Raw genomic sequence first — 57,671 nt, 5'->3', positions numbered from 1 at the left:
ACTTCCTCGATCTTCGCTTGAACATCTTCCGGGAAAGCGGCTGTATAAATCTCATTTTCCGCGATGCCGACACCTTCTTCTACAAAGCTAAGAATGTCACGTTTGCCCATTTCCAAGGTGCCCTCGCTCAGCCTCTTCACTGCACCCAGAATGGCGGAATCAATCTTTTTAATCGCCGAGGTAACGATCAGATTCGCTTTTTCAGGATCCGTATCCTTCAGCAGCATCGCTTGGTCGGAATCGACGCCAATCGCGTATTTTTTCTTTTCCTTTGCCGCGTCAAAAATCCCAAGGCCTGTACCGCCGGCGACATTGAAGATAATATCTACACCCGAATTATACTGGATCAGAGACAATTCCTTGCCCTTTGCCGGGTTAACAAAATCACCTGCATAAGAGACCGCCACTTTAACGTCAGGATCAACATACTGGGCACCCTGGATGTAGCCAACCAGGAAAGCGTTAATGCCAGGGATGTCCATGCCGCCGACAAAACCAATGACATTGTCTTCGTTAGCATGTTCCATATCCGACTGGGTAGCATAAGCTGCCGCAGCCCCTGCCAGGAAGGACACCTCATTGGTTGCATAAGTCATGCTGTACACGTTGTCCGGAGCTTCTTCAATATCTGTATCATAGTTAATGAATTTTTTATCAGGATTTGCTTCTGCTACAGCGTTGAACATTTCAGTAATCTCAGATCCGCCAGAAATAACCACATCCCAATCCTGAGCGGCAATATCATTGTAGGTAGGCTCCCATTTGGTCTTGTCCGTTCCCATCTCAACCACTTTGGTTTCTGCACCAAGCTCTTCCTTAACCTTGTTCAAACCATTATTTGCCGCATCAAAGAACGATTTATCTCCAAGCGTACCCGGAATCAACAAAATAACCTTCAAGTTCCCATCCTGGCTTGTCCCGCCGTTGGAATCGCTGTTTCCGGTTGAAGCCTGATTGTTCGTGTTGCTGCCGCATGCAGTTACCAGCACCATTACCATCGCTACCAGCAAAACCAGTACATTCTTTTTCATTTTTCCTTCATCGCTCCTATTTCCGAATAAAGTATTTTTTTCATGGGACCTTTGCAGATTTTCACGACTCATTTCCGAACATGGTTGCCAGCCTAGTTGAAAAACTTCCGTCTAATTGATAAGATCATAACAAAAATGAACACAAAAAATTATAAGAATTCGGTCAATTTTTTATACGATTCGGCTAATCATGCCGCGCAGATTCTACAGGACATTGAATTTCTTACTTCAGGGAGGTGCATTATGGATCGTGTTCTTTATATTGTAAATGCTATTCATGAGCCTAATACGCATATTCCCCCGCATCAGCATGAATGCTATGAACTCGTATATTACGTTAATGCATTAGGGACCTCCAACATCGGCGCGAAAAATTTTCATTACCGTACATCCTCGTTTGCTATCATCCCCCCTGGTTATAAGCACGATGAGAAGCATACGCCGGATGCGGAAGCGGAGGTGCTGTTCATTGGCTTTCTCTGCGATAACTCCCGCCTGTCCAACCTTGCAGGTGTGTATGATGATGACAAGGAGCACACCGTACTGCAAACCTTACTGCGAATCAAGCAAGAATTTCAGCGCAAACGGGAAGGTTTTGCTGAGTTGATGAACCTGCAGCTCGGAGAAATCATCGTTCATTTGCTGAGAAATGTGGATGACGGCCTGTCCTCCTTACCTGCTGAGGATCGTATGCAGTATGTCATGAACTATATGGATGAGAACTTCCTGCAAAGGCTGACAATATCCAGCCTGTCGGAGCTATCCGGCTACAGCTACGATCGTTTTCGCCATCTGTTTAAAGAGCGCTACCATTTATCCCCGCTCCGTTATCTTTTGCTAAAACGCCTGGATTATGCCAAATCATTACTGCGCCATACACAGCTTCCCATCTCGGAGGTATCGGCTGCTTCCGGGTTTGTGAACGATGCTCAATTTTGCAGCATTTTCAAAAGAGAAATCGGCTTAACCCCGCGCAAATTCAGAATACAGCACAAGGGGCTGGACCCGTTACATTAAACGGCCAGCCCCTTAGGGTTGAATGCTCTCTATTTCTTCTTATAAAACTCATGATACAACTTCATGAGCGCTCTCTTCTCGATCCGCGACACATAGCTCCGGCTAATCCCGAGCTCCTTGGCAATTTCGCGCTGGGTCCGTTCTTCTCCCCCATGCTCCAGCCCGAATCGCCCTTTGATTACCTCTTGCTCTCGCTCATCCAGGATGTCGAGGTTCTGGTAGATCTTGCTCTTTTCCAGCTTCAGTTCAACATGGTCCGCCACTTCATCATTATCACTGCCCAGAATATCAATCAAGGTGATCTCATTTCCTTCTTTGTCCGTTCCAATGGGATCATGCAAAGATACATCTTTGCGGGTTTTCTTCAGCGACCTCAGGTGCATAAGAATCTCATTCTCTATACATCTTGCTGCAAATGTCGCCAGCTTCGTCCCTTTTCCGAGCCGGTAGCTCTCGATCGCTTTGATCAGACCAATCGTCCCGATGGAGATCAGGTCTTCGAGGTCTTCGCCGGTGTTGTCGAATTTTTTGACAATATGCGCAACCAGCCGCAGGTTGTGCTCAATCAGCAAGTTGCGGGACACAGGATCGCCCTGGGCCATTCTTTCCAGGTGCTTCGCTTCCTCCTCCTCCGTTAGGGGCTGAGGGAAGGCGTTATTCTTCACATAAGAGACGAGCAGCGTCAACTGTTTGATGAACATGGCAATTGCAGTAAACAAACCAGGCATTGATGGCACCTCCTGCTGGATCACATAACAATGAATATAACCTCGCTTCTTTCTGGCTCATTTCATTGTATGTGGGCCGAGGCCCAACTGTGCCTGTACGGAGGGAATTTATCCGCTTTGTGATCAAATGATGACTTTTTGAACTGCCTTGTTAAACTGGACATCCTGTTGTCACATTCCTATGGTATAACTAGGATAAAAAAGTAGGAGTGAACGAATATGGCAAGCTATGTATACGAATCAAAACAGGAGCTTATGGAGACTATACATGCTCTGTACTTGTTATTGGATGGAGAGTTCGATGACGTGAATCCCGGGGAAAAGGATGTACGAATTCCTGAGGTGGACCGGACTCCTGCAGAGATTATCGCTTACCAGCTGGGCTGGATGCATTTGGTGATGGGCTGGGATGAGGATGAACGAAAGGGCAAGGAGGTAAGCATGCCCGCTCCAGGCTTCAAGTGGAATCAGCTTGGCGAGATGTATCAATCATTCTATGACGAATACGCCGCTTTGACACTGCCCGAGCTGCGCAGTCAATTCCGGGAATTAGAGCAGCGATGGCAGCAGTGGATCGACACGTTCAGCGAGGAAGAATTGTTCACACAGGGCCACCGCAAGTGGACAGGCAACAAGGACAACTGGCCGGCAGCCCGCTGGATTCACATCAATTCGGCAGCGCCGTTCAAGACGTTCCGTGCCAAAATCAGAAAGTGGAAGAAGTACAAAAAAACTTCATGACCTATCGGTCACTGCCGAGTATGAAAATAAAAGCCTGATTCAAAAAGGAATACGCATCCGATACTGGTCATGACAGGTCAAAGGTCGATGCTTTTTTGGTGACACCAAACCCGAATAAAAAACAGCCCTATTGCAACGTTGAAAACCGCCGATTGTTGCCTGAGCACGTGTATAAAGTCGGTATTCCCTTCTGAAAACCATTTGGGTTCGTGGGCAGCGGTTTATCCAGGAAGTAAGGAAAGCGCTGGTATGAGAGTGTCAGAACTTCAATCCACGCACCTACATAAGGTGCGACTCCGCCCCAAATGAGCCCGCGCCCTGCAAGGGCTCAGAGGTCCAAAAGTGCAAATCTCGTAAAAAGGCTGCTCCAAGCATAGCAAAAAAGGGGCTGAAATGCCATGATCCCTTACGGGGCGAGTGGTGCGAATCTCCCGGAAAAATCATGTGAGCTTGGGATTCGCACCAGAGTATTCCCCCCCTTATTTACTATTCACTTCTTCCATTATACCAATCATCAGTTGGATACCATCCTTCACACCTTGGGTATATAGCAATTCATGTTCAACAGCTTGTCTGAATAGATGCTTGTCCTCCCATTCCATATAATCTGCCCCCTTCATTTTATCCTCACCAGGAAACATCCCTGCAAAGGCGCTTCGCTCTTCGGCCCGAATCTTACGCCATTCTGACTGCCGTTCAATATCCGGCATAATTAAGTCCAGCCTTTGACGAATTGCATTAAGGAACCATATAGGAATCGTCATACGCCCCTCCTTTCAACCCTAGCAGGGCTATAGCTCATATTCTCATTATGTAAGATTCCTATAATTTATTTAATGAGTTGAGAAGGTAGTATTTTTCCGTCTTTTAAAGGATGACTTCATCCCACTCAATCCACCTGCTTATGCTAAAATGAACCTATCCTTACCTACTATTAATACATAAAAACAGCAGGTCCCGGCGCAATCAATCTAGTGCCAGGACCCACCGTTTTTTCACCCTATCAAGAGTTAGCGTCGCGAAAGGTTAGGGCTCTATCCCCCACACCAGGCTGCCGCCAAGATAGGCGGTCACCTTGTCCCAATCCGCATAAGAAGTCTTCGACGCATCACGTGAATAATCATCCGCTTCCGCATAATTGGACCAATCCGATTTATTGATACGAATCTGGATCTCCCCGGAATCCTCTCCCGGCGCCAGAGTCCCGGCATTTGGAGCAAAGGCTATTTCAAAATAATAGTCTGCTCCAGGTAACGCAGGTTCCAGCTTCACGAAGCTGCCGCTCACGTTCCCGCTGCCCACGACCGCATAATCCACATTAAACTGCTGAGAGGCGTCTCCATCAATCGTATAGTAGTAGCGCACCTTCACATCGCTCAGCGATACCGTCTCGGTTCCGTTATTCACGACCTTGAATTGCGCCCGAATCTGGTTATCATTCTCTCCCGTGTCATCCGTTCGGTACTGAACCTTCAATTCACCCGTCGGGATCGGCTTGGAGTTCGGCGTGGCACTGACCTCGGCCGAATCCGGGCTGGTTCCTACCGCATTGGTGGCACTAACCACATAGTAATAGGTGGTATCATTGACTACGTCAAGGTCCGTGTAGGCGTTCGTAGTCACCGTAGCGATTGGGCTATAGGCCCCGCCGCTCACCTCGGCACGCTTGACCGTATACTCTTCCGCCCCAGAGGATTTGCTCCAGCTTAACTCCACTTGGGCATCCCCGGAGACGGCCTTCAAATTGGCTGGAGCTTTGGGAGCCACCGGCTCCACGGGACCTCCGCCTCCCCCCTGAATCAAGCGGGCATATTCAGCATAAGCCGTTGCCATATCCACTTGAGACCAGAAGCGGTGGTAGACGAATTCAGGAGCTCCGTCGTCCCAGGTTTGGGTTTGCGGATTCCATGAGTTCGTATACTTGTCCAGCAGATATGCCCACTGCGAATCATTGACAATGTTTGGACGAACGTCAACGTAGCTGGCATAGACACCATTGCCGCCTTTCGATGGATCGGATGGCACGGTGTCATTGCCCGGAATGGTATTTCCTTGACCAAATATACCCGTCCAACCATCAGGGAAATAGATTTCTTTCGTGAAATAACGGTTGTAATCGCCACGCTCTTCTGTCGTGACAATGCCGATGCCGTCATTGTAGTTCCATGCCGTATCCAGCAAGGCTTTGGCGAGCCCTTCCGCCTGCGAGCCCAGCGCTGTGAAGCTGCCTTCTTCGGCCTTGGTGGCTGCTGCGTAGAAGGTAAGCGCCTTGATATAACTGCCAAGCACGCCGGTATCTTGGCCCGGATTCTTTGTGACGACATGAAGATTAGCATTGCCGGTGTGATTACTAAAGCCGCTCCAGTTGTCAGGCTGGCCGGACCATTCCAGATTGCTAGGAATCCAGAATTCGCCCGGAGCCGGGACGGTAGCAATTTGCGGATCGTCTCCCCAGAGCACACGATTGCCTTGCTGATCCAGATAGTAGCCATCGCTATCGGTGACAGGACGCTGGTCAGTAAAGACGTAATCCATCGACCAATCAACCCAGTTCTCCGTGATTTGCTTGGCCATTCTGAAGTTATCCGAGCTAGTATCTCCGCTGGAGGCCAGGATATAATAAAGCTCGGCGATACGCTCTACTCCCCAGGCCTGCATACCAAACCAGTTGTTGGATGGCGGGTCATGATATACCGGGGCATCGTCGTAGGCCATGCCATAGAACGTGCTTGTCCCGGCTGGGTAGGACTTGTAAGCGCCATCATAACTGTTGGTAGCACCGCCGGCTATCGCTCCCTCGCTGGATTGCAGCCAGGTATAGAATTCCAGTTGGCGTGAGAGTGAAGTCGCCCAATCCTGACCGGCTGTTGGCGAGTTCGGGATCAAGCCGCTGTCAGGATCGGAGAGTGCATACGCAGCCACCACGTTCTGGTAGCCCTGATGAGCGTGGCTGGCCCCGATGCGCCATGCCCAATTGCCTGTATTGCCAAGGCCTCCACCCCAGGCCGTATACCAGGCCATCAGATAATGGCTGGCATTCTTGCCGTTGCCTGCGGAGGGACTTCCGTCCGCAGCGCTGCCGATTTCCTGAAAGTACTTGTCATACATACCGTAGCGCAAGTAATCTCCCATTTTTTTCGCTTTTTCAAAATAGACCTCATTGTCATAACCGAGTGACTTGGCCCAATACATGGCCTGAATCGCACGAGCGTCAGCATCGGTGGCGTTGGTGTAGCGCCATTGTGCCGCCGGAGCATTCGCCTCCTTGGTGAACAGGGACATGAAGCCTTCCCCTGCCTTGCCAAAGGTCTTATCATCCTGGGAAGGATGCGGCACAGCCTCCCATACCGATTCCTGTTCCCCTCTTTGGAAGGTATTCACATAGGTAGCGGTATGATCCGGATTGAGCAAATTGCCGTATTCGTACCAGTCGTCCACGTCGAGAAGCCAATGCATCAGATACGTCTGGTTATTCCCGTAGGTGGCCTTGAGTTCAGCATCCAGCGGGTCTCTGCCCGCTGCATATTGTCCGCTGAGCTGACTCGGATATTGATCAGGTTGACCATATTCCGCAGCATAGGTGGCCGGGCTGTTCGGATTGTAGTAGCTCATGGTCGGCTGCTCTTCCTTGCCATCGCCTTCATTGACCGGGATGATGTATTTCTCCATGTTATCCCAAGCGGCCTCTAGCGGCTCCCAATCTCCCGTGTAATGCCCATACAGGACCTCCAGCCATAGCCAGTAGCTATAGGCCTCGGAGGTCGTCATATGTCCGTAATCGGGTGCTTCGCTGATCAAGGTCTCGATAGAGTGATAGGGTATGCCTTCCGAAGAGAAATAACCGTTGCCTGGATCCTTCAGTTGAGTATACAACTGCAGGAAGCGAGTCTCTTCAGGCGATGCGGCCTGAGCCTGCGTAGCCGCTCCGAACATCCCTCCTGTAAAAAGTGAGAATGTCAATGCTGTCGATAATAGGAATGAAGCTGGTTTCCTGAAAGCCTTGGACAGTATCAATGTGATCATCCTCTCAAATATAATTTAGGGTTCAATGCCCCATACCAAGGAGCCGTTCTGATAAAGGGTTACCTTATCCCAAGCAGCATAGCTTTGCTTGCTGCCATCGTAGGAGTAATCGTCGAGCTCATTGTAATTGGTCCAATCGCTCTTATTGATGCGAATTTGGATATCGCCTGTGCTTGCGCCAGGAGCCAGAGTACCTGCAGCCGTGCTAAAACCAACCTCCACGTAATGATCAGCACCGGTCACAGGATCAGGCAGGCTGACAAAGGTGCCCGTCACATTGCCACTGCCAACCGCAGCATAATCACAATGGAATTGCTGGGCCTGGTCCCCATCAATCGTATAATAGTAACGCAGCTTCACTTGGTCGAGCGGGATAGCTTCCTCCCCATGGTTTTGAATGCGGAATTGCGCCCGAATCTGGTTATCTCCGGCCTGGGTATCGCTAGTGCGGTATTCAAGCCCCAAATCCCCCTCCACCGGAGCCGGAAGCTCCCGTGGCTTGGCGCTGACCTGGCCCGAAGGGGAGCCTTCACCAACCTCATTTCTCGCTGCAACAACATAGTAGTAAGTCACATCGTTAGTTAAACCGCTGTCCGTAAAGGAGGTACTCGAAGTCACTTCAACTTCGATGTAGGGGCCGCCGCTCGTTTCCGAACGTTTGACCACATATTCATCCGCACGGCTAACCGCATTCCATGTTAATTGCACAAGCCCGTCTCCTGCCTTCGCCATTACTCCCCGGGGAGCCGCCGGTACGGAGGGGATGCCTGGGGTGCCTCCGCCAGATGGAAGCTCGCCAAACACTTGAACTCCTCCATCGAACACCGGAATATAAGGCGTCTTGACTGGCAATGAACCGATTGTGGATAGGCCTTGATAAGAAAAATCATTGCTGTTGTCCCAGAAGGCGGTATTCAGCGGAGCTGCAATCCGGAATTGCACTTCCTTACGGAATGCCGACTGTCCGCCCGGATATATTGAGGTTCCTGTAAAATCGACCTCGGTGTAATAAATATAGTTGTCCTCATCAAAGGGCAGCAACTGCGACACAGTAGCTCCTTGATTGTAACCACCGGCCGTGACGGTTACATCTTCCGGACCATACCCGGCTGCGATCACTTCCTCCAGGTCAAGATAATAATGGAAGGACATATCGCTGCTGGCACGCGCCGGCCAAGCTGAACGGTTGTTAAGCAGGGCACGAATCTCAATGAAATTGCTCCCGCTCGCATTCACCGAAGCCTCGACAAACATCTCATCTTCGCGCTCCTCAGGTGCCGGGAACGAAGCTAGCGGCTGATCGCCTTCGCCGTGCAGCAGCATCATTTTGGCTAATGCTCCGGTAAATCCGCCGTTATAATCCGTGGCCACCTCATTGGAGACATAGTCGCTAATGGAGTCTGTATAGGCATCCGTGACGGACGGGCCTCCGACCAGCGCTCCATATAAAATATGACGATGATTGGCCGGCTCGTTCTGACTGTCGCTCCAAGAGCCGTGAGAGGTCCGGTGATGCGGATGCTCCGGGCTATTGTTGCCGTACCCGATCACATAGCTGCTTTGTCTCGGGTTATCGCCCAGCATATATAGAATCTGTTGTTCTGCAAATGAGCGGGCCGTCTGCTTGCTCACAGGATCACTGACCCAATCGGAGTATACAAAGGCCAGGAAAGCCTGATTCGCGGCATATCTCAGCGCTCCCCATTGGTCCAGGTGAGCCAGCCCGCCAGGCGTATAGTTGACGCGTTCGCCGGTTCCGCTCACCCCGGTTGTCCAGAATTGCATACTCTTCTCGGTAGATTGGACGAAGCGCGAGTCATTGGTGATCCGTGCCAATAGCAATTGGGCGCCGTAGTGCTTGTCATCCCAGGCATGGGTCCATTTGTAGTCCCAGTTGCCCTGCTGATCGGTTCCCCACTCATCACTAGCCGCAATCGCCTGATCCAAATAATCCGGATCATCGGTAGCCAGGTAGAGCCACACAGCAGCCCAGCTCAATTCATCAGCATAGCCGCTCCAGGATTGATAGAACGCTCTGGCATCCGTAATGCTATCCGAGTATTTGCCCCGATACTGATCTGCGAACTGATACAATTCCTTCGCATGTTGAAGCAGCAAGGCCGAATAACCCGGATCGCTATCCTTGAAAATAATTGAGGAAGCAGCCAGCGCGGCAGCCGTCTCCCCGGCAAGATCAGAGCCCGGATTCGCCGCATCAATCTTGTAGGCCGGCCGGGCCATCGGCATAACCTCTGCCGGACCCCACCAGTTATGGTCCGCCGTCCCATTGCCCACTTGTCCCCACAGCTCGTTCGGGGCCGTATGCGCCTTGATGAAATAATCCGTAGCCCAGCGGATGTTATCCAGAATTTCGTCCAGCTGTCCCGCTCTTTCATAGCCCTCACGATACTCGTACACCGACCAGGCCAGCATAGTAGCAGTGGCTGCCATCGGGAAGCCGAATTTCACATGATCTCCGGCATCGTACCAGCCGCCCGTAAGATCAACCCCCACGTCCGCACCGTCCTGAAGCCCCGAATCCCCGCGCCATTCCACCCGGTTATCCTCCGGTAATACTCCTGAACGCTGCGCCTCATAGAAATAAATAGATTTTTGCAGAGCCTCCGCATAATTGTAATCGGAAGCCGATGATGGCGATGAAGTAGAAGCCAAGGTAGAACTTGTCCCAAAATTCATAGATGTAAGCGCTAACAAAACACTAAGAACCAGAACACTTCTTTTCTTGAATCTTTTACCCATAACAGTTTACTTCTCCTTTCTGAGTAAAGGTTTCTTGACCCAAAGCTTCTACTCACCTCCTTGAATTTAAAAGTAGTGGAGCGTCTCTGTTAAATTTTAATAGAATCAGCTCCTGTCCCTAATATATCATATAATGCTAATAAATTACATAAATAACAGTAAATTTACTGGAAATTTTTTATCAGTTTTATTGATGAAGTCATAGATCGCGATTTATACGAATCTATCCCTGGCTCTGATGCTTCTCCTTATACTCCGTCGGACTTAATCCGGTATATTCTTTAAATACTTTGGAGAAATAATGCTGGTCGCTAAAGGACAGGGCATCCGAAACCTCCTTCACCTTCATATCGCTTCTGTCAGCCATCAGCCTGCAGGCTTCAGTGATTTTCAAACGGGTGTAATACTGCACAAAAGAGCTCTGCGCACATCTCTTCATAATTCTGCTGACATAGGAGGGGCTCACATGAAACTTTCGGGCGATATCCGTAATTGAAAGCTGAGAGTATAAGTTGCTTCGGATGTACTGATCAAGCTGCCGGAACAGCTCCTCCGGACTTTTACGCCGAAGGGATTGCAGCTGCTCGAAGACTTGCTTCAACCAGGCCTCGAATCGGCTGCAGAAGTCTTCATAACGATCCGCGTTCAACAGATGACTGGCCTCCTTTTCAATCCTTACCCGAATGTCGGCGTCCAGTTCTGCGCCTGCTTGCAGGAAGGCTCCCTTAAGCGTACGGATAAATCGCTCCAGCTGAGCCAGCCGAGCGTCCTCCTCCGCCCATCTGGACAGTTGCTCCTTTCCCTTCAGCAGAAGCTGCTCCTTGCGATATCCCCGCAGCATCTCTGTAAAGCTTGCCAGAAGCTCTCTCTCCATGCTTTCCTGATCCGTGTCGGCGGCCGATTGAAGGACCGCATGGTCTCCATCCACAGCGATACTTTGCTTGATTCGCAGACGCGCCTGAAGCAGATCCGACATTTGGTGATAGACCCCCTTGAGCATGCCCGGCTCCAGCGACTGGCTCCGCCCTGCTATAGATACGGGCAGCCCGATCTGCTCCAGATGCTTGCGCAGATTGTTCATGCACTCATTCAAAGAGCCATAACCCTCCATCGCCGCCTTTGGAACGACAGCCAGCATCTGCTTGGGATTCCAAGACGGGTAAACCCAGCAGCCATGCGGTTTAAAGAATTCAGCCGCATGTTGCTGAACAGCTTGTCTGCTCCAGTCTGCACTCCCCTTGGAAAAAGGCTGCTTTTGCAATATCAGCAGGATATTCCCGTAGAGTTGAAGCCCTTTCCGATCTGTATCCGGCACTTCCCGCAGATCAACAATTTCCTTCCAGCTCTCAAGCTCTTCATGGCCCTGGCTGTTGAGCTGCTCCATTGCCCGCTCCATTACCTCCGCAAGCTGCTTACGCTCCACCGGCTTCAGCAAGTAGTCGAAGACCTGCAGGTTAATCGCTTTACGGGTGTACTCAAAGTCATTATAGCCGCTAATAAGAACCGCAAGCAGACGAGGATGAAGCTGTTTGGCTTGCTCGATGAGTGCGAGACCATCCATTTTAGGCATGCGGATATCCGTCAGCAGCAGATCAAAGTGCTGTTGACGGATCAGTTCCAGTGCTTCTTCTCCATTTGCAGCCTTGGCGGCAAGGTCCAGCGGCAGTTCCAGGGAAGTGAGCAGAGATTGAATATTCCGCAATATCGGCTTGCTGTCTTCCGCAATGAGTACTCGATACACGATCCCCGCCCCCTTTTAGTAGAATTCTCTTGTAAGGGAGCCGATAATCTGAACCGTAGCCCCCTCTTCTCCATCCGCATGATTAAAGATATTAAAGAACAGCCGGTTCTGGTACATCAGCTTCAAGCGATGAACACTGTTGACGATGCCCATATTACCGATCGACACATGGTCGTCCCTTCCTTCAAGGACTCCTGAATCCGTTATCCCGAGACTATCTTTGATCTCCTCGAGCTTGTCCGGATGGAATCCTGACCCGTTATCCTTAATCTCCAGCACCCACAGTCCATTAAACTGCTTGACCGTAATCTTGATCTGCCAGGGAGGGCTCTTTTCCAGAAAAGCATGCTCAATACAGTTTTCGACGAAAGGCTGAATCGTCAGCCTTGGCAACTGAATGCTGTGCGACAAGGCGTCCGCATGAATCTCCCAGACGAGATCCTCTTCATACTTCTGCTGCACCAAAGACAGGTAATGCCGGGTATGCTCCAGCTCCTCCGCCAAGGTGACATGAGCATAAGGAGAGGACACAATATACCGGAGGCTGTCTGATAAATGCTTGCACATGTCCGATACGAGATGACTCTTCCCCTCTTGGGCCGCGATACTGATCAAATAAAGGACATTGTGAATAAAGTGAGGGGCGATCTGGGCCTGCAGCGCCGAATTCCTCGCCTTCACCTCTTCATGCAAGGCCGCCTTTTCCCGCTCAATCGATTCCTGCAGCCGGTTCATCAAGTCCTGAAAGGCCTCGTTCAGCAAAATCAATTCATTATTTTGACGCCGGGAGTAATCCTGTTTAATATTCATATTGCTGTAGCTAAGCCGCCATATCTGACTGCGCAGCCTGCGAATCGGGAGCAACAGATTGCGGGTAGACAAATAAATATATACGAACGAAACCAGCATTAATAACGTAATGAGCAGAACGGATACTTTGATAATCGAATTGATAGGCCCGGTCACATCCTGCTTCGGAGTAACGAGATAGGCGGTCCATCCAGTGCTTGGAGATTGGTGATAGGAAATGTAGTTCTTATACGGGTCCACATATACGCCTTGTCCGTCCGTAACGGCTGTCAGTTGAATATGTTCATCATCGGAGCTGCCAGATATCCTGTTCCCGCTTCCATCAAGCACATACACCGCACCGAGGGCTGCCCCTTGCGTAATCTGTTCGATATAGGACTCATCCAATTGAATCGATAAGTACCCGTACACCCGGCCATTCTGATTCGAAATCGCACGGATAAAGGACAGATCGCTGTCCTGATGACGCAGCAGGAAGCCGACACCACTCCAGGCCGTATCTGCTCTTCCGTCAGCCAGCGGCAGCTCAAGGGTCTGCGGGTTCGTCTGCAAGCCGATATAGGCAACAAGCGGATTGCCCTCCAGATCGTAAATGGTCATATCCTTGATATTCATTCGCGGTCCAATGGCCTGAAACATAATATCCAGCAGCCTTCGGTTCTGCTGCAATCTTTCCACCAACGGCACAGACTGATTCCTCTTCTCAAGAATCGCGAATACATCCTTGCTCGCCAAAATTCGCTGTGACAGCTGATTCTGGCTGTCGATATAGACATCAATCTGCCCGCTTATACCGGCGGACGTCTCGACTTTTTCCTCCAGGGTCCTCTCTTTCAAGGGGGTGATCACCATCTGGTTCACATAGATCATGAAGCACCCCAATACAAACAGCAGCAGGATGACAAGCGTCAAGAACACTCTTGTTTGAAGACTAAAATGAAATCGGTCCATCATCCTCCTGATCATGGGCAGCCCCTCTCTCTCATCCTGCACTTTGCATCAAATGTACCATTATTCCACAAAATTTGACAATGGCTTCAAGTTCAGAATTTTACACATCATTTGTCATGCACAAACATGTACCCTGTCGGAAATCCATTCTATACTTTACCTGTAAGCGCATTCAAATAGAGGTTAGGGGGATGTTCTTTATGAGAAAAGGAAGGAAAGCAGCAGGAATACTCACCGCTGGATTATTGATCCTCGCATTGACCGCCTGTGGTTCCGGAGGCTCCAAATCCGGGGGTGCGGGAGACAACTCGACAGCTAAAGAGAGCAGCGGAAAAAAGGTAACGATCGAGCTGGCCATTTCCAAAAGCTCGCAGGACTCGGCCTTTATTCAACAGGATCTGCTTGATGAATTTGAGAAGCAGACCAATATCAAGGTGAATCTGCAGTTGATTCCCGCTGAACAGACAACAACCGTGCTTCAGACCAAACTCGCCGTTGAGGAAGCGCCTGACATTATCCAATACAACCTGGCCAGCGCTACCACGGATCTGAACCTGGAGCGCAACTTCGAGATTCTTGATGACGAGCCTTGGGCCAGCCGCCTATTAAACAAGGATGTGCTGTCTGCCTATGGACACATTTACAGCTTCCATGTCAGCCAAGATACCGGGATGCAAGGTGTCGTCTACAATAAGGACATCTTCGAAGAGCTGGGTCTCTCCATTCCGAACAACTATGAAGAATTTCTGGCCGTATGTGAAAAGATCAAAGAGAGCGGCACCACGCCTGTCTTTATGCCATACAAGGACAATTGGGCGATTAACATCTGGCCGGCAGCTGCATTTGCAGATTTTGTCTCCAGAACCGACCCGACCTTCTTTGACGAACTGAACAACAACAAGCGGAAATGGTCGGACATTCCTGAATTCCAGACCTTCCTGCAGCAGCAATATGACATCTATAAAATGGGGTACACCAACACCGACGTCCTCAGTGACAGCTATGACATGGCCGTAGGCAAATTCCTCAACAAAGAAGTCGCTATGATGTTCATGGGGGATTGGCTGATTGAAGGGGTTGCACAGCAAGATCCTGACATGAGATTGGGTGTCTTCCCGATCCCGGCCATCGACAACCCTAGTCTTGGAGCCAGTCCGCTGGGCGGACAGCTGTTCATTCCGAAGACAGCCAAGCACATCGAGGAGGCTAAGAAATTCCTGGACTTTATGGCTTCCAAAGAAATTGCTCAGCAAATTGTAGATTCCAAGGGATATGTATCCAACTTTAACGATGTAACGACACCGGCTTTGCCAGAGTACAAGCAGGAGATCGTAGACCTCTACATTACCCCGAAGAGAACGGTCCTGACCACAGATGCTTACATGCTGGTTGACCGTAACGAATTGTACCGGATGCTTCAAGATCAGTTCGCGGGAGGCTTGACGCCGGAAGAGCTGCTCAAGGCATGGGATGAGAAGTTTAATCAACTGATGGCAGACAAGCAGGTTCCTGGCTTCTAAAATAGACAGTGCAATGGCAGCATAATTTCTGCGGAAGCGGAGCTTGTGCTGCCCCTGGCACAAATGGGGTGTGAGAAATGAAGACAACCAAGCAACTCTACTCTTATTATCTAGTGTTGCCTGCTTTGTTGATTTACTCGATTTTCTTCGTCATACCTGCCTTTGCAGGCTTCTACTATTCCTTCACGGATTGGCGGATGGATCGGTTGACCCTGGAATTCATCGGCTGGAACAATTTTCGGACCATTTTTTCAGATAAAACACTGATCCTCGCCCTCAAGAACACGTTGATCTTCGCAGTAGTGACCGTGCTCGGCAAAAATTTAGTCGGAATTGCGCTCGCGGTTGCTTTAAATATGAAGCTGAGAACCCGCAATCTTCTCCGCGCTATTTTTTACTCACCATCGATTCTTAGCATTCTTGTGATCGGAATCATCTTTACGCCGATTTTAAGAACAGAAGGTACGCTGAACCATGTATTCGATACGCTCGGGCTTCACTCTCTATCTCAAGCCTGGCTGACCAACCCGAATATCGTCGTCTTCACCATTGCTATGATTTCAATATGGCAGCATGCCGGATTCCAGATGGCGATCTATTTGGCTGGCCTGCAGTCCATTTCCAACGAATATTACGAGGCCGCCACGATTGACGGTGCAGGCTCCTGGAAGAAATTCACGAATATCACGCTTCCTTTGCTGCTCCCTGCCATCAACATTAACGTGATGCTCACCCTGATCGGCGGACTCAAAGTGTTCTCCGAGGTCTTCGTCCTTACCGGCGGAGGACCGGGCAATGCTTCCCAGGTAGTGGGCACCATTATTTTGCGTGCCTTTGGAGAAGGCAATTGGGGCCTGGGCACGGCCATCAATACCTTGCTCTTCGTCGCCGTCACCATTATTGCGATTCCGCTGTTAATCTTTATGCGGCGAAAGGAGGTTGCTGAATAATGGGATTCTCACGTAAACTCACAATCCGCAATTATATCGTTGAAGGGTTCTTGCTGCTTTCTTCCCTGCTGATCTTGCTGCCCGTAATGATCATGATTATCGGCTCCTTCAAGACCAGTGCTGAAGTATTGGACTTCTCCTTGAAGTTCCCCAAGAAATGGATGTTCTCCAACTATATGACGGTGTTTAGAGAGGGAGGCATCGGAAGGGCCTTCTTGAATAGTGTTGTAATCACGGGCATCTCATCCGTCATCAATATTGTTGCTTCCTCGGCTGCATCCTTTATTTTGGCGCGGCGGGAGACCAAATTCGCGAATACCCTGTATATGTATTTCTTTATGGGGCTGATTGCCCCGATGTCCACCATCACTACGATCCGCATCGTCCAATGGATGGGCTTCTATGGCAGCGTCACTAGCGTTATTCTCATTTACGCCTCGTTAAATACGGCCTTTAGCGTATTTCTGTACAGCGGATTTATCAAGACCATACCGAAGGCGCTGGACGAGGTTGCCTTTCTGGAGGGTGCAGGCGTCTTCAGTGTATTCTTCCGGATTGTTACCCCGTTGATTCTGCCCGTCAATGCCACTGTCGCAATCATGGTGTTCATGTCGGTCTGGAATGATATTACAATTCCGCTCTACTTCTTGACCGACAGCTCGACCTGGACCATGCCGTTATCCATCTACAATTTCTATGGCAAGTTCAGCCGGGACTGGAATCTGATCTTCGCAAATCTGGTGCTGACCTCGCTACCGGTCTTTATCCTGTATTTGTTTGGTCAAAAGTATATCGTCAGCGGCTTAACAGCAGGTGCGGTCAAGGGCTGAGCAGCATAAAAGAGGGGCCCAAAAGTCGGTCAGCTTAGCTGATGAACTTTGGCGCCCCCTCTTTATTTGACAGCGATCGTAAGCACACTTCACACGTTGCCTCCAGTGTACAATCTTTAGTTAGATATTTTACTGCTCCAAGAATGTAACAAAATAACCACTGTACGTACTCCTGGTTGTCAGTTACAATACATCCATATGTCCATTCCGCGGTATCGGAGGAATGGCTGCAAATGAACTATGGAGGCTCAACTTACACTATGCACAACGCAACATCTACACAAGTAAAAATCGTTACAGCTGATCCGAGCGGAATCGGCTTATTCGGGTTGGCGATCGTTACCCTGGTCGCGTCCTCGCAAAAGCTGGGGTGGACCGACGGTCTTAGCTACGCCATTCCATGGGCTATCTTCCTCGGAGCCTTCGCTCAGTTATTCGCCAGTATTCAGGACGGCAAGCATAACAACACCTTCGGTATGACCGCATTCGGCGCATACGCCTTTTTCTGGTTTGCTATGGGGACAAGCTGGTTGATCAAGCTGGGCGTATTCGGGGCTGAGCTTGCTTCCGGGGTGGACGGCAAGCAGCTGGGTTTCGCCTTTCTTGGCTATCTTATTTTTACGATATTTATGACCATCGGTGCGATGGAGACGCATAAAGTACTATTCTTTATTTTTGCGCTGATTGATATCCTGTTCCTCGGTCTAAGTCTGGATGCCTTCGGCATTATTCCTGAGCTCTCCCACGCTCTGGCAGCATGGGCCGAGCTCTGTATCGGACTTCTCTCGCTCTATGGAGCTGGAGCTGCGGTACTGAATGTCCATTTCGGAAGAAGCTTTCTTCCGGTAGGGCGTCCGTTCGGGATCTTCAAGCCTCGGGCATAAAATTTCACATTATATAACATAGCCGTCCTGCTGCGCTCCGATACGCGCGGCTGGACGGCTATTATTTTGGTCATTTTAGATAAGCTGAACCAAAGAAGCTTACTGATTTCTCCGTCTAGAAAGATAATGTGTTCCCAGGAAGAGCACTCCCCCGATGAGCGAAACCAGGGATGCGAACAGGTACATACTCTCGCCCCCATACAAATCGTTGAGACTCCCCCCGATCAATCCGCCTGACATGCCTGCCAGACCCAGATATACCATGCTGAGCAGGGAAAAGCCTGTCGCTCCCAGCTCAGGCGGGAGAACCCGGGCGACGTAGTGCATCGCAACCAGCCAGAAAACGGCAAAGGTCAGTGCGGCTCCCGCCTGCAAGAACAACAGCACCCACGGCTCATCCGTTACATAATAGATCAACCATCGTAATGCATATAAAAGACCGACTATGCCCAGCAGGGCAAACTCATGAATTTTGTGCAAATATCTGCCCAGCAAAGCAAACACCGGAATTTCCACGGCTGCTGCAAGCGCCCATGCCCAGCCTACCATCGAATCGGTTGCGCCTAATTCTTTCATGTACAGGCCGAGCATGACATCGTTGAGCCGATGCGGCACCGAAATGATAAAGACAAGCACAAGAAACCAGAGAAACGACTTATTCTTGAAAATGGCACCCAGCGACTTAAGCGTCATACCGCCGCCCTCAGCCGGTTCATCCTTCAGGAAGATGAGCAGCAGCAAGGGGATCGCCCACACAGCCCATAACAAGTAGGGCAGACGGGTAATTCCGCCCAGCAAGGCCAGAATGGCGCCTCCTGTCAGGGATATCATCGTATATCCCATGGAGCCGAACAGCCTTACCGAGCCATAAGAAATTCCTCTTCGCGACGCGGACTGAACCGATATACTGTCCACCAGCGGCATGGACGGCTGAAAGAAAAAGTACAATGCCAGCACAAATACCAAGGTAAGAACGTAATTAGAGCCTGCATGAAACAAGACAGCACTGCTGGCAATAGCGAGGATCCATAGGACAAAAATGATCGCCTTCACCGCCTGAAGGCGGTCGCTAACATACCCCCACATCGGTTGAACCAGACTTGCCACAAACGGGCCGATAACCATAAGAAATCCGATCTGTGAAGAGGAATAGCCCTGGTTCGAGAAATAGAGCGGCAAGAACGGCGCCACCACGGCCAGAATAGCGTACTGCCAAAAATTTAACCACCGGAGAACCAGGACCTGCTTATCCTTGCGATCCCCATCCTTCATCTCTGTCTTCAACCTCAATCTCTCCGCTCCGTTATGATGGCCTCATTTCTTACAGTCCAAGCATGAATTGCAGGGTCCGGTCACCGAATCCCGGGAGGTATTCATGCCCAAAGTCAGGATAAACCTCGAGCTGCTTCGGCGCTTGAATCTTATTATAGGCTGCAAATTGGGTTGATGGCGGGCAAATCGTATCCATCAGACCGACCGCCATCAGCACCTCGCCTTGAATCCTGTCAGCTAAGTGCTGGATATCAATATAGCCCAGCTTGTTGAATATCTCTTCCTCCCGCTTATGCAGCGGGTCGTGAAAACGGAAGAAATTGCGAAGCTCTTCATAAGCATCCTTCGCCAGATCCATCTCCCATACCCGGCGGTAATCACTAAGGAACGGGTACACCGGAGCCAGGCGCTTGATCCGTGGCTCCAGCGCTGAGCAAGCAATGGTCAAGCCGCCACCCTGAGATCCGCCCATGGCCCCTACACGCTGCTCATCCACCTCGGGGAAGCTCATCACAATTCTAGCCAACTGTACAGTATCCAGAAAAATCTGGCGGAACAAGAGCTTATCCGGATGATCATCAAGTCCGCGAATAATATGTCCCCGAAGCGTTGTGCCCTTTACCTGCCCAGCATCCTCAGACCTGCCTCCCTGTCCCCGGCAATCCATTGCTGCAATGGAATAACCGATTGAAGCATAGGCCAGCTTGTCGTTCCAGTCGCCGCTGTTCCAGGCATATCCATGGAACTGCAGAACGGCAGGATGCGGAGTCGCAGCCGCTTTGGGCCTTACATACTTCGCATGGATTCTCGCCCCTTGCACCCCTGTAAAATATAGATCGAAGCATTCCGCCTGCGGAGCCTGAAACTCGCTTGGCACCAGCTCAACCTGAGGATCTACAGCCTCCAATTCCGCAAGTGCTCTGGCCCAGTACTGATCGAAATCCTCCGGTTTTGGACTGATCCCTTGGTACTTCAGCAATTCGGGCATCGGCATATCAATAATCGGCATCGTTCCTACTCCTTATATGTAAAATGAAAGCGAAAACACATGGTAATCATAGAACAATTGCCTGAATGCATCAAGTACATTTCTTCACCAATCGCTCTGTATAAAAACAAAAATACCCCCGGCCAAATGGCGGAGGTATTTCATCATGTTGAAGATCATTTTCTTACTCCGATGCTATAGGCTCTCCTGTCACTTTTCCCGATTCCTCGGGTGCAGCGACAGCCTGATTCGACGTGCGCAGCGGCAGCTCCTTCAGGAAGAAGACAAGGAAGAAGGCGATGACCAGAACCAGAGTCCCTGTCAAGAAGACAAGAGACAAAGTGTCACCCAGAATATCGCGGATGCTTTGAATCAACTGAGCAAATATCGGCTGAATTTCTGTTGGCAGACTCGCTTGTGTCTGTTCGATCAGCGGCTTGTTCATCAACTGATTCGGATTGGCGAAGGAAGCCATCTTCTGGGCGATCTCCGGATCAAGCCCGCTGAGGTCGGCACTGGCTGAGCCCATTGCATTTTTCAGGTTACGAGTCAGGCTGTTCGACATGACCGTTCCCATCACTGCGATCCCGATTGTACCGCCAAGATTACGGAACAACTGGGAGGATGCTGTAACAACGCCAAGCTCCTTATGAGGTACAGCATTTTGCGTTGCCAATGAGAAGACGGGCATGCCCAGACCAAGACCCAGGCCAAATATGATCATGCTCACGATCGCCATCCACACGCTGTTCATGAATACCATTAACGCCATCCCTGCAATCATAATCGGCATGCCGATCAGGGCGAAGCGTTTGTATTTGCCGGATTTGGCAATCAATTGACCGGTCAATGCACTTGTTATCACCATGAAAATCGACATCGGCATGGTCACATAACCCGCATAGGTTGGGGAGATCCCCATGACCCCTTGCACGAAGAACGAAATGTAGATCAAAGCCCCCATCATTCCGAAGTTCATAATAAATCCGATAAGATTAGAAATGGTAACTACACTGTTCTTGAACAGATGCATAGGCAGGATCGGGTTGCTTGAATACAATTCAACAATAACGAAGATAATTCCGGAAGCAATCGTTGCTGCCAGCAGCCCCAGAATTTGCGCTGAGCCCCATGAATATTGGGTGCCTGCCCACGAAAAAGCCAGCAACAATGGGACAATCGTTGTTGTCATGAACAACGAGCCCAGAAGGTCGATCTTCTCGCCTGGCTTGCGCTCCACCTTCGGGAACAAGGTCAGAATCATAATGAAGGCAACAATACCAAGCGGCAGGAAGATCCAGAACAGCCAGTGCCAATCCAGATGATCGACCAAGTATCCGCCTAGTGTCGGACCAAGTACACTGGAGAAGCCAAAGATGGCTGTCATAAAGCCCATCCATTTCCCGCGTTCGCGCGGCGCGAACAGGTCGCCTACTGCCGTGAAGGCGGTCGACTGGATAATCCCTGCTCCAATCCCTTGAATCCCCCGGTAAGTAATAAATTGAAATACATTATCCGAGGTTCCTGTCAGGAAGGCCCCGATCATGAACAATAATATACCTAACAGAATAAATGGCTTCCGTCCGAACATATCGGACAGCTTGCCGACGAGTACCGTAGCAATGGTTGAAGTCAGCAGATATATATTGATGGTCCAGGTATAATAATCCATACCATCCAGTATTGAAATAATACGCGGCATTGCCGTACTGACGATCGTTTGGTTGATCGCGGCAAAGAACATGGCGGCCATAACGGCTACCATAATTGATAGTTTGCGTTTCTGTGTTAAATGTTCCATTCTTCTCTCTCCACCTCGTTGTTCTTGAATCCTGTTCTGATTTCTTTTTCTCTCTGTCTTATAGAATGATCTGAACGTGCTACAGTTTATCCAGATTTCCAAGCAAAATGGAGTAGATCCGCTTCAAATGATCAATGTCCTCATCACTAAGGTCAGAAAATACCAACAGAAGCGTCTCGCGCTGACTTTCGCTTAGCTTGGCGACCATCTCGCGGCCTTTCTCGGTAATCGAGATCATAACCACCCTTCGATCCTGTTCCGTTCGGGCTCTCTCCACATACCCATCCACCAGCAGCTTGTCAGTCAGTCCGGTTATTGCCGCCGAAGTAAGGCCCTGCCGCTCTGCGAGCTCGGACACCTTCAGAGAGCCGCTCCGGTCCAGCATATAGAGCATCTTGAACTGGGGAAAACTGATGTTATCGTTCTTCTGTCTATTCCATAGCTGGGTTATCCCCTTAACCAGCGTCCTGAACATCGATGAAACTTCAAATATGGCCTCCCGATCTGCCAATGACAGCAAACCTCCTCCTTTAAATTAGTTAACTAATTAATAATTTATAACTAAATAAATTAATACTGAATTATTAAAGCATTTACTAATATAACGCCTTCAGCTTCTGCCGTCAAGATAGAATAAATAGAAAAATCTCCAAGCCATTAAAAGACCAGGAGATGAAAAAGAGCTGTTTATTCCGTATCTATTTCCGTTACAATTATATAGTAGAAAAATATAGTAGTTATTGGGAGGTTCCATTATGCTGACTTATCTCGCTTATCCTCATGTCCTCCGTCTAGCAGCTCTCGGTATGGCGCTAACCATGCTCGCCTCTTCGTCCGGCTTCGAGAGCAAGGTTGCAGCCGCAGCAGCTCCTGCAACGGCTGCTTCCGGCACCGCAGCAACAGTGACTTCACCTGCACCCACGCCCGCACCTGCACCCGAAGCCTCGGCACCCGCGGTAGAACGCGGTACCCTTCCGAAGGGATTTGTCTACGTAGATGAAGTCATTCCCAGTGCTCTGTATGATATTCGCTATTATAGTGAAGAGAATTTTATCGGCACCCAAATCGACGGGTATGAAGCACCGCTGGCTATATTGACCAAGGAAGCCGCAAATGCCTTGAAGAAAGTCAATGAGGATCTGGAGAGTCAAGGATACCGCCTCAAGATCATCGATGCCTATCGCCCGCAAAAAGCAGTGAACCATTTTATTGCATGGTCCAAGGATCCGAAGGATACTTTAATGAAGGAAATTTTCTATCCGGATGTAGACAAGAAGAACCTGTTCAAGTCAGGATACCTCTCTTCGAAATCCGGCCACTCCCGGGGCAGCACGGTGGATGTGACCATGGTCTTTAAGCGGACCGGTGAGGAAGTCGATATGGGAAGCCGCGTCGATTTTCTTGGACCGATCTCTAGCCATGGTACGGATCTGATCAACAAGGAGCAGCGCAAGCACCGCTATATTCTCAAGACCGCCATGGTCAAGCAGAGCTTCAAGCCGTATAGCAAGGAATGGTGGCACTACACGCTAAAGAACGAACCGTTTCCGAACAAGTATTTTAATTTTGATGTGAAATAGGGAATAGCGCCTCATAGGCAGGACAAGGCTCCCGATCCAGAAAGTCGCGTAAAGGCTCCGGCATCTCTTCGTAAAGACGGGTCAGAGAGGTTCCTTGATAAATGTTGCCGATGATGACGGGATAGCATAGCTCCGATATCAAGATATCCCCGTTGCCGTGAAGATGAAGCTGCTTCTTTCCTTCAATGCAATGGGGAAAATACACGCCAGGCTGTTCCTTGAATCCAAGCTCGGTCATGAAACGGTCCATGCAGGTAAAGTACAGGGTTGTATCCTGCTTTTTTCTCGCGATCAGGCTGTTCACGGCTTGCTTAAGCGCCTCCCGGGCAGCAATGGATTTCCAGCCGGTATGATCCATGATGATGCTGTTCTGAATCTCATGAGTCCTTACGCCTAGCTGATACACATGGTCGCTGATCTCATCCATCCGGTGCTCGGTCTCACTGAACAGCAGGGTCTCAAGCACCGTATCTATTCTCGCCTGGACACACATCGAGATATTCTCCCGTATCTTATAATAGATGCTCCGGTGGATTCCGTAATAGGCGGAGAACTCACCGGCATCAATGAAGTTAAATGAAATATGGATATTCGTCAGTCCGGCTCTAGCCAACTGATGAATTCGTTCTTCGTTCAGAAGACTTGCGTTGGAATTGAGCTGGGTATGAATCCCCCGCGAAGAGCAGTAAGCAACCACATCAACACAGTCCTGAAATTTAAGCGTCACTTCCCCGCCGGACAAGCGTACTCTTTTCAAACCGGGCAGTTGATCAAGCACTTCGATAATTTGAGCCGCCCCAATGCTGTTTCCGTCATTTCGTTTATATGCACAGCAGTAATCACAGCGAAAATTGCAGCTTGAGGTTACGCCGACCTCCAATCCTTCCAATGAATAAATATCCGGCTTGTTCATTTCCAATGCTTTATAGGCCATTGCAGCAGCATCCTTCCCTATGTAATCGCCCGAAGGTGTCATTCCGGCATTTGCGATTATACGGTTTTTCCTTGGAGATGAATATGACAAAATTGATCCTGATCAAGTTTCGTTTTTGGATATGCAGGTAAAATACAATCAAGGAGGGATTTAATCATGGAAAAAAACATGCTGGGCTCCCTGCAGGAATATCAGGAAGCCCGTTTTACGAAAAGAGTAGCTTTTCAAAAAGGAGAAAGTGTCGTATTTGTGCTTAACTTCATGCCCGGACAGCAATTGCCGGCGCATCAGCATCCAGGTACGCATGTCTTCATTCTGGCTCTTGAAGGTACAGGAACGGTTACCGCTGACGGAACCGCCTATGAGCTTCGTAAGGGAGATATCATCCACCTTGAAGGGGACGAAACCTTTGCCTATGTGAATGACGGGCAGGAGAATGCTTCCCTGTACGTAATTTTGACGAAAACACCAGGACCTGAATACGCGCAGAACGTTTAAATCGTTAGATCCGGGTCTTGTATATCGCCTTATTTTCTAATCCCCTAATCATAGGGGTCCATTCATCCTTGTCCGGGGTAGTGTTCATCGCATCCTCCACCATTTGCATCTTGGCGTCGAGTGCATCGATGTGGTGGAGCGCCACTGCCTCGGCCATTTGTGGTTGAACCGGACTTCCCCATTCCCCCAAATTATGATGAGACAGCACCAGATGCTGCAGTGCAATTACCTTCGGGGAATCAGCCGCGATTCCCAGCTTCAGAGCCGCTTCCGTAATCCAGCTTGAAGCCATGGCGATATGTCCCAGCAGCTTGCCGGGTACGCTGTATTCAGAGACAATGCCCAGCCGGGCAACCATTTCCTCCGGCTTCGCAATATCATGCAGAATAATCCCCGCCTTTAACAAGTCGGCGTTCAGGAACGGCCGCTGCTTGCAGAGGAACTCCCCAAGCTCAAGCATGCGAACCATATGGTAAGCCAGTCCGCCGTAATAGTTATGGTGGTGAGTCTTGGCCGCCGGCGCCTGCTCCAGCTGATTCTCCACCTTTTGAACACAGAACTCTACGATTTCTCGAAGCTCCGGATCTTTAATTTCCTGCACAATCTTCGTGATAGTCTGAACCAAAGTATCGGACGGAACCGGCGCAGAACGAATAAAATCGGTAAGCTTAACCTGATCCTCCTCTTTTGCAGGTCTGATCTGAAGGATCTTGATCTGGAGCTTTTCCCGGTAAGTCTGAACTAGCCCCTTCACCTTCACCAGCCCCATCGGGAAGAAAGTTTCCTTGTCCAGCGCAGATGCATCCCACAGCTTGGCTGGCAGTTCACCGCTGCTGTCACATAATATGATATCCAAATAGTCCTTGGGAGGCGTATTGTTTGTTTGCTTGATCTCAACCTCCTTTAACAGATAAAAACCTACGAACTCATCCTGGCTATTTAATTGATTAATCAATGTCACGGGCGATTCCTCCACACACTTCGTAAGATTCGATGCCGAGTCAACCTCTTGAACCACTTCGTGATCAATGGATGACTTTTTGAACTACCTCTATTATACAGCAAAAAAACAAGCTTGCTCCGCTTCTTAAGGAAGGGAACAAGCTTGCATTGCTCAATAGTCCCGGTTCAACCCGCTATGATCAGCTATTAAATTCCGGCATTTTCAAGCGCTGATTTAATAGCCTCTACGACTTTCCCGGAGACTGCCTTCACTCCATCGCTGTCTCCGAAGGCAGCCGGACGGTATCCATACTTATGGAGTCCATTCGTGGTGCCTTCTTCAATCTCTTGTCTAACCGCCAATTGGTCGGCAGACAGCTTGTCGTCCGCGATAATCTTGCCGGCTTGATCCAGGAAGTAGACCTGCATTTTCACAGGAATATTCTTCTCGATTGTAGCCATGACATAGACCGATTTGTCGGTGTTCGTACCCGGAAATACGCCATTAGCATAAGCCGTTTTATACGATTCCGAAACCTCTGCTCTCTTGTAGGCCTGACTTACCGCAGATTTCAAAGCTTCGCTGCTGCTGGTAGCGCCGGATACGGCATCGACTTGTGCAGCATTCTCACGGGTAGCTCCATTGATGAAGCTTGCCTTCAGAATCGGAATCGCTCTGATCACATCCGCATAGGCGGAGGACCCGCGGTCAACCAAGTTGACGCCTACACGGTACAGATCAACAGCTACGATTTTTCCGTTGCGAAGGGTGACGTCCGCCTGATTCGCACCCTTGTCATAAGCGCCGCCATAACCGGTGAATTTACCGTCTCGGTAATTGCCTTGCGTCTTGGAGGCGTTGTCCAGCGCATCCTGCAAAGCAGCCTTGGCAGCGAGCGTCAATCCGCCCTCACCGCCGATGGAGCCCAAGTTTGCGCCTTTCAGCACGAGACCCTCATTGGCCGCTGCCACAAATGCTTGTTGAGCTTCGGACAGGTCTTCATTCTTAATCAGCTTGCCTGCTTCATCGAAGAGATACGTCGTTACCTTGGCAACCTTATCATTCTGAATATCTGTAAGAAGGAGTACGCGGGACTGGTTATCTACCCCTGCAAATGTACCTTCAAAGTATTTCTTGCCATCCTGTACAGCCAGCGCTTTCTCAAACGCTCTCTCTACGGCTTCATTCCAGCTGTGGCTGCTCTCGGTTGCTCCGGAGATCGCATCCGCATCACTGTAATTTTTAAAATAGGAGCCATTTGCAAGCAGCTTGGCAGTCATTGGCGCATTGGCTTTGACCACGTCGGCATAAGCCGTGTCTCCACGGTCCAGCAGATTCGCTCCAAGTCTGTACAATTGAACGTCTACGAGCTTGCCGTTGCGGATATAAATGTCCGCTCTTTCCACTCCCTTATCTCTTGCCTCGCCATAAGCGGAGTAGAATCCGTCAATATACTTCACACCATTATCAATCTTGGCATTTTGTTCGGCATCCCAGAAAGCATTAATTGCAGCCTTGAATTCCGCTTCCATTCCCTTCACTGCCACAGCCTTTGTGCCTTGATAGAGCAGGGCATTAGCCAGCGTGTATACCTCTTTGGCCTGTTCAGCAGTCATGGTTGCTTCATCAATGGCATCGCCCTTCTCAGTCAGCGGATATACCTTAACGCCGAGCAGGCGGTTGGCATCATAATTCGCAAACACCATATATTTGCCTTCAGGATCCACACCCATGTGCTCACCTTCGAAGTAAACCTTGCCAGCAGGTTTCTCTACAAGCGCTCTTTCAAAGGCACGGTCCACGGCAAGCTTCCAGCCATCACACGAACGGGTTGCGCCGGAGACCACATCCACTTCAGCAGCCTGTTCCCGGGTCTTGCCGATGATGCTGTTTGCCACTGGCTCATAGGCTTGCCAGAGTCCGCTGTAATTGTTGCGAACATCGCGGTCGATCAGCTTAGGACTGGTACGCAGCAGCTCCAAATCCGCTACCTTGCCATCCTTAATGGTGACCTTGGCTCCTTCAGTTCCCTTGGAATAGGCGTTGCCGTAAGTAACATAGACGCCATCCTTGTACGGATTGGCCGGTGTTGCCACGGGCTCAGCAACAGGTTCTGGTTTTGGCGTTGTTGTTGTCTTTGCAGGAGTGGTTGTCTTGGCTGGCGTTGTTGTCGACTTCGCCGGGGTTGTTGTCTTGGACGGCGTCGTAGTCGTCTTGGATGGTGTAGTGGTCTTTGTTGGTGCAGTGTTCTTCGCAGGCTCCTTGGCCGGGGCGGTTGAAGCTTCCTCTGATGCTGCAGAGACTGCATCGATGTTATTGATTTTCAGCGGTGATAAATCTACGGTCAGCGCAAGCGTTGACAATACCATTGTCGCACTAAGTGTAACGGCAATAAATTTTTTCAAATCCTTTCCCTCTCCTTTACATAAATTAAGAAGTATGTAGCACCTTTGATGTACGGAGATCAGTCATTGTACATCTTTCCCCTCTTGAACCATCCTCCCCCTCGACCATTTCCCACCGCCAGCCTCTCACATAAAACGTGATTTTTTTCACATTTAATGCTATACAGAAAAATCCGGCATTTGGCGTTGATTTATGATACTAAGAAAAAAAAGAAGAATCTGTAGAAAAAATCACAGCCCCAGCAACATTTATCACTCTTGTGTGAAAAATGAGCCAGGGCGCATGCCAGCGGCTCCCGACAGCGCTGGGAGCCGCTTCATTACACCGTTATTGCTCACCGATGGCAATCCATGTAATCAGTCCGTAGTTGACCTCGGATTCGAACAGTCTCGTCACTTCCATGATTGCCGCTCCCTCTGTTTGGCGCTTTAAGGTCACGTAGTATGCCGGTTGATTGGTCATGGCGACAACAGAATACTGGGTATTGGCAAAGGGGCGGTCAAATGGAATGCTCACCTCTGTCGAGGTCTCGTTCGGGGAGAGCAGAAATGCGCCCATCCCGAATTGCTGCAGGACGGGTTCATCCATCAAGGAAAATACCGGCGTGATCGCCAGATGCTCCGGCCTGATGGAGCCTGGAGCGATATGATCCGAGGTGATGGCCCTTCCCTGCAAATGATCGCTTCCAATGCTGCCGGATTGCAACTGATCTCCGCGAATGCCAGCCGCAGGCAATAGCCCCTGTTGTTGAAGCTCCTGTGACAGGTGCTGCTTCCATACCGCCTGTTCACCGAGATGCGCCTGCTGGATCGCCTGCTCCTTCAAGTGCCGACCTGTGATACTTTCGTCGATCAAGTGGGCCGATCCCACTGCGCCATGCGCCAGCTTGTCGCCGGTTACGGCTCCCGACTGGATAGCCGGGCTGGTTACAGCACCTTCTGCCAGATGTCCGGCCTCAATTGTCCCTGCTGCAATCTTGGGGGCAATGACACTGCCATCGGCAAGCTTATAGGAGGTCACCGCAGCGTCATTCAGTTTATCGGTTGTCACGCTCTCCGGCGATAGCTTGAGCCCAGTCACCGCTTCGTCCTGCAGGTGCCTTGAGAAGACGGCCCCATTTCCCAGTTGCTCCTCGCCGATGCTGCCGGGTTGCAGCAGACTGCCCTCGATGCAATTTTCCGAGAAGTGCCTGCGAAAAAGGGCTCCTGAGGCGATATGTCTGGACGTGATCTGCTCCAATCCGATCAAATTCTCAGTAATGGAGCCCTCAGCCAGCTTGCCGCCTGTTATCGTTCCATCCGCCAGCTTCTCCCCAGTAATACTGCCCGGTTGAAGATGGCGGCCGGAGACGGCGCCTTCGGCCAGATGAACTCCCGATATGGCAGCCTTATCGATCTGTTTTCCCGTCACCGACCCGCCGGTGAGATGGCGGCTTTCTACAGCCTGCTCTGCAAGATGCTCTCCTGTGATCGCTCCAAGGTGAATGTGGCGGGAGCTCACGGCCTCCGCAGCCAATTGTTCTCCCTGAATGGAGGCTTTGGCGAGATGCCGGGTTACCACCGCTTCATCCGCGATTTTCGCCTGCAAAATGCTCTGGTCGGCAATCTTGGATGATGTCACTGCTTGATCCACCAGCTTCGACGTACCTACAGCCTGATCGCCAAGCTTGATGGAAAGAATGGATTTATCCGCCAAATGCCGTCCCTGGATCTCGCCGATGCCGATCTCGTTGGCACCGATGCTGCCCGGTGCAAGATGCAGCTTCTCGACTGCGCCGCTCGTAATATGCCGGCTTCCGATTGCCCTGTCGGTAAGATGAACTGCACGGATCACCCCTTCCTCCAGCTGCTTCGGGCCGATAATGCCGGGTGCAAGATGCTTCTGACGGATCAGTCCTGCCCCCAAATGATCGGACGTAATCGCATCCGTTGCAAGATGACGGCTTTCTACGGCCCCTTCCTGCAGCTTGCTCCCGGCAACGGCTCCGTCGCGAAGCTTGGCACTGGAGACTGCTCCATCGCTCAGCTTCGAATTATCAACGGCCCCGTTCGCCAGATGCGTTGCGCGAATGGCTCCGCTGGCAATCTTATCGGATGAGACCGCCTGATCCTGCAATAGATCGCTCGTGACGATCCATTGACTAAGATGCCGACTCTGGATTGCTCCATCCCCCAGCTTGTCACCGCTAATGATGCCGTCCGCCAGCTTTTCTCCTGTAATACTGTTGTCTTCCAGCTTGCTCCCGCCGATGGAATGATCGCGAATGCTTCTCCCTTCAATGGCTCCGTCGATAATATGTTCGCCTTTGATCGAGCGGGGAGCAAGCTTGGAAGAACCTACCGCTCCGTCGGCCAGCTTGCTGCTGAGCACCGCATAATCTGCGATCCAGGCCGTACCGATCGATCCTGACTTAATCTTGCCGGAGTCAATCGCTTGAGGAGCAATTTTGTCTCCCGTAACCGAAAAATCAGCCAGATCATCACTGTATATGATTCCTTTTTGGTTTACTTCCGCTTGCTTCTCCCTCACTAATTCTTCCATTACAATTCTGCGGGCCATCTGTGCAGCCATAATCTCCGGATCCAGAAGCGGCGTATCGGGTACCGGAATAGCTGTCTTCTCAGCCTTCTCCACAACGGGAGCGCCCGGAGACTGATGGAGCGCCATTTTCTCCAACAATTTCATCTCGTTGATGTCCGGGTTATCCACATAATAGAGCGACTTTCTGGCTCTACCAGGTTTCGTGGCTTTGCTCTTCTTTTTCAGAACCGTCCTCTCCTTTGCCCAATAGATACTCCTCAGCATTATATGCAGGGGCATGGGCCATTGTCACTGGCGAAGCGAAGAGTTGTTCCCGAAAGCAGAGAATTTAAAGTCCAATAAAAAAGGGATCCTCAGTCAACCGGGAGTGACTTCGGAACCCTGTTATGCGTTTTTCCGTACTTAATCGTTTTGCGGCTCGGGCTTGTCCTTAGCCGCCCACAAAAATACGATGATAAGAATCGCAGCGATCAGCGCCAGCAAAGGAATCGTGATGAATCCCCACCAGTTAATATAGTCGAAATTACACGGAATGCCGACTTTGCATGGCAGCAGCTCAGACATAAATGGAACCTTCTGAAGCGCATAATGGTAGACCGAGATGACAGCTCCCACAGCACTTAACGGAATCGAATACGTAATGATGTTCCGGTCCTGACGATAGGCAGCAATCCCGAGCAGGATTACCTGTGGATACATAAAAATACGTTGAAACCAGCACAGCCTGCAAGGTTTATAATGCAGGACTTCACTAAGATATAAGCTTCCTGCAGTAGCTACAAGGGATACAAGCCATGCCATATAAATTCCGTAGTTCCGGAAAAACGAGCGCATCCGCTCTGCCCCCCATCTTATTTGCTTTGTTCCAGTGCTTCCTCAACCGCTTGCTTAAAGACCGTGTAATTGCCTAGCTGGCCATGATATTTTATACCATTTATATAAAAGGTAGGCGTGCTTTGAACATTTAGCTCTGTAGCTTTGTTATATTGCTCCGCCACCTCCGACTGGTAGGTTTTATTCTCGATATCTTGACGAAGCAGATCGTAATCGACTGGAAGGTTTATATCCTTCGCCAGTTCAACTAGAAAGTCAGCTGTTGCCCACTCCTCACTCTCTTCGCCTTGATGGGTGAATATGGCGTCAAAATAATCCCAGTACACTTCTGCGTTCTGATGATAGACAGACTGGACAGCGAGAGCAGCCGTCGTCGAATCCGCAGCAAGAAACGGCAGATTTATAAAGTAAAAGGCCACGTCTCCCTGCTCAATGTACTCACTATTCAATTGAGGCTTGATGGTCTCATTTGCAATTTTACAGGAAGGACATTTGAAGTCCCCGAATTCAACAACTTTCACCGGCGCATCCTCTGATCCAAGTACAGGCAGGCTGGCATAATCAAATTCAGCCGCCTTAACAACCGGCTTCAGGTCCAATGATAATACGATAATAATCAGAACCAATAGAACGCCCACTGTGGAGAACCAGAGCAATCTTCTTTTCCGCTGCTGCTGTTTCAATCTTTCGCTCTCTGCTTTGCGTTGATGGATCGTGCTTTTCACTTTTTTCGGCGGCATGGAACCCCTTCTTCCCACAAATTATTCAATAGATCAGAATAACCTAGCAATCTATCGATCCTGCAACCATTCTAGTTACAATTTCGTGACAAGTCAAGCTCCGCTATATAAGTTGGATTCATGCTGACACACGAAAACAGAACCCCTCCCGCACGGTTCCCCGTACGGAAAAGATCCTGCAATGAAATCTTTTATTCGGCTGGTGTTTCTCCCTCGGCCACGACCTCGCCTGTCTCCTGTGCCTCGTCCGAGGTCAAGAGATCCTCATCGACCACCCTCGGCAATACGATGGACGCCAGCAGCTCTTCCGGAGAAGCTATTAATGTAATGCCATCCGGCAGCTTGACGTCGGCTGCAAGCAGCTTATCCCCCGTCCCAAGCGAGGTGACATCCACGGTAATCGCAGCAGGAAGATCGGCAGGAAGCCCTTCAACCTCCAGCTCTGTCGCCTGGATCTGAAGAATACCGCCAATTTTGGTGCCTTCCGGGGTTCCTTCAAGCTGAAGCGGTACCTTGACCCGTAGCGGCTTGTTCTTGAGCACCTTCTGGAAGTCCGCATGCACGACTTGACCAGCCCGTTGCTGAATATCTTTGATCAGAACCGGAATCGTCTCTCCGCCCTCCACTTTCAAATCAAAAAATTCAGATCTGCCTGTCCGCGATACCCGGATCAACTCCTTGGCATCTACATGAACGGGAATGCTCTCCGTCTGGGCCCCGTATACTACCGCTGGAACACGTCCGCTGGTCCTCAATTCACGGAGTGATGAACGGGCAAAATCCTGTCTCCGTACAGCTTCAAGATGTGACGTAGTCATCATGGATCAACCTCCTGTTATTGGACATATCAGTATATTACCCAATTATGCCTGCATCTAACGTCCAATATTCCATAAAAAGAAAAAGAGGACCGCTCATCAGATCCGTAGATCCGTAAGTCAATCCTCCAAGTATTAGATGGAAAAGATAGGAGAAAACCCTAGTATACAATTAAACTATTGCTTAATAGCTTGAACCAGCTCGACAACTTCTTGTGCTGTCCGCTTCTGCAGCGCTTCAGCAGCCAGCTTCTCCATCTCGGCCTTAGACAGCTTGGAAATTTGTGATCTGGCGGGAAGAATTGAAGTCGCGCTCATACTGAACTCATCCAATCCTAATCCTAACAGCAATGGAATCGCGGTGGCGTCGCCCGCCATTTCTCCGCACATCCCCACCCAGCGTCCTTCCTTATGGGCGGCATCAATCACCATTTTAACCAAGCGGAGAATCGCAGGGTTGTATGGCTGGTACAGATAGGATACGCGTTCATTCATCCGGTCTGCGGCCATCGTATATTGGATCAGGTCATTCGTTCCGATGCTGAAGAAGTCGACCTCCTGCGCAAATTGATCGGCAAGAACGGCCGTGGAAGGAATCTCAACCATGATGCCCAACTGAATAGAATCGGACACTGCTGTGCCCTCGCCAACCAGCTTAGCCTTTTCTTCCTCGAGCAGCGCTTTGGCTTGGCGGAACTCGTCCAAGGTAGCAATCATCGGGAACATAATGCGCAGATTTCCGTACACGCTGGCACGCAACAGAGCACGAAGCTGGGTGCGGAAAATATCCTGGCGGTCCAGACAGAGACGCACAGCCCGGAAGCCTAGAAACGGGTTCATTTCCTTGGGCAGATCCAGATAAGGAAGCTCCTTGTCCCCCCCGATATCGAGCGTACGCACGACAACCGGCTTGCCTTCCATCTTTTCCAGTACGGTCTTGTAAGCCTGGAACTGTACATCTTCAGACGGAAGCTCGGTACGGCCCATATACAGGAACTCTGTCCGGTATAAGCCTACACCTTCTCCGCCATTCTCAAGCACGCCGGCCACATCGTTCGGAGTACCGATATTCGCAGCAAGCTCAACATGCACCCCGTCCCGGGATACCGTTGGGAGATCGCGAAGCTTCTTCCATTCCTCGATTTGACGAAGATGGCGGTCCCGTTTCGCTTCATATTCAGCAACCAGCTCTGGCGCGGGATTAATAATAACTTCTCCATCCAGTCCATCTACAATCAGCAGGTCGCCAGACTCAATCTGGGACAGGACGTCCTTGGTTCCTACTACAGCAGGAATCTCCAGAGACCGGGCCATAATGGCCGAGTGCGAGGTTCTTCCGCCAATATTCGTAGTGAAGCCCTTAACGAATTGACGGTTCAACTGTGCCGTATCCGAAGGGGTTAAATCCTCGGCCACCACAATCACTTCCGTGCTAATTTCCGCCGGATTCACATACTTTACACCTAGCAGGTGCGTCAGCACCCGCTTCGTGACATCGCGCATATCCGCGGCACGCTCACGAAGATAAGCGCTCTTCATATTTTCGAACATACTGATAAATTGCTTCGCCGTCTCATCCAGCGCAAATTCTGCAGTAACCAGCTCGTTAGCAATTTTATCGCGGACAGGAGTCAGAAGCTCCGGATCGCTCAAAATGAGCAAATGAGATTCGAAAATTTCGGCTTTCTTGGCGCCAAGCTCCTGTTGAGTGCGTTCCTTAATCGCCTCCAGCTCTTGAACTGAAGCCGCCAGGGCCTCTTCAAAGCGCTGAAGCTCTGCTGCTGAATCCTTGGCATGCTGCTGCTTTACCGTATAGTCAGGATGCTCCAGCTTGAAGGCCGGAGCAATTGCTACTCCTGCAGATGCGGCAATGCCTGTAATCTTAAGCATGAACTTCTCCCAGCCCTTCACTAATCATTACATCGGTAAGAGCTTGAAGCGCTTCAGCAGCTTGCCCGCCTTCAACGGACAAAGTTAAGGTATCTCCCTTTTCAAGACCCAAAGAGAGTACGCCCAGAATTGATTTCAGAGTCACTTTTCTGCCGCCTGATTCTGCAAACGCTTCAGATTCCTTAAATTTATTTGCGGTATTGACCAGTGCAGTCGCCGGACGGGCATGGATACCGTCTTCATCTGTAATTCTGAATGTTTTTTCCATCATGAACAACTCGCTTTCATAAAATATTCTCTTGCTGATTCAAGTCAGAAGCTCAGAACATACAACAAAAAGGCATGAGTCAACAAGAAATGATTCCTATCCCCTTAATACGGTTATAATACCCCACATATCAGAGATGCAATCAAAAATCTAATCAACTCATGCCTGATCGAATCAGTAACACATTGTAATAATATTCAGTTGCAGTTCAGTAACCAAAGTATATCAAACCTAATGGCTCGGTGCAAGTTCATCCCTAGTTAATCCCTTCCCGGGCCACTCGGTGCAAATGCATCGTTAAATAGCTGATTTCCGCCCGGTACACTGGCTTGTTCAGACGCGTCTCCATCAATCGCGTCAGCTTTCCCGCAAGCTCAAATAAGACCGGATACTCATCACTCATCATTCGCTCCAGCTTCTTCACTTCCTCCACCTGTTCGCCCCTGCGTATCCGCTCGATAGCGAACCTTAGATGCGTCAGAAGGCGTGAGTAATCCAGCGACTGCCGCTGAACCGTGATATGCAGCTCTTCTTCGATCATTTCTATAAGTTCGGCAATTAACTGGGCATGCCCCCGAACTTCACTGATATGCCGATTGGTCATCGCACTATTGATATGAAGGGCAACAAACCCGATTTCATCTTCACCCAGGTCGATCCCGAGCTTCTTCTGGATCAGGTGGATTGCATATTCGGCCAGCTCATACTCCAGTGGATAAAGCTCTTTAGTCTCGTACAGGAACGGGTTATGAAAAGACAGGTCCTGATCGGCACGCTTTATAGCGAATGCCAGGTGATCCGTTAAAGCGATATGGATATGTTCATTCAAAGCGGATTGTGTCTTCTCGGAAATATAGTTAATAATTTCCCCGATAATTTCAATCAATTGCTCATCAATTTGTGGAACGAGCTGTTTGTACTGCTCCTGCTCCTGACGGCTGGTCAGAATGAACATCTTCTCCACGGATTCCAAAGGAATCGCTTCACCTGTCTTGCGGTTAAATCCGATGCCCTTCCCGATAATGACCACTTCACCATGAGCAGGATGATTCGCAATAATGACATTGTTATTCAATGCTTTTGACACTTGTAGGCTATTCACAATGGCACCTCATTTGGGGGATGCTGATTCTTTTACTTTTAATATAATACGTATTCAAAAAGTCTACTTTTCAGCACCGAGAAGGTTGCGAGAATCACCAAATCACTTCGTGATCAAAAGATGACTTTTTGAACTACCTCTTATACTAACAGCTTGTTCATTCATGCTTATTATAATCGACACGCCTACTCGTTGCCACAATCGGGAGTAAATAAAGGCCATCCCCGGGGATTAGCCGAAGATGGCGCACAACGAATTATATTATTTCTGAATTCGTGTCCTGAACAGGGACTACCGGACCTTCCTTCGCTGGCTTCTGAGCTACAGGAGCCGCAGGGGCCGCAGGTGCAGTTGGAACAGTTGAAGCAGCAGGCCCTTTGCCTGTTAACCGCTTGATCAACTGGTTTAGCTCGATGCCGGAGACATCCTTCAGCATTTCCGGAGCGGTGGCCATCAGCTCGGTCACATAATTGCTGACCCGTGCCGCACCTTCACCTTTCCCCGTATCCACAACCGTCAGCTTATCAATGGAAGAGATCGGAGCGGCAATTTTACCTGCCAGATCCGGCAGCATTTTCACAACGATATCCAATACCGCGGCTTCTCCAAACTTCTGGAACGCTTCAGCAAGCTTCTCTTTGGCTTCCGCTTCCGCCAAACCACGCAGCCGGATAATTTCTGCATCCGCGGTACCCTTTGCCCGCTCTGCATCCGCAATCGCCAGACCTTCAAGTCGCTTCTGCTCGGCCGAAGCCTTCGCTTGCGTCTCGATGGAATATTGAAGCGCATCGGCTTCTCTCATCTTGCGGGCTTTATCCGCTTCCGCCGCTTGTTCAACGGCATAACGGTCCGCATCGGCTTTCTTCTTCACTTCAGCATCATATTGCTTCTGGCGAACGAGAATTTCTTTCTCCTGGAGATCAATCTCGCGTTCCTTGCGGACGAGCTCAACCTTCATTTGCTCCTCTACCATCGTCTGCTTGGCTCTGGCTTCTTGGATATGATAAGCCTGGTCAGCTTCAGCCTTCGCCGTATCCTGATCCTTTTTAAATGAAGCGACCTTCAGTTCTTTCTCCTTGGAGGCCTCAGCGATATTCGTATCCCGCAGAAGCTCGGCCTTCTGACCGGATTCCTCCGCCAGCGCCTTCTGAATTCTCGCATCGCGCACGGCCTCTGCTTCCGCAATCTCCGCATCACGCTTAACCGCAGCAATTCTTGGCTTACCTAACGCTTCAAGATACCCGTGCTTGTCGCGCACATCCTTGATCGTGAAGGATACGATCTGCAAGCCCATTTTCTTGAGATCGCGGGCAGCGACGCCCTGCACTTCCTGAGCAAATTTATCGCGGTTCCGGTATACTTCCTCTACTGTCATCGCACCGAGAATCGAGCGCAGATGACCCTCCAGCACTTCCTGTGCTTCGCCTTTTAATGCATCGATAGGCTTGCCCAAAAATTGCTCGGCTGCAGTAGCCACATCTTCTACCGAGCTTCCGACTTTAATAATCGCCACACCGTCCGCTGAGACCGGAACACCTTGCTCCGTATAGACCTCTGGGGTCATGACATCAAGCTTGTGGGACAAGAGCGACATAAATTCCGCTTTTTGAAAAATAGGCCAGATAAATGCCCCGCCACCGCGTACAATCTTGATCCGGCGGCCTGATTCATCCTCTGAAATATTACGGCTTCCTAGAAAGGAACCGGTTACGAGCATCGCCTCGTCCGGGCTTACGGTCTTATAGCGTGCCCAGAATGCAAGGCCCAGCACCACAATAACAGCAATGACCACTACAGGGATTAGCAAAAAATCTGGAATCGGCAAATCCAATTACATCCTCTCCTTCTCTAGTTCATCAGATTCGTATAGCTCCGATACATGTACCACGCCGTCCTTCATTTCAACAATGACAACCAGCGCTCCGGCGGGAATACTGCGACGGTCCCAGCTTGAAGCTGTGTGCAGCGTATTTCCGCCCACCATCTTGACCATGATCTCTCCATACCCTTTAGCGGGAACCGGAACGGTCACTTCACCGAGCTTGCCAGGGAGCTCGGCGTGGGAGAAGCCAACTGAATTCTCGCTGTTCTCCATCGGCTTGACATACACGAAATAAAGCAGGATGGAGACCACCAGAGCAATCAGAATTGCCAATACGACGACCGTCCCGTGACTTAACGCCGTGTAGCGTACCAGCAGAATGCCCGCTCCGCCAAAGGTGGTGATCGCGGAAGCGGTGATGACCGGCTTCAAAAAATCTACCGAGAAGATATCGAAGATCCCTTCCAGCCAATTTCCGATAAGGTCACCAAGTATAGCGCTAATGAAAGCAAACAATGCGCCGCCGATAAAACAGCTCCAAAATAAAGTCTCCATCCGCTTCTCCTTTCACTGCAGCCAATTACCTTTCATGTAATATTTACGCAGTACGGTTTCCAATGTTTCACTTTTTTGTATCCATGAGCTTAGAGAGAGCTTCTGTATATGTCCAGTACGTCTTGTTTTTCCAGTTGGGCAAAGTTGCCAAAGGCCCCGAATCGAACTGCCTTGTCCGCCATTAACTCCAGTTTGCTATCGTCAATCTGGTAGTCTGAGAGTCTGCTAGGCGCCCCGATCGAGTCCCAGAAAGCCCTTAGCGCTTCGATACCTGCTTCTGCAATTTCCTCGTCGCTCTTGCCTGCCGGATCAACCTCGAAGACCTGAATGGCCAAGCGTTTAAAGCGGGCGATATCATGGTGCATAACGTGCTTCATCCAGTTCGGAAACAGAATTGCCAGACCTCCGCCATGCGGAATGTCGTATACCGCCGAGACGGCATGCTCGATATTATGAGTCGCCCAGTCGCCCGACAGTCCCATATTCAACACCCCGTTAAGAGCCATCGTTCCACAGTACAGAATCGTCTCGCGGTAGGTTTCATTTTCCAGATCATTGATAAGCAGCGGTGCAGTCTCGATGACGGTGCGCAGCACGGTTTCACAGAAGCCATCCTGTACCGGCGTATTAGGGGTGTGGTGAAAATAATGCTCAAACACATGGGACATGATGTCCACCATCCCGTAGACGGTTTGCTCCTTGGGCAATGTTGCAGTATTAGCCGGCTCCAGAATCGAGAATACAGGGTAAGCCAGCTTGCTTCCCCAGCCCAGCTTCTCCTGAGTTTCTTCATTGGTAATGACCGAATTCCCATTCATTTCCGAGCCGGTAGCCGCCATGGTCAACACCGTGCCCAAAGGAAGCGCATCAACAGGGGCAGCCTTCCGCTCGGCAAAATCCCACATATCGCCATCGTATTTGGCCCCTACGGCAATCGCTTTTGCACAGTCCAGCACGCTGCCGCCGCCAACGGCGAGCACAAGATCAATCCCTTCGGATTGGCACAGCTCCACACCGCGATGCACCGTTGAGAGCCTAGGATTCGGCTCCACGCCGGCAAGCTCGGTAATCTTTACGCCAAGCTCCTGCAAAATGGCAACGACACGGTCATACAATCCGCTCTTCTTAATACTGCCGCCGCCATAGACCAGCAGCACCTTGCTTCCATAGCGCGGCACTTCTTGCCGGAGCTGCTCTAATTGTCCTTTGCCGAATATCAGTTTGGTCGGATTGTGAAATTGAAATTGATCCAAGACGAAATCCCTCCTAAAGATGGTGATATAGACAAGCCGCTTAACTAATCTGATTATACCTTTCTTAGCGTAAACAGCAAAAGAGCCGGATTCAGCGTGCCCGGGGTAACGTGTGAAGGTTTCTTTCGATCGCTGTTGTTCGCGGATTTCTTTGATTAAATAAGCCATAACAAGGGAGACATCCGGCATAAAGGCACCTGACGATGCTCCTTTTTAAAAAGTAAATATACACCACTGCACCAGATGCACAGTATCCTGCTTGCATGCAAAAAGAGCCGTCCAGCTGATCAAGCTTCGGGACGGCCCCAACATTTGTTTGTTCGCACATACGGCACTTGCTTCTCGCATGTGCACACACGTCAATAATTTTATTGTATTTCGGCATTTATTTTGCCGCCTGAGCCCACGCGCTGGCACTTTTAATGCTTTTAAGCACTTATTTCGCCCGCATGTGCGCCTACGCCAGAAATTTTAATGCCTTTATGCACTTGTTTCGCCAAATGCGCTCTCATGCCTGAGATTTTATTGCGTTTTGGCACTTATTTTGCCCAGCAGCAACTCATATACTCATTCTGCACTCATTATGCACAAAGAGTTTCCTACATCACTACGTTGTTGCTCATATGAGGAATATGTCCTAACCAATGGTTCCAGTAAGACTCGAGCGAAGTTCAAAGCTAAACTGGAATGCCACTCGGACAAGCGAAGTTTGGCGCAAAACCGGAGTATCATGTATTCGGAGTACAATTCAGGCAAGCAGTATCCTGCTTACATGCAGGCGGCAAGCTTATTGCAGTGCAGTATTTTGCAGCGCAGCATAATGCATTGCTGTTTATGGATCAGCTGATCAAGAAATCCGCGAACAACAGTGATCGTAAGCACACTTCACACGTTGCCCCCTAACTCGCCCTCCGATGTTTAACTGTCTATGCTATTGCATGATAGCCCATAGCTTGGACAAAGCGTATAAAGGCTTCCCGGCCTGCTGGATCTGTCTTGAATACACCTGCATGCTCCAGGATCCGTGCAAACTTGCTGCCCACTTCTTGCCGGAGCAGCTCTTCTGCCTGCTCTGCAGGTACCGAGGTTCCATGCTGCTGAATAAGCTGCTGGATCCAATCTCCATGCACGGCCAGGGGATGACCGGAGTTCGAGACAGCCGCTTGCAGAAGCTCCGTATTTCCGCCAAGAATCGCAGCGATATCAGCGAGTTCCTGCTTTAGCCGTCCAGGCAGAATGGCGAGCCCCATGACCTCGATCAGGCCGATGTTCTCCTTCTTGACATGGTGCATTTCCCGATGAGGATGGAAAATACCCTCCGGATGCTCCTCACTGGTGCGATTGTTGCGCAGTACGATATCCATCTCGTATACGCCACCTGCTCCGCGCCGAACAATTGGAGTCACCGTATTATGCGGTACGCTCTCCCCATTCTCCTCGCTGAAGGCAAGCACTTCGGCCGCAGGATCACTGTATGCCTTCCAGGATTCATACACTTGATCGGCCGCTTCCAGCACTACGGAAGGATCGTGACCGGACAGACGCAGAACCGACATCGGCCATTTCACCAGGTCGGCGGTTACGCCCGGATAAGCCGGATGCGAGAACGATGCCTCGGAAGGAGCAAGCTGAAGCGGGAATGTATGTCTGCCTCCCTGGAAATGGTCGTGCGTCAGAATCGAGCCGCCCACAATCGGCAGATCAGCATTCGAGCCGATAAAGTAATGCGGAAAGGCCTCCGTGAAGCTAAGCAAACGTTTAAATGTCTGCTTGGTCAGCTTCATGGGAACATGGTCATGATGGAACACGATGCAATGCTCGTTGTAATACACATACGGCGAGTACTGGAATAGCCATGGCTCATCGTTCAGTTCCAGCGGAATCACGCGCAAATTTTGTCTGGCCGGGTGATTGATTCGTCCGGCATAGCCCACATTTTCCCGGCATAGCTGGCATTTAGGATAGACCGGCGGCGGAAGAAGCTTGGCCATGGCGATTTCCTTCGGATTCTTCTCCGGTTTGGACAGATTGATCGTGATTTGCATATCGCCGTATTCGGTCGGTTGATCCCAATAAATATTCTGGGCGACCCGATCCATCCGAATGTAGTTGCTGGCAACGGATAATTTATAGAAATCATCCGTTGCGGCTTGAATGCCTCGCTCCGCCGCTGTGCTGCGAAATGACGCAATGCATTCCGATGGACGAGCCATCAGCAGCCCCATAATCCGGGCGTCCAGCAAATCACGGTAGGTATCTGTATTTTCCGGAATCAGACCGATTTCAAGACCGTAGTCAATCAGCACCGCAAGCGGTTCCTGCGGGCCTTGCAGCGATTCAGGCTCCAGTGCTTCAAGATAAGCTTCATCAAACCCGAACAGCTCCAGAAGGCGGTTTCGCGAATAATCAATATCTGTTTCTTCAATCATTGCCTGCTCCAGCGCGTAATGGACTAAACGTTCAATCGCCTGCCGGGCTTCAGACTTTCTCTGCTCTTCTGCACTCAAGCTTCTCACTCCTTACTTGTCACCGTAGCCGTCTGGATGATGCAAATGCCATTCCCACGCACTGCGGATAATATCATCAAGCTTATTGCGGGAAGGCTGCCAGCCAAGCACTGTTCTTGCCTTATCCGAAGAGGCGATCAGCACTGCCGGGTCCCCGTCTCTGCGAGGTGTGACTACAACCGGGAAATCACGGCCGGTAACTTCCTTGACCTTGGCAATAACCTCCTTGACGGAGAAGCCTTGGCCATTGCCGAGATTGAATACGTTGCTGTCATGACCTTGAATCAGATATTCAACCGCACGCAAATGCGCATCCGCTAAATCTCCTACATGAATGTAATCCCGTACGCAGGTGCCGTCAGGTGTGTTGTAATCATCACCGAATACTTGAATCGATGGACGCTGCCCGAGTGCTGCTTGCAGAATCAGCGGGATCAAATGGCTTTCCGGCGTGTGATCCTCTCCGATCTTCCCGCTCTCATGCGCTCCCGCCGCATTGAAGTAGCGAAGGGCCACATACTTAATGCCGAGCACCTGATCGAACCAGGCCATCATCCGTTCCATCGTCAGCTTGGTTTCACCGTAGACATTGGTTGGATTGGTAGCATCCGTCTCTTCAATAGGTACCTTTTCAGGCTCGCCATAGGTAGCTGCAGTCGAGGAAAATACGATTTTCCGCACGTCAGCCGCATGCATCGCTTCCAGCAGACACAGCGTCCCGTAGACATTATTGTCATAATATTTTACCGGATCCTTCATACTTTCACCGACCAGGGAATTCGCCGCAAAGTGAATGACAGCTTCAATCTGATTCTCGGAAAATAGCTTTGCAAGCAGCTCTTTATCGCGCAAATCGCCTTCATACAGCTTCCCGCCAAGCAATGCCCCCCGATGGCCGGTCTGCAAATTATCAATAACCACAACCTCTTTCCCTTGTGCCAACAGCTCCGCTACAGTATGTGAGCCGATATAACCGGCTCCGCCAGTGACCAGAATTGCCATATTAGTTCTCTCCCTTCATTTCATGGACTCCGTCGCCTACGCCGCATACATAGAAGTCGCCTTCCAGGCCGGTGCGCTCCTTGTAAGCCGCGCCTACTTCTTGAACAAAACGCTCTACCGAATCCTCATGAACCAGCGAGACCGTACAGCCGCCGAATCCGGCACCGGTCATCCGCGAGCCGAGCGTGCCCTCAATCTTGCGTGCTTCTTCAACCATCACATCAAGCTCCAGACAGCTCACTTCGTACAGGTCGCGAAGAGAATCATGGGAAGCATTCATCAGGCTGCCGAAGGCTGCCAGGTCATTAGCTGCAAGCGCATCGACCGATTTCAGCACACGGGCGTTCTCTTCAACCACATGAGTTGCACGCTTCAGCAAGACTTCAATGTTAAGCTTGCCCTTTAGTTCCCCGAAGCGCTCCGGTGTCAACTGTGCCAGGAATTCGATCTCCGGCGCTTTTTCGCGGATCAAGCGAAGAGCTTCATCGCACTCGCTCCGGCGCTCGTTATATTTGGAATCAACCAAGCCTCTGCGCTTGTTCGTATTGCCAATAACGAGCTTGTAGGCCCCGGTCTTGAACGGAACATGCTTATACTCCAGCGTGTCGCACATCAGCAAGATGGCATGATCGATAGCCCCGTTAGCCACAGCGAACTGATCCATAATTCCGCTGTTTACGCCGACATAAAGGTTCTCGGCCTTTTGGGACAGAACAGCGATCTCAACCTTATCGGCAGGCTTGCCTTCCATAGAAAGCAGTGCAAAGGCTGTAACCACTTCAATCGAAGCGGAGGAGGACAACCCGGCCCCGTTAGGAATCTCGCCGTGATAGAACAGATCGTAGCCGCTCGATAGGTTTGTCCCTCTTTTCGCCAGCTCCACAATGACTCCGACCGGATAATCCACCCACTCCTCCGTTTTCTCTTTGCCCAACTCTTCAACAGCAATTTCAGCGGTGTAAGGAAGATTAGTCGAGGCAAAGGAAACCTTGCCGTCTTCTCTTTTGCGGACAGCCAGCGTTGTTCCGAATTCCAGTGCAGCCGGAAGCACGTATCCTCCGTTATAGTCAATATGCTCGCCAATCAAATTCACACGTCCGGGAGCGTTGAATACGCGAACACCCTCCGCATTCCCTCCACATTTCGATATAAACAATTGTTCCATTTCTTTCTTCTTCATTCTGTACACCCCATCTTCATGGAATCTTGAATTTCTTGTCTTCAGTATAAGAAAAAGCGTTCTCTTTGATAATGCAACTATGCGTGTATAATATAGATATATGTGACTTCGAGAAATGGAGGATTTCATATGATTCAAGAATCCTATAGCGCTGCGGCCAATCCCGAAATCAGCGAGACAAGCGAATTGCATGTGCTTTTTGCCGGCGAAAGCCAGACGGTGAACAACCACCGCCTGGGTCCGAAGGTTTACGATTACTATCTACTTCATTACGTAGAAGAAGGACGAGGCTCCTTCCAGACAGAGTATGCCCAGTATGATCTTCAGGCAGGCGACTGCTTTCTCATTCTTCCTGAGCAATTGGTCAGCTATGCCTCCGATCCGGAGAATCCCTGGCGTTACCGCTGGATTGCCTTTGCAGGTGTACAGGCCAATCTCCTGATTGAGCGTGCCGGGTTCACTCCTCGCACAGCGGTCTGCAGTCCGGGCACCGGGAGCGGCATTCCTTCTCTGCTGGAACAGGTCCTGCAGACCTTCCGCAGCAAGAAATCCAACTCCGATCTGGCCTCGCTGGGCTGTCTCTATCTTGTCATGGCGGAGGCAGAGCAGTCGCTCGTTCAGGCGGGCGCCCTTCCGGCAGGTGAATCCGGCGTACAGCGAATTGTAAAGCAAATGATCCAATACATGGCAAGCCAGTATGCACACCCGATGTCGATTGAACAGATGTGCTCCAGTCTTGGCTATAACCGGGCCTACTTGTCCCGGATCTTCAAGAAAGAGACGGGCTTCACACCCGTTACGTATTTACTCAAGCTGCGAATCGACAAGTCGCGGCAACTGCTGCGCGAGCGGCCAGAGCTATCCATCGAACAAATATCTTCATCCGTAGGACTGGCAGATGCCTTGTACTTCTCCAGACAGTTCCGCCGGTTCCACGGTCAATCGCCGAGTGAATACAGGCGGGATGCCGCGCGTGGCAACAGGTGAGAAAAATAGTCCATGTTCACAGAACAACTGTTTTCAGGGCATCCATGACCGCCCCGATCGGGTCCGTGATCAGCAGATCGGCTCTGCTGTCATAGGGCGTTGAGCTGGCATTCAACAATACCGTGCGGCCGCCTTGATAATAAGTCACCAGATGAGCAGCCGGCTGTACCGTCAATGAAGTTCCGCCGATTAGCAGCAAATCTGCTTCGGCAATGGCACGAATGGAGCGCTCCATGGTATCCTCATTCAAATTTTCTCCATACAGCACTACATCGGGCTTGATCACACCCTGACAGGCCGTACAGAGCGGAACCGGTGCCGGGCTCTGCATAACCTGATCCAGAGTGTAGAATTCATGGCAGCTCATGCAGTAATTGCGATGAATCGAGCCGTGCAGCTCCAGCACATTTTGGCTCCCTGCCATTTGGTGCAGGCCGTCGATGTTTTGCGTAACGATTGCTTTTAGCCGCCCCGCCTTCTCCAATGCTGCCAGCAGCTGATGAGCCGGATTCGGCCGGGCTTCCGGATGGAGCATCTTCGTCCTGTAAAAATCGTAGAATACTTCCGGATGCCGGTTGAAAAAAGGACGGCTTAAAATTTCTTCAGGGGAATAGGACAGCTTGTTCTCCTGATGATAGATCCCGGCGGCTGAGCGAAAGTCGGGAATTCCGCTCTCTGTGGAAATGCCTGCCCCGCCAAAAAATACAATCCGCTTACTCTCAAGTATCCATGTTCCCAATTTCTCGATTTCTGGCATGCACTTAAAGTCATGTTCAAGGTTACTCACGCTGTTTGTCCTCCTTCAGAGTAATATGATCCGCATAAGCAATCGGCTCCATGACGGTATAATCCGGAATAATCCAATCTGCATCCACTAAATAATGCGCCGCATCAGGCTCTGAGGCAATACCGATTGTGCCGTAAAGTCCTGCAAGCTTGCCCATCATCATATCTGCATTACTGTCCCCGATCATCAGGCAATCCTCCGCCTGGATTCCGAGCTCGCCCATTGCCAACTCCGCCATTTCAGGATCGGGCTTGCCATTGATCACCCGGTCTCGGCCCACAATACTTCCAAAATACTTGCGAATTCCTAGCCAGTCCATATGCTTCACTGCCCCTTCCGTTGTATCTGAGGTGACGACGCCTAACCGGATCCCGGCAGCCTCACAACGGGTCAAGAAACCATGGAGGCCCCGAATCGGAACCGCATTCCGCTTCTCCTCCAGCTTCTGCATGGCAATCGTATTGAAGGAGCGTATCTGCAGGAGCGCCTCGTTCCAGGGAACACCCGCTACATACAGCTGCCAGGCCAGTATTGCGGTCACTTCTTCTTCTGTCCCCATCGCCAAAGGACCGGTCTTGTCATAGCCTTTCATTTGCCCGTCTATATCCAGCATCAGCCCCAGCAGATTCTCCGCAGGAACCGTCGCTGCCGCTCCCATCACCGTTAGCTGGCCTTCCACCAGCCGGGTTAGCGTGAGCGCCCAATCGCTCCATAACGCCATAAAATCAAGCAAGGTTCCGTCCTTGTCAAATAGAATGCCTCGGCATGGGAAGATCCTGTCCTCTGTTCGTATTGCCGGCACGAAGCCACCTCCTGATAACTACTCTTTTCTTATTTTAACCCCGCTTCTCTCCTTGCACCAAATCAGAATTCATCACGATTCATGAGTTGGTCACATTTTAAAGCACTGACAGCGCTTTCCTTGGTGATTTTTATCACAAAGTTAAAGGGTCAAATCCATTATCTTAAAGCAAGAAGCATTTATTTAAATTTTTAATATTCATTTTTCAAATCAAACTTAGGGAATGTGCGGAAAGGAGTTAACCTCAATATGTCAGCACCTACATGGGAACAGCGAGGAGAGACGTTTTTCCTGAATCTGCGCTTTCTGCTCATACTCTGCGTGTTTGTCAGTAATGCCATTGAGCCGCTCATCTCACGCATGATGGGGATGAACTCGCTCTATATGTGGATCTTCACATTCCACATGCCCCTATTCGTCTTTGTAACGGGATATTTCGCCAAGACCAGCTTAACCGGAAGCACAGGACGCAAGGTTCTAGTACAGATTGGGTTGCAATATGTTATTTTCCAGACACTGTATTCCATTCTGGATGTTACCGTATTTCAGGTGGATCATATTCATCATTCCTTCTTCGCTCCCTACTTGCTGCTCTGGTTCCTTGCCAGTCATCTGTGCTGGCGCCTGATCCTCCTTCTTCTGCAAAAGCTGTCGCCGCTGCGCCAGATTGCCGCCGCTGTCATTCTTGGCATTCTAATCGGATATCTGCCGCTTGACGGTACTTGGTTAAGCGTGTCGCGAACCTTTGTGTTTCTGCCCTTTTTCATCGCAGGCTATCACTTCTCCTTTGCCTGGATCGGACAACTGCTGACCAAGAAATTCCGAGTGATCGGAATTCTACTGTCACTTACCTTGTTCTTTGCACTTAGGATCGCCGGAAATGAATTAGTACCCGGTTGGCTGTACGGCAGCATGACCTATATGCAGTTAGACACAGCTTACTGGTACGCAGGATTGATCCGTTTCGCTCTTTATTTCCTGCAGTTATTCGCAGGAGCGTGCTTCCTGGCCTTTGTTCCGCAGCGGGTCTCAAGACTGACCGATTATGGACGCCGCACCCTTTATGTGTTCCTGCTGCATGGGCTGCTTATCCGCTGGGCTGCCGCCTCACCGTTATATGATTATATTGATAGCTATGCCGGTGCGTTTGCAATCATCGCCTCCGCCGTATTGCTCACCATCCTTCTCAGCCAGCCAACGGTCAAGAAATGGACCTCAGCGGCAATTGAGCCTCCGGTAGAATGGGCGCTGCACCTGGAGCGCAGAGCTCTCGGAAATTCCGGGGCTGTCAGCAAGTAACATACAACCTGGTTGCCCTTTTCGGAGGGCTCCTTTTTTATTTTCGGCACATTTCGAGTTTCATCTTGCTAGCATGTGGTAAATAACACCATACCCTACCAAAAAATCAATCCAAGGAGTGATCTGCATGGCACGGGAAAATGGCAAGATGAGCCGGGAAGAAGCCGGACGTCTCGGAGGAAAGGCCACCTCCAAAAATCACGGTAAAGAATTCTATCAGGAGATTGGACAAAAGGGTGGAAAAGCTACCTCCAGCAAGCACAGCAAGGAATTTTATCAGGAAATCGGACAGAAGGGCGGAGAAGCTACCTCCGAAAAATACGATAAGGACTTCTATCGCAGCATCGGCCGTAAGGGCGGACGAGCACGCGGCAGCAATCCTAATATGTAGACGGATCCTGCCAGGCGCGGATTTCCGTATCACAGCTCCGGTATCGCGTACCGGAGTTTCTTTATTCTGTTGCTAGAAAAACACGATTACATATGATAGACTTTATAAAAAGCTTTAGCGGTGTAAAGTTACAAAATTTCACCAAGAGCAAAATAGATATGGAGGGATCTTTACTATGGCAGCAGGTAAAATGCGTTCAGATATGATAAAAAAAGGCTTTGACCGTGCTCCTCACCGCAGCTTGTTGCGGGCAGCAGGAGTAAAGGAAGAAGATTTCGGCAAGCCGTTTATTGCGGTATGCAATTCGTACATCGATATCGTGCCGGGTCATGTGCATTTGCAGGAGTTCGGAAAAATAGTCAAGGAAGCCATTCGCGAGGCGGGCGGCGTGCCGTTCGAGTTCAACACGATCGGTGTGGATGATGGAATCGCAATGGGACATATCGGCATGCGCTACTCGCTGCCGAGCCGTGAGATTATCGCAGACTCGCTCGAGACTGTCGTATCTGCCCACTGGTTTGATGGCATGGTCTGCATTCCGAACTGTGACAAGATCACACCGGGAATGATGATGGGCGCCCTTCGGGTGAATATTCCGACCGTCTTTGTCAGCGGCGGACCTATGAAGGCCGGTGTCGACAGCAAAGGCCGCAAGCTCTCCCTCACCTCCGTCTTCGAGGGGGTTGGTGCTCACCAGGCCGGTCAGATCTCTGATGGCGATCTGTATGAATTGGAACAATTCGGTTGTCCGACTTGCGGCTCCTGTTCAGGGATGTTTACAGCGAACTCGATGAACTGTCTGGCTGAAGCCCTGGGATTGGCTATGCCGGGTAATGGCACAATTTTGGCCGTAGCTGAAGAGCGCCGCGATTTCGTACGGAAGTCCGCTCGCCAGCTCATGGAATTGATCAAGCTCGACTTGAAGCCTCGCGATATTGTTACTATCGAATCGATCGACAATGCCTTTGCCTTGGATATGGCAATGGGCGGTTCCACCAATACGGTTCTGCATACACTTGCTCTCGCACAGGAAGCCGGAATCGACTATCCGCTGGAGCGCATCAACGAAGTTGCCAACCGTGTGCCGCACATCGCCAAGCTGGCTCCAGCCTCGGATATCTTTATCGAGGATGTGGATCGTGCCGGGGGCGTAAGCGCCGTACTGCATGAGCTGCTCAAGAAACCAGGCGCCATCTATGGTGATCGTATCACTGTAACCGGCAAGACGATTGCCGAGAACGTAGAAGGCTGCGAAATTCTGGATCATAACGTCATTCATCCGATCGATCAGCCTCACTCCGAGAAGGGCGGCCTGGCAATTCTGTACGGCAACCTGGCGCCGGAGGGCTCGGTTATCAAAGTGGGCGCCGTTGATCCATCCGTAGGCGGCTACCATAAAGGACCGGCAATTTGCTTCGATTCCCAGGAACAAGCCTTGGAAGGCATCGCAAACGGAAAAGTGAAGGAAGGCTCTGTCGTTGTTATCCGCTATGAAGGACCTAAAGGCGGACCAGGGATGCCTGAAATGCTCGCTCCTACTTCCCAAATCGTTGGTATGGGGCTTGGCGCGAAGGTCGGTTTGATCACGGACGGCCGCTTCTCAGGCGCTTCCCGCGGTATCAGCATCGGGCATATCTCTCCGGAAGCGGCAGAAGGCGGTCCAATCGCTTTCGTCGAAGATGGAGATATCATCGAGCTTGATCTGAACAACCGGAAGATTGAGCTGCATGTCGCCGAGGAAGAACTGGCCCGCCGCCGTTCCAATTGGAAGGGCTTCGAGCCGAAGGTGAAGACAGGCTATCTCGCGCGGTATTCCAAGCTTGTAACGAACGCCAGCTCCGGCGGCGTGCTTAAAATCTAACTATATAGTTGAACTAAGTTGAACTAATGAACTTTACGTTTTGGGCAACGTGTGAAGTGTTCTTACGATCGCTGTTGTTCGCAGATTTCTCTGATTGAATGAAGCCATAATAAAGTAGAAATCCGCTCACAAAGGCGAACGCTAACGCTTCTTCAGCACACTTCACACTTATGCCCTTTCAACGAAGCTTATTTAGTTCAACTTATAAAATTACTAAAAAAATAAGGGTGTCCCCAAATTTGCGATGATTTGGGGACACCCTTTTCACTGGAGTATGACATTAACGTATAAAATCCATGAGTTCTAGCTGCTTTTTAAAGGCTTGCAGTGATTGCAACCGGCTCCGGCTCCTCTATGTTCTCATTCGGCTTCTCTGAAATATTCAGATGAGACCCATCTTCCGCATAATGTTCGGCAAGATACTCAAGCGGCATCAGGATCAGTTTAGGAATCAGCAGTTCCGGAGATTGATTCAAGCGTGATCCGCCTTCTGGATGGATGACCCGCATTAGAAGCTTCAGGTAAACCCGGGATGAGCCGGAGAACAATCCCTTAGGAAGATCTGTAACTGTAAATCCGAATTTTTCCGGCCCCCGGTTTATCATACTTACCCCATACAATGCCTTTACCTTGGCAAGCTCCGCATGATCGGCTACATAACGGGCAATCAGCGGCATCTCCTGCTCCATTCGCCGGACCATTTTAATCGCAAGCTGTACAGGCGACTTCGACTTCATTCCCAGCTCGAACAACAGCTTGTTATCAATATGCAGTTCCATTACCCGGTCACCTGCTGTAAGTACAGAGCCATCACTCATCGTGACTTGCTGTCCGCGATAGCTTCGGACGCGAAAATGCATCAGCGGGTTTTCCGGGTTAATCGTCTTTAGACGGAACAGCAGATGAAACAGCTTCTCCCATGCCATCCACAATGCAACGATGGTCTTTTTGAACAGACTAATCGGCTTTTTCTTTGAATCGGCTTGCTGAGCTGAAGAGCTCGGCTTCACTTTTTTCCCCTCCCTGGACACTTCGCTGATCCGAATCATCTCATCGATGCGGATACTGTTCAGACCACGGTCTCTGGCTTCCTTCAATACACGTTCGAGCGCAATCAGCATTTCCCTCGGTGCTGTCATATTGGCTCCCAGCGTCGCACCGCAGTCATGCAGCAGAAATACCTCGCCACCGCGCAATTTCTTCAGCATCCGCTTCGTCAATTTGTCGGCGCCAATCTTGACCCGCCAATCACTGAATATCGCCGACCAGAGAACGATCTGAGTTTCATTTCGCTTAGCAAAATCAAACAGGTTCACAATCCCCCAGGGCGGTCGATAGAAGTGCGTGCGCACGCCGGTTGCGTCCAGAATCACCTTGCCTGTCTTCTGAATCTGCCTTTTCACTTCAGCAGGTCCCATTAGCCAGTTTGTCTTGTGGACATAATTATGAATACCGATCAAATGTCCCTCTTCGTGCATTCTCTTCAGCAGCTCAGGATGTCGTTCTGCATTGGAGCCAACCACGAAGAACGTAGCCTTGGCATCATAACGCTTCAGCAGATCAAGCAATTCCGGCGTATATTGAGGATCAGGACCATCATCAAAGGTCAGTGAGAAGTATTCCTTGCTTATGCCGCGCCTAAACACGCGAAACCCGAAGATTCTTGTGATCAAGCCGGGAATAAAAGCATATAGCGATGAAATATAAAATAACCACAGCAGCAAAGTCTCCATGTCGTCTTCCCCACTTTTCTATAGTTCATGACTTTGGCATGCCCTAAAGCATAGCATCCCCACTATTTTATCATACAGACCTGCCAAGTTGGGGCATTTTTTTGGAAAAGAAGCTGTTGACGACTAAAGCTGCCTACTAAGACACATCCGTATCCTGCGCGAGAATATCCATCACCCGCCGGAATACGTCGGCCGCAAGATGGTGCGACCCGGCTGGACGGTTCTGTACCAGCACAGCTACGGCATATTGAGGCTCACTCACCGGCCCGTAACCGATGAACCATTGCTGATTGAGCTTTTTACCCGACTTTATAACTTGGGCGGTTCCAGATTTTCCTGCTAACTCCCATTTTGAGGACCTCATTGACCTTCCAGTCCCTTCAGTGATGACACGTCTCATCATGACAAGCAATTGATGTGACGTCTTGGGAGAAATCACTGCTTCACGCCCCAACTTCTTTGCAGGAAATTCAGCCATCGTGGAGCCATCCTTGTACAGAACCTTACTGACCAATCGTGGGGAAAATAATTGACCATTATGAAGCAGCGTTACTACCAAATTTGCTGCCTGAAGCGGAGTTACCAGCACATCCCGCTGGCCAAGTGCCGTTTGAGCCAGTACACCACCGTCAACCTGGACCGCTGGATGAAAGACCCTCCCCGCCTCCTCCTGATCAATCTGTCGTAGCTCCTCACCGCCCATGAAGGAGTCAGCATACCATCCGATCTTGTGAGATAATCCCAGAGCAGATGCAGTTCTTGCAATTTGGGCCTGTGACAAACGCTCTCCCAGCTCGGCAAACACCACATTACATGATTGCGCCAAGCCTTGCTCCAAGGAAATATCGCCATGACCTCCGGTCTTCCAGCAGGATATACCATAGCGGTGATATTCTCCAGAGCAATGAAACATTTCTCCAGGCCTGGTCACGCCGGATTCCAGAGCAGCTGCAGCTATAACCAGCTTAAATATAGACCCTGGGGCCTCTGCCTTGACTGCTCTATTGCTCCAAGCTCCATCTGCAACTTGAATATGGCTAGGATCGTAAAAGGGCCTTGAGACCATAGCTATAATATCCCCCTGCCGTGCATCCAGGACGACGATCGCTCCCTCCTCAACCTTCATGGTCTCGCTAAGCTTTTCCAGTTCGCGCTGAATTCCTTCCTTTATCGTGGTCTGGATCTGGACAGGATAATAAGGATTATCGGTCGTTCGAATTCTGGTTCCGATGCTGGGCATGGAACGGTATCTTCCGTCGGTGCCATAAGATACTCTTGTTCCGCCAATTCCTCTTAAGAAGCGATCCATGGATAACTCCAAACCCGAAGCCCCAACCTCCATTTGAATCGGAAAGGGCCTGCCGGACTCCTGTCCGATCTTCAACCCTCTTATTACATCGGGGCGTTGAGCGACATAACCGAGCCATTGACTCCCGCTCCTCCCCTCCGGATACCGTTTCATATAAGGCAACCACTCCACTCCCTCGGGCAGATCACCGATCGGCCGTTTAGAAGACTCCTTGTTCGCCGTCTCCAGCGCAAGCGGAGCTTGAATCATCTTCCATTTCGCCTTCAGCTCATCTGGTGGCATATCCACGATTTCAGCGAGCTTCCTCAAGCTTTCCGTCTCCGGAAGCCCATGGACCGGGAAGAGAGTGGGGAGCCATTGAATCTCCCCTGTAAGCCTTACCCCATCACGGTCAACAAAGTGGCCCCGTCCTGAATCGAGCTCAATCCCTTGTTCTCGTTGCCTGACAGCCAGTTCATTAATCGTTCTTCCTCCGGCTGTTAAAGGACGCGCAGCAGCACTCCAGGCCAACCAGCCCATTCTTACCGCAAACACGATTAAAAAAAATGAAAAAGCGAGCAGCACGATAAATATCCGTTTTTTCAAGCGGACGAGCAATTGAACCGCCTCCTGTCTCTTCCCATTATTTCCTGGGAAAAGCTTGTTCACACTTCCAGAGGCAATTCGAATTGAACAGTTGCTTTTAGATATAAAAAAGCAGGCCCTCCATAGCCTATAACTATGTGGGACCTGCCTTGTCATTCATATCAAATTAGGAATGATTATACCGTAAACTTGGACAATGAGTCCTTTAAGCCTGTTGATACATTCTCTAGCTTCTTGGACAGCTGTACCAGCTGTTCCCCAATCGTCTGCTGCTCGCTGCTTAGCGATGCAACCTCTTCAGAAGTCGCGGAGGATTCCTCGGCTACTGCGCTCACGTTGCTCATCGCATCGGACAGAATATTTTGCGATTCATTCAACTGATCAATCGAGGAGGTAACCTTGTCCAGATGAGTAATGAAGTTATCCATTTGCTGTTGTACAGAGACAAAGATTTGTCCTGTTTCCTTCACAGAACTCATTTGCTCCTGGAACAATGGACTGGCATCAGAGAGTGCCTGCACCGTTTCATTCATTTCCTTCTGAATGTTGTCGGTAATCTCTCCTACCATGGCAATCGATTGCTTGGACTGATCCGCCAATTGACGAATTTCGTCTGCCACGACCATAAAGCCGCGTCCCGCAGCCCCGGCACGTGCAGCTTCAATCGTTGCATTCAAGGACAGAATATTGGTCTGCTGTGTAATATTCTTCATGACATCCAATACTTTCATCACCGAAGATGTACTTGTCTTCAATTCGTCTACTTTGTTGGTCAATTGGCTGATCATCTCGGCGGAAGCTTCCGTCTTGTCCAGGAGACCGTTCAGATACTCGGTTCCGCGCTGACTGGACTCATGAACCTGATGCGCGGATTGCTCCATCTGCTGGTTCACACTGATGACATGCTCCATTTGACGGGCGATATTATCCGTCAACGAATTGCCCCGCTCCGCTTCATTCGCCAGGCTGGTTGCGCCATTCGCAATTTCTTCGGTTGCCGAAGCGATTTCTCTCGCGGAGATCGCTGTTTTATTGGAAGCATCCGTCAATTCTGCAGCCGTTTCCAGCACATCTTGAGCGGAATGATTAGTCTGACTAACCAGAGCTGTAATTTGCTCCATCATCAGGTTGAAGCTGACCGAGAGCTGTCCGATTTCATCCTTCGCCTTTGTTTCCATACGGACCTTGAGGTTCCCCTTGGCTCCCTCTTCCATTAATTCCTTCATTCTGCCCAAAGGATGAGCAATCATTCGTACCATCCAGACCGCAATTAAGGTGGTAATCAAGGCAACGATTAATGCAGACAGAAAAGTATAACTCAAAATACTTTTTGCATCCTTTGTCAATTCGGAGGTTGCTACAGTCCCTACCAGCTTCCAGCCAGTCATCTCATGCTGTACATATACAGCCAGGACACTTTCACCGTATAGATCCTTAGTTACGAAGCTGCCGTATGAATCGGTTCCGGCTTTAGACATATCGATCGTATCTGTCTGACCCGCATTCTCCACGTCCGAAGAGCTTACAACAAAATTGTCAGCCGTCAGCATCTTGACTTCAGAGCCTTCCCCAAGAGAAACTTCTCTCAAATAGTCTTCCAGTACCTTTATTTTGATATCTGCAACCAGCACAAAGCGCTCCATGCTGGTTACGCTCTGAACCGAACGGACCAGCCGGAAGACTTCGGGTGCGCTGCCGTCTGCTTTCGGTACAGGCATCCATTGGGTCATCGTCTTATCAGACAGATCCTTAAACCATTCCGTATCCCTGATTGTACTCAGGAGCTCTGGATCGGTATTGCCCGCGCTGATATCATCAATAGCCTGCTTGCTTGAAAGCATATAAATCGCTGTGAATCCATCATTAGAAAAGGTTAGACCATTCAGGCGAGTTCTCATCTTCGTCACCTGCGTAAACCGGTCATAATCGGACAATCCCGGGAGATAAGCTTCTGTAATTGCTTTTTGCATCTCATCATCCAAGAATGCCTGTTGCAGATTATCCGCAAACTTTTGGAATACGATATCCAGCTTCTGCGTGGTTTGCAATATGGTCTGTGTATTGGAGGTCTCTGCGTTTCGTTGAATCGTACTTTTTGCGACTCCATAGGACACAAAACCGATGGCCAGAACAAACGTCATAATTGCTACAAAGAAGATTAAAAACAATCTTACGCCAACCGACTTATTAGGGTTAATCTGACCTGGCACCATCTTGCCCAGAGATGATTTCCAGCCGCCCCCCGCCTTCTCCGATGAAGGGGTTTTCAATTTCTCCTTCAAAGCATTAAGGCCTTTCCGTTTCGATTCCTTGCTGTCCGTGCCTTGCTCCTTCTTCTTAGGAACCTTACCCATTCATACTCACCTACCGCTCGTAATAGTCGTCGTACTTTAAGCATGGGATTAAAGTCATACCAGTTTCGATCTGGTGGTAAGACATCCTTACGTGCATAATTCGACATGCTCTGACGACTTCCTCTATAATATCGGAAAAGTTAATACCGAAAATTACATTTTTCTGAGGATAAAAATCAAATAAGGACTTTCGTCCCACACCACCCCTTTCGTGCAAACGATTTCCAGAAAAAGAAAAGGGTGCCCCAAAAGCATACTTTGGAACATTCCTACCAACAAAATAGGATGATTCATAAAAAAAACAAGGGGTTAAGCGGTCTATCTTCGCTTATCTCTTTGATTTTTATCGTCTATGGCTGCTTTTTTAAGCAGATTGTCAACAAGGGGAGGCAGATCCTTACGGAACACTTGAATCGCCTTCCCCCAAAACAGACTCCTCTTTGGGTGCAACCGATTCTCTGATTAGCCATCTGCTGCTCGCTGCCGGATATTTTAAACTCGCTAACGGACATTCTAGAGACTGTCTATTAACTGTTTACAACTCACTAACTTCAGCAATTCATATTCCGTTTTTTAGTACTAGAATGATTGGTTTTCTCCCGAATTCGTCCATTATCTACGTATTCCGTGGTATAATGGTCGT

45 protein-coding genes (1 of these 45 running past the window's edge) are annotated in these 57,671 nt (G+C 50.0%); 13 read left to right on the top strand and 32 right to left on the bottom strand.

All coding sequences use genetic code 11. The features are described 5' to 3' along the window. A protein-coding gene (locus KI362_RS00225; RefSeq protein WP_301623986.1) for a BMP family ABC transporter substrate-binding protein crosses the window boundary here: on the bottom strand, nt 1-1,031 show its 5' portion. It extends 97 nt beyond the left edge of the window; 1,031 of the gene's 1,128 nt are visible here — the first part of the coding sequence; the start codon lies at nt 1,029-1,031; its stop codon lies off the left edge, out of view. A gap of 243 nt (nt 1,032-1,274) precedes the next feature. Between KI362_RS00225 and KI362_RS00220 the strand changes: the two genes are divergently transcribed. Beyond that, the gene (locus tag KI362_RS00220) at nt 1,275-2,048 is read left to right on the top strand and encodes an AraC family transcriptional regulator (protein ID WP_301623985.1); all 774 of its coding nucleotides are present in this window, start codon (nt 1,275-1,277) and stop codon (nt 2,046-2,048) included. A gap of 29 nt (nt 2,049-2,077) precedes the next feature. Here KI362_RS00220 and sigK read toward each other — a convergent pair whose 3' ends face one another. Continuing rightward, complete coding sequence (gene sigK / locus KI362_RS00215; RefSeq protein WP_044479583.1) at nt 2,078-2,776, bottom strand: RNA polymerase sporulation sigma factor SigK; 699 nt, start codon at nt 2,774-2,776, stop codon at nt 2,078-2,080. 219 nt (nt 2,777-2,995) lie between these two features. Here sigK and KI362_RS00210 point away from each other — a divergent pair, with 219 nt between their 5' ends. Further along, nucleotides 2,996-3,517, top strand: coding sequence for a ClbS/DfsB family four-helix bundle protein (locus KI362_RS00210; RefSeq protein ID WP_044479584.1), 522 nt, complete (start codon nt 2,996-2,998; stop codon nt 3,515-3,517). 479 nt (nt 3,518-3,996) lie between these two features. Here KI362_RS00210 and KI362_RS00205 read toward each other — a convergent pair whose 3' ends face one another. The 5 genes from KI362_RS00205 to KI362_RS00185 form a co-directional block, all read right to left on the bottom strand. After that, on the bottom strand, nt 3,997-4,281 hold the full coding sequence (locus KI362_RS00205; protein WP_301623982.1) for a hypothetical protein: 285 nt from the start codon (nt 4,279-4,281) through the stop codon (nt 3,997-3,999). 262 nt (nt 4,282-4,543) lie between these two features. Continuing rightward, entirely contained in the window at nt 4,544-7,450 is a 2,907-nt protein-coding gene (locus KI362_RS00200; RefSeq protein ID WP_374705604.1) for a glycoside hydrolase family 48 protein, read from the bottom strand. A gap of 105 nt (nt 7,451-7,555) precedes the next feature. Then, nucleotides 7,556-10,300: a glycoside hydrolase family 9 protein gene (locus KI362_RS00195; RefSeq protein WP_301623980.1), complete on the bottom strand. Its 2,745-nt coding sequence runs from the start codon at nt 10,298-10,300 to the stop codon at nt 7,556-7,558. A gap of 223 nt (nt 10,301-10,523) precedes the next feature. After that, the gene (locus KI362_RS00190; RefSeq protein WP_301623978.1) at nt 10,524-12,041 is read right to left on the bottom strand and encodes a response regulator transcription factor; all 1,518 of its coding nucleotides are present in this window, start codon (nt 12,039-12,041) and stop codon (nt 10,524-10,526) included. A gap of 15 nt (nt 12,042-12,056) precedes the next feature. Then, nucleotides 12,057-13,805 carry a cache domain-containing sensor histidine kinase gene (locus KI362_RS00185; protein WP_301623976.1) on the bottom strand — a complete coding sequence of 583 codons (1,749 nt, stop codon included), beginning with the start codon at nt 13,803-13,805 and terminating at the stop codon, nt 12,057-12,059. Between the two features lie 197 nt (nt 13,806-14,002). On the opposite strand from KI362_RS00185, the gene KI362_RS00180 reads away from it, so the two are divergent. From KI362_RS00180 to KI362_RS00165, 4 genes are all read left to right on the top strand, one after another. Continuing rightward, nucleotides 14,003-15,322, top strand: coding sequence for an ABC transporter substrate-binding protein (locus KI362_RS00180; protein ID WP_301623974.1), 1,320 nt, complete (start codon nt 14,003-14,005; stop codon nt 15,320-15,322). Nucleotides 15,323-15,399: 77 nt separating this feature from the next. Next, on the top strand, nt 15,400-16,272 hold the full coding sequence (locus tag KI362_RS00175) for a carbohydrate ABC transporter permease (protein WP_044479594.1): 873 nt from the start codon (nt 15,400-15,402) through the stop codon (nt 16,270-16,272). Then, nucleotides 16,272-17,102 carry a carbohydrate ABC transporter permease gene (locus KI362_RS00170; RefSeq protein WP_044479595.1) on the top strand — a complete coding sequence of 277 codons (831 nt, stop codon included), beginning with the start codon at nt 16,272-16,274 and terminating at the stop codon, nt 17,100-17,102. The genes KI362_RS00175 and KI362_RS00170 overlap by 1 nt, the downstream gene beginning before the upstream one ends. 260 nt (nt 17,103-17,362) lie before the next feature. Next, nucleotides 17,363-17,986, top strand: coding sequence for an acetate uptake transporter (locus KI362_RS00165; protein WP_301624621.1), 624 nt, complete (start codon nt 17,363-17,365; stop codon nt 17,984-17,986). 99 nt (nt 17,987-18,085) lie between these two features. Here KI362_RS00165 and KI362_RS00160 read toward each other — a convergent pair whose 3' ends face one another. The 4 genes from KI362_RS00160 to KI362_RS00145 form a co-directional block, all read right to left on the bottom strand. Continuing rightward, nucleotides 18,086-19,270 carry an MFS transporter gene (locus KI362_RS00160; RefSeq protein ID WP_301623972.1) on the bottom strand — a complete coding sequence of 395 codons (1,185 nt, stop codon included), beginning with the start codon at nt 19,268-19,270 and terminating at the stop codon, nt 18,086-18,088. 37 nt (nt 19,271-19,307) lie between these two features. Next, a complete protein-coding gene (locus KI362_RS00155) occupies nt 19,308-20,267 on the bottom strand; it encodes an acetylxylan esterase (RefSeq protein WP_301623970.1) in 960 nt (319 codons plus the stop codon). A gap of 163 nt (nt 20,268-20,430) precedes the next feature. After that, nucleotides 20,431-22,047: an MDR family MFS transporter gene (locus tag KI362_RS00150; protein ID WP_301623968.1), complete on the bottom strand. Its 1,617-nt coding sequence runs from the start codon at nt 22,045-22,047 to the stop codon at nt 20,431-20,433. Between the two features lie 79 nt (nt 22,048-22,126). Next, nucleotides 22,127-22,558, bottom strand: coding sequence for a MarR family winged helix-turn-helix transcriptional regulator (locus KI362_RS00145; RefSeq protein ID WP_101781143.1), 432 nt, complete (start codon nt 22,556-22,558; stop codon nt 22,127-22,129). 244 nt (nt 22,559-22,802) lie between these two features. Between KI362_RS00145 and KI362_RS00140 the strand changes: the two genes are divergently transcribed. After that, nucleotides 22,803-23,627 (top strand): M15 family metallopeptidase, encoded by an 825-nt coding sequence (locus KI362_RS00140; RefSeq protein ID WP_301623965.1) that lies wholly within the window; start codon nt 22,803-22,805, stop codon nt 23,625-23,627. Here the strand turns inward: KI362_RS00140 and KI362_RS00135 are convergent. Then, complete coding sequence (locus KI362_RS00135) at nt 23,608-24,603, bottom strand: radical SAM protein (protein WP_301623963.1); 996 nt, start codon at nt 24,601-24,603, stop codon at nt 23,608-23,610. The two genes, KI362_RS00140 and KI362_RS00135, sit on opposite strands and share 20 nt — an antisense overlap. Before the next feature lie 114 nt (nt 24,604-24,717). Between KI362_RS00135 and KI362_RS00130 the strand changes: the two genes are divergently transcribed. Next, nucleotides 24,718-25,059 carry a cupin domain-containing protein gene (locus KI362_RS00130; RefSeq protein WP_301623962.1) on the top strand — a complete coding sequence of 114 codons (342 nt, stop codon included), beginning with the start codon at nt 24,718-24,720 and terminating at the stop codon, nt 25,057-25,059. Nucleotides 25,060-25,063: 4 nt separating this feature from the next. Here KI362_RS00130 and KI362_RS00125 read toward each other — a convergent pair whose 3' ends face one another. The 12 genes from KI362_RS00125 to KI362_RS00070 all read right to left on the bottom strand — a co-directional run bounded on the left by KI362_RS00125 (nt 25,064) and on the right by KI362_RS00070 (nt 40,231). Beyond that, the gene (locus KI362_RS00125) at nt 25,064-26,020 is read right to left on the bottom strand and encodes a 3'-5' exoribonuclease YhaM family protein (RefSeq protein WP_044479606.1); all 957 of its coding nucleotides are present in this window, start codon (nt 26,018-26,020) and stop codon (nt 25,064-25,066) included. A 188-nt stretch (nt 26,021-26,208) separates the two neighbouring features. Beyond that, nucleotides 26,209-28,407: an FMN-binding protein gene (locus KI362_RS00120; RefSeq protein WP_301623960.1), complete on the bottom strand. Its 2,199-nt coding sequence runs from the start codon at nt 28,405-28,407 to the stop codon at nt 26,209-26,211. Between the two features lie 328 nt (nt 28,408-28,735). Continuing rightward, complete coding sequence (locus KI362_RS00115) at nt 28,736-31,213, bottom strand: WIAG-tail domain (protein WP_301623958.1); 2,478 nt, start codon at nt 31,211-31,213, stop codon at nt 28,736-28,738. A 138-nt stretch (nt 31,214-31,351) separates the two neighbouring features. Further along, complete coding sequence (locus KI362_RS00110; RefSeq protein WP_301623956.1) at nt 31,352-31,783, bottom strand: disulfide oxidoreductase; 432 nt, start codon at nt 31,781-31,783, stop codon at nt 31,352-31,354. A gap of 17 nt (nt 31,784-31,800) precedes the next feature. Next, nucleotides 31,801-32,523 (bottom strand): DsbA family protein, encoded by a 723-nt coding sequence (locus KI362_RS00105; protein ID WP_301623954.1) that lies wholly within the window; start codon nt 32,521-32,523, stop codon nt 31,801-31,803. A 191-nt stretch (nt 32,524-32,714) separates the two neighbouring features. Further along, complete coding sequence (locus KI362_RS00100) at nt 32,715-33,341, bottom strand: 50S ribosomal protein L25 (RefSeq protein WP_301624619.1); 627 nt, start codon at nt 33,339-33,341, stop codon at nt 32,715-32,717. A 177-nt stretch (nt 33,342-33,518) separates the two neighbouring features. Further along, entirely contained in the window at nt 33,519-35,231 is a 1,713-nt protein-coding gene (ptsP, locus tag KI362_RS00095) for a phosphoenolpyruvate--protein phosphotransferase (RefSeq protein ID WP_301623952.1), read from the bottom strand. Then, nucleotides 35,224-35,499, bottom strand: coding sequence for an HPr family phosphocarrier protein (locus KI362_RS00090; protein ID WP_044480071.1), 276 nt, complete (start codon nt 35,497-35,499; stop codon nt 35,224-35,226). The genes ptsP and KI362_RS00090 overlap by 8 nt, the downstream gene beginning before the upstream one ends. Before the next feature lie 256 nt (nt 35,500-35,755). Continuing rightward, the gene (gene glcT, locus KI362_RS00085; protein ID WP_301623950.1) at nt 35,756-36,601 is read right to left on the bottom strand and encodes a glucose PTS transporter transcription antiterminator GlcT; all 846 of its coding nucleotides are present in this window, start codon (nt 36,599-36,601) and stop codon (nt 35,756-35,758) included. Between the two features lie 256 nt (nt 36,602-36,857). Further along, complete coding sequence (locus KI362_RS00080) at nt 36,858-38,420, bottom strand: flotillin family protein (protein ID WP_044480072.1); 1,563 nt, start codon at nt 38,418-38,420, stop codon at nt 36,858-36,860. Between the two features lie 12 nt (nt 38,421-38,432). After that, nucleotides 38,433-38,978 carry a membrane protease regulatory membrane protein gene (locus KI362_RS00075; RefSeq protein WP_044479613.1) on the bottom strand — a complete coding sequence of 182 codons (546 nt, stop codon included), beginning with the start codon at nt 38,976-38,978 and terminating at the stop codon, nt 38,433-38,435. Between the two features lie 89 nt (nt 38,979-39,067). Then, the gene (locus tag KI362_RS00070) at nt 39,068-40,231 is read right to left on the bottom strand and encodes an iron-containing alcohol dehydrogenase (protein WP_301623948.1); all 1,164 of its coding nucleotides are present in this window, start codon (nt 40,229-40,231) and stop codon (nt 39,068-39,070) included. Nucleotides 40,232-40,918: 687 nt separating this feature from the next. Between KI362_RS00070 and KI362_RS00065 the strand changes: the two genes are divergently transcribed. Then, nucleotides 40,919-41,134, top strand: a complete 216-nt coding sequence (locus KI362_RS00065; RefSeq protein ID WP_301623946.1) for a hypothetical protein — start codon at nt 40,919-40,921, stop codon at nt 41,132-41,134. 23 nt (nt 41,135-41,157) lie between these two features. Here the strand turns inward: KI362_RS00065 and KI362_RS00060 are convergent, their stop codons facing one another. Genes KI362_RS00060 through KI362_RS00050 form a run of 3 tightly spaced genes read right to left on the bottom strand, consistent with a single transcriptional unit; the run spans nt 41,158 to nt 44,920 of the window. Continuing rightward, on the bottom strand, nt 41,158-42,738 hold the full coding sequence (locus tag KI362_RS00060) for a UDP-glucose--hexose-1-phosphate uridylyltransferase (protein WP_301623945.1): 1,581 nt from the start codon (nt 42,736-42,738) through the stop codon (nt 41,158-41,160). A gap of 12 nt (nt 42,739-42,750) precedes the next feature. After that, nucleotides 42,751-43,740, bottom strand: coding sequence for a UDP-glucose 4-epimerase GalE (gene galE / locus KI362_RS00055; protein ID WP_301623944.1), 990 nt, complete (start codon nt 43,738-43,740; stop codon nt 42,751-42,753). 1 nt (nt 43,741) lies between these two features. After that, nucleotides 43,742-44,920: a galactokinase gene (locus KI362_RS00050; protein WP_301623943.1), complete on the bottom strand. Its 1,179-nt coding sequence runs from the start codon at nt 44,918-44,920 to the stop codon at nt 43,742-43,744. 129 nt (nt 44,921-45,049) lie between these two features. On the opposite strand from KI362_RS00050, the gene KI362_RS00045 reads away from it, so the two are divergent. Further along, nucleotides 45,050-45,907, top strand: a complete 858-nt coding sequence (locus KI362_RS00045) for an AraC family transcriptional regulator (RefSeq protein ID WP_301623941.1) — start codon at nt 45,050-45,052, stop codon at nt 45,905-45,907. A gap of 16 nt (nt 45,908-45,923) precedes the next feature. Here the strand turns inward: KI362_RS00045 and KI362_RS00040 are convergent, their stop codons facing one another. Then, the gene (locus tag KI362_RS00040) at nt 45,924-46,664 is read right to left on the bottom strand and encodes an NAD-dependent protein deacylase (protein WP_301623939.1); all 741 of its coding nucleotides are present in this window, start codon (nt 46,662-46,664) and stop codon (nt 45,924-45,926) included. A 22-nt stretch (nt 46,665-46,686) separates the two neighbouring features. Further along, on the bottom strand, nt 46,687-47,496 hold the full coding sequence (locus KI362_RS00035; protein WP_301623938.1) for an HAD family hydrolase: 810 nt from the start codon (nt 47,494-47,496) through the stop codon (nt 46,687-46,689). Nucleotides 47,497-47,745: 249 nt separating this feature from the next. On the opposite strand from KI362_RS00035, the gene KI362_RS00030 reads away from it, so the two are divergent. The 3 genes from KI362_RS00030 to ilvD all read left to right on the top strand — a co-directional run bounded on the left by KI362_RS00030 (nt 47,746) and on the right by ilvD (nt 51,047). Next, nucleotides 47,746-48,795 carry an acyltransferase family protein gene (locus tag KI362_RS00030; RefSeq protein WP_301623937.1) on the top strand — a complete coding sequence of 350 codons (1,050 nt, stop codon included), beginning with the start codon at nt 47,746-47,748 and terminating at the stop codon, nt 48,793-48,795. A 127-nt stretch (nt 48,796-48,922) separates the two neighbouring features. Further along, complete coding sequence (locus tag KI362_RS00025) at nt 48,923-49,186, top strand: KGG domain-containing protein (protein ID WP_044479623.1); 264 nt, start codon at nt 48,923-48,925, stop codon at nt 49,184-49,186. Between the two features lie 175 nt (nt 49,187-49,361). Beyond that, nucleotides 49,362-51,047, top strand: a complete 1,686-nt coding sequence (ilvD, locus tag KI362_RS00020) for a dihydroxy-acid dehydratase (protein ID WP_044479624.1) — start codon at nt 49,362-49,364, stop codon at nt 51,045-51,047. 314 nt (nt 51,048-51,361) lie between these two features. Here ilvD and KI362_RS00015 read toward each other — a convergent pair whose 3' ends face one another. The 3 genes from KI362_RS00015 to KI362_RS00005 form a co-directional block, all read right to left on the bottom strand. After that, nucleotides 51,362-52,780 carry a polysaccharide deacetylase family protein gene (locus tag KI362_RS00015; protein WP_301623932.1) on the bottom strand — a complete coding sequence of 473 codons (1,419 nt, stop codon included), beginning with the start codon at nt 52,778-52,780 and terminating at the stop codon, nt 51,362-51,364. A gap of 136 nt (nt 52,781-52,916) precedes the next feature. Further along, on the bottom strand, nt 52,917-54,737 hold the full coding sequence (locus KI362_RS00010; RefSeq protein WP_301623930.1) for a peptidoglycan D,D-transpeptidase FtsI family protein: 1,821 nt from the start codon (nt 54,735-54,737) through the stop codon (nt 52,917-52,919). Between the two features lie 113 nt (nt 54,738-54,850). Further along, the gene (locus KI362_RS00005) at nt 54,851-57,028 is read right to left on the bottom strand and encodes a methyl-accepting chemotaxis protein (RefSeq protein WP_301623928.1); all 2,178 of its coding nucleotides are present in this window, start codon (nt 57,026-57,028) and stop codon (nt 54,851-54,853) included. Nucleotides 57,029-57,671: the final 643 nt, after the last annotated feature.

Source organism: Paenibacillus apis (assembly GCF_018333295.1).
Classification (GTDB): domain Bacteria; phylum Bacillota; class Bacilli; order Paenibacillales; family Paenibacillaceae; genus Fontibacillus; species Fontibacillus antibioticophila.
Note: the sequence above shows the minus strand (reverse complement) of the source record. Positions and strands in the feature narration are given on the sequence as shown.

Excerpts from the sequence above, each read along its gene's own strand:
- KI362_RS00220 (WP_301623985.1), top strand. The coding sequence starts at position 1,275 with ATGGATCGTGTTCTTTATATTGTAAATGCTATTCATGAGCCTAATACG.
- sigK (WP_044479583.1), bottom strand. The coding sequence starts at position 2,776 with ATGCCTGGTTTGTTTACTGCAATTGCCATGTTCATCAAACAGTTGACG.
- KI362_RS00210 (WP_044479584.1), top strand. The coding sequence starts at position 2,996 with ATGGCAAGCTATGTATACGAATCAAAACAGGAGCTTATGGAGACTATA.
- KI362_RS00205 (WP_301623982.1), bottom strand. The coding sequence starts at position 4,281 with ATGACGATTCCTATATGGTTCCTTAATGCAATTCGTCAAAGGCTGGAC.
- KI362_RS00200 (WP_374705604.1), bottom strand. The coding sequence starts at position 7,450 with ATGTTCGGAGCGGCTACGCAGGCTCAGGCCGCATCGCCTGAAGAGACT.
- KI362_RS00195 (WP_301623980.1), bottom strand. The coding sequence starts at position 10,300 with ATGGGTAAAAGATTCAAGAAAAGAAGTGTTCTGGTTCTTAGTGTTTTG.
- KI362_RS00185 (WP_301623976.1), bottom strand. The coding sequence starts at position 13,805 with ATGATGGACCGATTTCATTTTAGTCTTCAAACAAGAGTGTTCTTGACG.
- KI362_RS00180 (WP_301623974.1), top strand. The coding sequence starts at position 14,003 with ATGAGAAAAGGAAGGAAAGCAGCAGGAATACTCACCGCTGGATTATTG.
- KI362_RS00175 (WP_044479594.1), top strand. The coding sequence starts at position 15,400 with ATGAAGACAACCAAGCAACTCTACTCTTATTATCTAGTGTTGCCTGCT.
- KI362_RS00170 (WP_044479595.1), top strand. The coding sequence starts at position 16,272 with ATGGGATTCTCACGTAAACTCACAATCCGCAATTATATCGTTGAAGGG.
- KI362_RS00165 (WP_301624621.1), top strand. The coding sequence starts at position 17,363 with ATGCACAACGCAACATCTACACAAGTAAAAATCGTTACAGCTGATCCG.
- KI362_RS00155 (WP_301623970.1), bottom strand. The coding sequence starts at position 20,267 with ATGCCGATTATTGATATGCCGATGCCCGAATTGCTGAAGTACCAAGGG.
- KI362_RS00150 (WP_301623968.1), bottom strand. The coding sequence starts at position 22,047 with ATGGAACATTTAACACAGAAACGCAAACTATCAATTATGGTAGCCGTT.
- KI362_RS00140 (WP_301623965.1), top strand. The coding sequence starts at position 22,803 with ATGCTGACTTATCTCGCTTATCCTCATGTCCTCCGTCTAGCAGCTCTC.
- KI362_RS00135 (WP_301623963.1), bottom strand. The coding sequence starts at position 24,603 with ATGACACCTTCGGGCGATTACATAGGGAAGGATGCTGCTGCAATGGCC.
- KI362_RS00130 (WP_301623962.1), top strand. The coding sequence starts at position 24,718 with ATGGAAAAAAACATGCTGGGCTCCCTGCAGGAATATCAGGAAGCCCGT.
- KI362_RS00115 (WP_301623958.1), bottom strand. The coding sequence starts at position 31,213 with ATGCTGAGGAGTATCTATTGGGCAAAGGAGAGGACGGTTCTGAAAAAG.
- KI362_RS00110 (WP_301623956.1), bottom strand. The coding sequence starts at position 31,783 with ATGCGCTCGTTTTTCCGGAACTACGGAATTTATATGGCATGGCTTGTA.
- KI362_RS00105 (WP_301623954.1), bottom strand. The coding sequence starts at position 32,523 with ATGCCGCCGAAAAAAGTGAAAAGCACGATCCATCAACGCAAAGCAGAG.
- KI362_RS00100 (WP_301624619.1), bottom strand. The coding sequence starts at position 33,341 with ATGACTACGTCACATCTTGAAGCTGTACGGAGACAGGATTTTGCCCGT.
- ptsP (WP_301623952.1), bottom strand. The coding sequence starts at position 35,231 with ATGCTTAAGATTACAGGCATTGCCGCATCTGCAGGAGTAGCAATTGCT.
- KI362_RS00090 (WP_044480071.1), bottom strand. The coding sequence starts at position 35,499 with ATGGAAAAAACATTCAGAATTACAGATGAAGACGGTATCCATGCCCGT.
- KI362_RS00075 (WP_044479613.1), bottom strand. The coding sequence starts at position 38,978 with ATGGAGACTTTATTTTGGAGCTGTTTTATCGGCGGCGCATTGTTTGCT.
- KI362_RS00065 (WP_301623946.1), top strand. The coding sequence starts at position 40,919 with ATGCCACTCGGACAAGCGAAGTTTGGCGCAAAACCGGAGTATCATGTA.
- galE (WP_301623944.1), bottom strand. The coding sequence starts at position 43,740 with ATGGCAATTCTGGTCACTGGCGGAGCCGGTTATATCGGCTCACATACT.
- KI362_RS00050 (WP_301623943.1), bottom strand. The coding sequence starts at position 44,920 with ATGAAGAAGAAAGAAATGGAACAATTGTTTATATCGAAATGTGGAGGG.
- KI362_RS00045 (WP_301623941.1), top strand. The coding sequence starts at position 45,050 with ATGATTCAAGAATCCTATAGCGCTGCGGCCAATCCCGAAATCAGCGAG.
- KI362_RS00040 (WP_301623939.1), bottom strand. The coding sequence starts at position 46,664 with ATGCCAGAAATCGAGAAATTGGGAACATGGATACTTGAGAGTAAGCGG.
- KI362_RS00030 (WP_301623937.1), top strand. The coding sequence starts at position 47,746 with ATGTCAGCACCTACATGGGAACAGCGAGGAGAGACGTTTTTCCTGAAT.
- KI362_RS00025 (WP_044479623.1), top strand. The coding sequence starts at position 48,923 with ATGGCACGGGAAAATGGCAAGATGAGCCGGGAAGAAGCCGGACGTCTC.
- ilvD (WP_044479624.1), top strand. The coding sequence starts at position 49,362 with ATGGCAGCAGGTAAAATGCGTTCAGATATGATAAAAAAAGGCTTTGAC.
- KI362_RS00015 (WP_301623932.1), bottom strand. The coding sequence starts at position 52,780 with ATGGAGACTTTGCTGCTGTGGTTATTTTATATTTCATCGCTATATGCT.
- KI362_RS00005 (WP_301623928.1), bottom strand. The coding sequence starts at position 57,028 with ATGGGTAAGGTTCCTAAGAAGAAGGAGCAAGGCACGGACAGCAAGGAA.